Source organism: Alkalimonas cellulosilytica (assembly GCF_036325985.1).
Classification (GTDB): Bacteria; Pseudomonadota; Gammaproteobacteria; order Enterobacterales; family Alteromonadaceae; genus Alkalimonas; species Alkalimonas cellulosilytica.
This window is the reverse complement of the sequence record NZ_JAUHLI010000001.1, coordinates 1-57,671: the sequence shown is the minus strand read 5'-3', so window position 1 is coordinate 57,671 and position 57,671 is coordinate 1. Positions and strand designations below refer to the sequence as shown.

49 protein-coding genes and 1 riboswitch (1 of these 50 running past the window's edge) are annotated in these 57,671 nt (G+C 51.6%); of the genes, 12 read left to right on the top strand and 37 right to left on the bottom strand.

The window, feature by feature from the left end:
* A protein-coding gene (locus QWY20_RS00245) for an efflux RND transporter permease subunit (RefSeq protein WP_330127035.1) crosses the window boundary here: on the top strand, positions 1-579 show its final stretch. It extends 2,526 nt beyond the left edge of the window; 579 of the gene's 3,105 nt are visible here — the last part of the coding sequence; the start codon falls outside the window, past its left edge; the stop codon is at positions 577-579.
* Between the two features lie 62 nt (positions 580-641).
* Here QWY20_RS00245 and QWY20_RS00240 read toward each other — a convergent pair whose 3' ends face one another.
* Together QWY20_RS00240 and QWY20_RS00235 are read right to left on the bottom strand one after the other, a co-directional pair.
* Positions 642-1,358: an SDR family NAD(P)-dependent oxidoreductase gene (locus tag QWY20_RS00240; protein ID WP_330127034.1), complete on the bottom strand. Its 717-nt coding sequence runs from the start codon at positions 1,356-1,358 to the stop codon at positions 642-644.
* Entirely contained in the window at positions 1,351-2,322 is a 972-nt protein-coding gene (locus QWY20_RS00235) for an NAD(P)/FAD-dependent oxidoreductase (RefSeq protein WP_330127033.1), read from the bottom strand. Before QWY20_RS00235 ends, QWY20_RS00240 begins: the two co-directional genes overlap by 8 nt.
* Before the next feature lie 84 nt (positions 2,323-2,406).
* On the opposite strand from QWY20_RS00235, the gene msrA reads away from it, so the two are divergent.
* Complete coding sequence (msrA, locus tag QWY20_RS00230; protein WP_330127032.1) at positions 2,407-2,946, top strand: peptide-methionine (S)-S-oxide reductase MsrA; 540 nt, start codon at positions 2,407-2,409, stop codon at positions 2,944-2,946.
* Positions 2,947-2,973: 27 nt separating this feature from the next.
* Here msrA and QWY20_RS00225 read toward each other — a convergent pair whose 3' ends face one another.
* The gene (locus tag QWY20_RS00225) at positions 2,974-4,749 is read right to left on the bottom strand and encodes a TonB-dependent receptor domain-containing protein (RefSeq protein WP_330127031.1); all 1,776 of its coding nucleotides are present in this window, start codon (positions 4,747-4,749) and stop codon (positions 2,974-2,976) included.
* 35 nt (positions 4,750-4,784) lie between these two features.
* Positions 4,785-4,961, bottom strand: a riboswitch (cobalamin riboswitch).
* Positions 4,962-5,086: 125 nt separating this feature from the next.
* Complete coding sequence (locus tag QWY20_RS00220; RefSeq protein ID WP_330127030.1) at positions 5,087-5,569, bottom strand: YajQ family cyclic di-GMP-binding protein; 483 nt, start codon at positions 5,567-5,569, stop codon at positions 5,087-5,089.
* Between the two features lie 80 nt (positions 5,570-5,649).
* Between QWY20_RS00220 and QWY20_RS00215 the strand changes: the two genes are divergently transcribed.
* A complete protein-coding gene (locus tag QWY20_RS00215) occupies positions 5,650-6,570 on the top strand; it encodes a ketopantoate reductase family protein (RefSeq protein ID WP_330127029.1) in 921 nt (306 codons plus the stop codon).
* Here QWY20_RS00215 and thiI read toward each other — a convergent pair.
* The 3 genes from thiI to pomA all read right to left on the bottom strand — a co-directional run bounded on the left by thiI (position 6,552) and on the right by pomA (position 9,811).
* Complete coding sequence (gene thiI, locus QWY20_RS00210) at positions 6,552-8,018, bottom strand: tRNA uracil 4-sulfurtransferase ThiI (RefSeq protein ID WP_330127028.1); 1,467 nt, start codon at positions 8,016-8,018, stop codon at positions 6,552-6,554. The two genes, QWY20_RS00215 and thiI, sit on opposite strands and share 19 nt — an antisense overlap.
* A gap of 85 nt (positions 8,019-8,103) precedes the next feature.
* Entirely contained in the window at positions 8,104-9,036 is a 933-nt protein-coding gene (locus QWY20_RS00205; protein WP_330127027.1) for a flagellar motor protein MotB, read from the bottom strand.
* 4 nt (positions 9,037-9,040) lie between these two features.
* Positions 9,041-9,811: a flagellar motor protein PomA gene (gene pomA, locus QWY20_RS00200; RefSeq protein WP_330127026.1), complete on the bottom strand. Its 771-nt coding sequence runs from the start codon at positions 9,809-9,811 to the stop codon at positions 9,041-9,043.
* Between the two features lie 208 nt (positions 9,812-10,019).
* On the opposite strand from pomA, the gene xseB reads away from it, so the two are divergent.
* The 3 genes from xseB to dxs are packed head-to-tail and all read left to right on the top strand — an operon-like array spanning position 10,020 to position 13,034.
* On the top strand, positions 10,020-10,271 hold the full coding sequence (xseB, locus tag QWY20_RS00195) for an exodeoxyribonuclease VII small subunit (RefSeq protein WP_330127025.1): 252 nt from the start codon (positions 10,020-10,022) through the stop codon (positions 10,269-10,271).
* Entirely contained in the window at positions 10,268-11,155 is an 888-nt protein-coding gene (gene ispA / locus QWY20_RS00190; protein WP_330127024.1) for a (2E,6E)-farnesyl diphosphate synthase, read from the top strand. The genes xseB and ispA overlap by 4 nt, the downstream gene beginning before the upstream one ends.
* A gap of 16 nt (positions 11,156-11,171) precedes the next feature.
* Positions 11,172-13,034 (top strand): 1-deoxy-D-xylulose-5-phosphate synthase, encoded by a 1,863-nt coding sequence (gene dxs, locus QWY20_RS00185; RefSeq protein WP_330127023.1) that lies wholly within the window; start codon positions 11,172-11,174, stop codon positions 13,032-13,034.
* A 5-nt stretch (positions 13,035-13,039) separates the two neighbouring features.
* On the opposite strand, the gene QWY20_RS00180 is transcribed toward dxs, so the two are convergent.
* The 10 genes from QWY20_RS00180 to glyA form a co-directional block, all read right to left on the bottom strand.
* Positions 13,040-16,102 (bottom strand): diguanylate cyclase, encoded by a 3,063-nt coding sequence (locus QWY20_RS00180; protein ID WP_330127022.1) that lies wholly within the window; start codon positions 16,100-16,102, stop codon positions 13,040-13,042.
* 13 nt (positions 16,103-16,115) lie between these two features.
* A complete protein-coding gene (locus tag QWY20_RS00175; protein ID WP_330127021.1) occupies positions 16,116-16,586 on the bottom strand; it encodes a phosphatidylglycerophosphatase A family protein in 471 nt (156 codons plus the stop codon).
* Positions 16,583-17,548, bottom strand: coding sequence for a thiamine-phosphate kinase (thiL, locus tag QWY20_RS00170; protein ID WP_330127020.1), 966 nt, complete (start codon positions 17,546-17,548; stop codon positions 16,583-16,585). The genes QWY20_RS00175 and thiL overlap by 4 nt, the downstream gene beginning before the upstream one ends.
* Positions 17,549-17,581: 33 nt before the next feature.
* Positions 17,582-17,995, bottom strand: a complete 414-nt coding sequence (nusB, locus tag QWY20_RS00165) for a transcription antitermination factor NusB (protein ID WP_091344405.1) — start codon at positions 17,993-17,995, stop codon at positions 17,582-17,584.
* A gap of 10 nt (positions 17,996-18,005) precedes the next feature.
* Complete coding sequence (ribH, locus tag QWY20_RS00160) at positions 18,006-18,470, bottom strand: 6,7-dimethyl-8-ribityllumazine synthase (protein ID WP_330127019.1); 465 nt, start codon at positions 18,468-18,470, stop codon at positions 18,006-18,008.
* An 83-nt stretch (positions 18,471-18,553) separates the two neighbouring features.
* The gene (gene ribBA / locus QWY20_RS00155) at positions 18,554-19,663 is read right to left on the bottom strand and encodes a bifunctional 3,4-dihydroxy-2-butanone-4-phosphate synthase/GTP cyclohydrolase II (protein WP_330127018.1); all 1,110 of its coding nucleotides are present in this window, start codon (positions 19,661-19,663) and stop codon (positions 18,554-18,556) included.
* A gap of 46 nt (positions 19,664-19,709) precedes the next feature.
* Positions 19,710-20,357: a riboflavin synthase gene (locus QWY20_RS00150; protein ID WP_330127017.1), complete on the bottom strand. Its 648-nt coding sequence runs from the start codon at positions 20,355-20,357 to the stop codon at positions 19,710-19,712.
* 1 nt (position 20,358) lies between these two features.
* A complete protein-coding gene (gene ribD / locus QWY20_RS00145) occupies positions 20,359-21,480 on the bottom strand; it encodes a bifunctional diaminohydroxyphosphoribosylaminopyrimidine deaminase/5-amino-6-(5-phosphoribosylamino)uracil reductase RibD (protein ID WP_330127016.1) in 1,122 nt (373 codons plus the stop codon).
* Positions 21,477-21,932: a transcriptional regulator NrdR gene (gene nrdR, locus QWY20_RS00140; protein ID WP_330127015.1), complete on the bottom strand. Its 456-nt coding sequence runs from the start codon at positions 21,930-21,932 to the stop codon at positions 21,477-21,479. Before nrdR ends, ribD begins: the two co-directional genes overlap by 4 nt.
* 76 nt (positions 21,933-22,008) lie before the next feature.
* Complete coding sequence (glyA, locus tag QWY20_RS00135; protein WP_330127014.1) at positions 22,009-23,262, bottom strand: serine hydroxymethyltransferase; 1,254 nt, start codon at positions 23,260-23,262, stop codon at positions 22,009-22,011.
* A gap of 248 nt (positions 23,263-23,510) precedes the next feature.
* On the opposite strand from glyA, the gene dinB reads away from it, so the two are divergent.
* Positions 23,511-24,572 (top strand): DNA polymerase IV, encoded by a 1,062-nt coding sequence (dinB, locus tag QWY20_RS00130; protein ID WP_407935383.1) that lies wholly within the window; start codon positions 23,511-23,513, stop codon positions 24,570-24,572.
* A 51-nt stretch (positions 24,573-24,623) separates the two neighbouring features.
* Here dinB and QWY20_RS00125 read toward each other — a convergent pair whose 3' ends face one another.
* The 10 genes from QWY20_RS00125 to QWY20_RS00080 form a co-directional block, all read right to left on the bottom strand.
* Positions 24,624-24,836 (bottom strand): cold-shock protein, encoded by a 213-nt coding sequence (locus tag QWY20_RS00125; protein WP_330127013.1) that lies wholly within the window; start codon positions 24,834-24,836, stop codon positions 24,624-24,626.
* 199 nt (positions 24,837-25,035) lie between these two features.
* Complete coding sequence (locus QWY20_RS00120; RefSeq protein WP_330127012.1) at positions 25,036-26,361, bottom strand: DEAD/DEAH box helicase; 1,326 nt, start codon at positions 26,359-26,361, stop codon at positions 25,036-25,038.
* A 41-nt stretch (positions 26,362-26,402) separates the two neighbouring features.
* Positions 26,403-26,975, bottom strand: a complete 573-nt coding sequence (locus QWY20_RS00115) for an OmpA family protein (RefSeq protein WP_330127010.1) — start codon at positions 26,973-26,975, stop codon at positions 26,403-26,405.
* Entirely contained in the window at positions 26,972-28,912 is a 1,941-nt protein-coding gene (locus QWY20_RS00110) for a bifunctional diguanylate cyclase/phosphodiesterase (RefSeq protein ID WP_330127009.1), read from the bottom strand. The genes QWY20_RS00115 and QWY20_RS00110 overlap by 4 nt, the downstream gene beginning before the upstream one ends.
* 2 nt (positions 28,913-28,914) lie before the next feature.
* Positions 28,915-29,568 (bottom strand): transglutaminase-like cysteine peptidase, encoded by a 654-nt coding sequence (locus QWY20_RS00105; protein WP_330127008.1) that lies wholly within the window; start codon positions 29,566-29,568, stop codon positions 28,915-28,917.
* Between the two features lie 8 nt (positions 29,569-29,576).
* The gene (locus QWY20_RS00100) at positions 29,577-30,215 is read right to left on the bottom strand and encodes a hypothetical protein (RefSeq protein WP_330127007.1); all 639 of its coding nucleotides are present in this window, start codon (positions 30,213-30,215) and stop codon (positions 29,577-29,579) included.
* A gap of 5 nt (positions 30,216-30,220) precedes the next feature.
* Complete coding sequence (locus QWY20_RS00095) at positions 30,221-31,552, bottom strand: TolC family outer membrane protein (protein ID WP_330127006.1); 1,332 nt, start codon at positions 31,550-31,552, stop codon at positions 30,221-30,223.
* Positions 31,553-31,556: 4 nt separating this feature from the next.
* Entirely contained in the window at positions 31,557-32,957 is a 1,401-nt protein-coding gene (locus QWY20_RS00090) for an HlyD family type I secretion periplasmic adaptor subunit (protein ID WP_330127005.1), read from the bottom strand.
* Positions 32,947-35,094: a type I secretion system permease/ATPase gene (locus QWY20_RS00085; protein WP_330127004.1), complete on the bottom strand. Its 2,148-nt coding sequence runs from the start codon at positions 35,092-35,094 to the stop codon at positions 32,947-32,949. Before QWY20_RS00085 ends, QWY20_RS00090 begins: the two co-directional genes overlap by 11 nt.
* Positions 35,095-35,148: 54 nt before the next feature.
* Positions 35,149-37,824, bottom strand: coding sequence for a hypothetical protein (locus QWY20_RS00080; RefSeq protein ID WP_330127003.1), 2,676 nt, complete (start codon positions 37,822-37,824; stop codon positions 35,149-35,151).
* Positions 37,825-38,995: 1,171 nt separating this feature from the next.
* Here QWY20_RS00080 and QWY20_RS00075 point away from each other — a divergent pair.
* Positions 38,996-41,101 (top strand): UDP-N-acetylmuramoyl-tripeptide--D-alanyl-D-alanine ligase, encoded by a 2,106-nt coding sequence (locus QWY20_RS00075; RefSeq protein WP_330127002.1) that lies wholly within the window; start codon positions 38,996-38,998, stop codon positions 41,099-41,101.
* Here QWY20_RS00075 and QWY20_RS00070 read toward each other — a convergent pair.
* Positions 41,083-41,826: a class I SAM-dependent methyltransferase gene (locus tag QWY20_RS00070; RefSeq protein WP_330127001.1), complete on the bottom strand. Its 744-nt coding sequence runs from the start codon at positions 41,824-41,826 to the stop codon at positions 41,083-41,085. The genes QWY20_RS00075 and QWY20_RS00070 overlap by 19 nt on opposite strands.
* A gap of 47 nt (positions 41,827-41,873) precedes the next feature.
* Here QWY20_RS00070 and gloB point away from each other — a divergent pair, with 47 nt between their 5' ends.
* From gloB to QWY20_RS00055, 3 genes are all read left to right on the top strand, one after another.
* Positions 41,874-42,668, top strand: coding sequence for a hydroxyacylglutathione hydrolase (gloB, locus tag QWY20_RS00065; RefSeq protein WP_330127000.1), 795 nt, complete (start codon positions 41,874-41,876; stop codon positions 42,666-42,668).
* Positions 42,669-42,731: 63 nt separating this feature from the next.
* Positions 42,732-44,333: a LysM peptidoglycan-binding domain-containing protein gene (locus tag QWY20_RS00060; RefSeq protein ID WP_330126999.1), complete on the top strand. Its 1,602-nt coding sequence runs from the start codon at positions 42,732-42,734 to the stop codon at positions 44,331-44,333.
* 15 nt (positions 44,334-44,348) lie between these two features.
* Positions 44,349-44,828 carry a hypothetical protein gene (locus QWY20_RS00055; RefSeq protein WP_330126998.1) on the top strand — a complete coding sequence of 160 codons (480 nt, stop codon included), beginning with the start codon at positions 44,349-44,351 and terminating at the stop codon, positions 44,826-44,828.
* Positions 44,829-44,855: 27 nt separating this feature from the next.
* Here the strand turns inward: QWY20_RS00055 and QWY20_RS00050 are convergent, their stop codons facing one another.
* From QWY20_RS00050 to tyrR, 6 genes are all read right to left on the bottom strand, one after another.
* Positions 44,856-45,080 (bottom strand): hypothetical protein, encoded by a 225-nt coding sequence (locus tag QWY20_RS00050; RefSeq protein WP_330126997.1) that lies wholly within the window; start codon positions 45,078-45,080, stop codon positions 44,856-44,858.
* Positions 45,070-45,708, bottom strand: a complete 639-nt coding sequence (maiA, locus tag QWY20_RS00045) for a maleylacetoacetate isomerase (protein ID WP_330126996.1) — start codon at positions 45,706-45,708, stop codon at positions 45,070-45,072. Before maiA ends, QWY20_RS00050 begins: the two co-directional genes overlap by 11 nt.
* A gap of 92 nt (positions 45,709-45,800) precedes the next feature.
* A complete protein-coding gene (locus QWY20_RS00040; protein WP_330126995.1) occupies positions 45,801-46,823 on the bottom strand; it encodes a fumarylacetoacetate hydrolase family protein in 1,023 nt (340 codons plus the stop codon).
* A 55-nt stretch (positions 46,824-46,878) separates the two neighbouring features.
* The gene (locus QWY20_RS00035) at positions 46,879-48,009 is read right to left on the bottom strand and encodes a homogentisate 1,2-dioxygenase (RefSeq protein ID WP_330126994.1); all 1,131 of its coding nucleotides are present in this window, start codon (positions 48,007-48,009) and stop codon (positions 46,879-46,881) included.
* Entirely contained in the window at positions 48,002-49,075 is a 1,074-nt protein-coding gene (hppD, locus tag QWY20_RS00030; RefSeq protein ID WP_330126993.1) for a 4-hydroxyphenylpyruvate dioxygenase, read from the bottom strand. The genes QWY20_RS00035 and hppD overlap by 8 nt, the downstream gene beginning before the upstream one ends.
* Before the next feature lie 246 nt (positions 49,076-49,321).
* Positions 49,322-50,884: a transcriptional regulator TyrR gene (gene tyrR, locus QWY20_RS00025; RefSeq protein WP_330126992.1), complete on the bottom strand. Its 1,563-nt coding sequence runs from the start codon at positions 50,882-50,884 to the stop codon at positions 49,322-49,324.
* A 151-nt stretch (positions 50,885-51,035) separates the two neighbouring features.
* On the opposite strand from tyrR, the gene QWY20_RS00020 reads away from it, so the two are divergent.
* Positions 51,036-51,905, top strand: coding sequence for a bile acid:sodium symporter family protein (locus QWY20_RS00020; RefSeq protein ID WP_330126991.1), 870 nt, complete (start codon positions 51,036-51,038; stop codon positions 51,903-51,905).
* Positions 51,906-51,955: 50 nt separating this feature from the next.
* On the opposite strand, the gene QWY20_RS00015 is transcribed toward QWY20_RS00020, so the two are convergent.
* The 3 genes from QWY20_RS00015 to QWY20_RS00005 all read right to left on the bottom strand — a co-directional run bounded on the left by QWY20_RS00015 (position 51,956) and on the right by QWY20_RS00005 (position 57,335).
* Positions 51,956-54,409 carry a zinc-dependent metalloprotease gene (locus QWY20_RS00015; protein ID WP_407935385.1) on the bottom strand — a complete coding sequence of 818 codons (2,454 nt, stop codon included), beginning with the start codon at positions 54,407-54,409 and terminating at the stop codon, positions 51,956-51,958.
* Between the two features lie 1,238 nt (positions 54,410-55,647).
* A complete protein-coding gene (locus QWY20_RS00010; RefSeq protein ID WP_330126989.1) occupies positions 55,648-56,118 on the bottom strand; it encodes a hypothetical protein in 471 nt (156 codons plus the stop codon).
* Positions 56,097-57,335 (bottom strand): RHS repeat-associated core domain-containing protein, encoded by a 1,239-nt coding sequence (locus tag QWY20_RS00005; protein ID WP_330127324.1) that lies wholly within the window; start codon positions 57,333-57,335, stop codon positions 56,097-56,099. Before QWY20_RS00005 ends, QWY20_RS00010 begins: the two co-directional genes overlap by 22 nt.
* Between the last annotated feature and the right edge of the window lie 336 nt (positions 57,336-57,671).

The window sequence follows — 57,671 nt, the reverse complement described above, 5'->3', positions numbered from 1 at the left end:
TCGCAGCTGTATCAGGAAAGTGGTGATGCCACCTTGCTGGTATTCTTACTGGCTCTACTAATCACCTATCTGGTGCTGGCAGCGCAGTTTGAAAGCTTCATTCACCCGCTGGTGATTATGATCACAGTGCCACTTGGCCTGGTCGGTGCTTTAGCTGGCTTGTACTTCTCTGGCATGACGCTGAACATCTACAGCCAGATAGGCCTGGTGATGTTGATTGGTCTGGTTGCAAAGAACGGGATTCTGATTGTGGAGTTTGCCAACCAGTTAAGAGATGCGGGTGTGGCTTTTGAAGAGGCGGTGCGCCGTGCCGCAGTGCAGCGCCTGCGCCCGATTACCATGACCGCCTTTACCACCGCCATGAGCAGCCTACCTCTGATTCTGGCTTCAGGCCCAGGCTCTGAAAGCAGGATGGTGATTGGTACCGTCATCTTCTCTGGAGTAGCACTGGCTACGCTGCTAACGCTCTATGTGGTGCCAGTCATGTACATAGCCTTGGCGCGCAATACCGGCTCACCTAAGCGACTAGCTAAAGAGCTGGCTGCACTGGAGGCAGCAGCCGGACCAGAGCAACGTTAAACAAAAACTAACGGGCCGGCAATCCGGCCCGTTTTGGTATCCTAAGCGAATCTGAACATAACTCAAAACGCCAAGGGCTTGCCATCCCAGTTCAGCAGCGAGCCGGTGTGTTCTGGCTGTAAACCGGCGGCAACCTGAGCCAAGCGTCTGGCGGTACTTTGCGGGCTTTGCAATTGTGCCGCTGGTACTCTGGCCTGAAACGGTGCGGATAATTCCGATGCGGTGGTACCAGGATGCACCGTGACTAAGGTCGCCCCCTTGTTACGCCGCTTCAGCTCGATGCTGGCCGTTTTCACCAACATATTCAAAGCCGCTTTACTGGCCCGATAGCTGTACCAGCCACCAAGATGATTGTCTGTAATGCTCCCCACTTTGGCACTCAGTACCAGCACTTTCACCTCAGGCTGTCGAAACAAATACGGCATTAGCGCCTGCAGGTATCTGGCAGGAGACAACAAGTTGACGGCCAACGACTGCAACCATTGCTCGTCGGTTAACTGACTGATGGCTTTTTCTGGCAGCATCGCATCTTGATGCAGCCAGCCCTGACACAGATAAATGATACCGGGAGATCTGACCAGGCTTTGCTCCACTACAGCATGCAAACTGGCACTCTCCTGCTCATGAACCGGCAACCAGTGCAGCCAGTCCTGCTCCTGCGTCCAGGCTGGCGCAGCTTTACGGCTGAGGGCAGTTACTCCATGCCCTAAAGCGCCATAATGCTGAATCAGCGCCGAACCAATAGCACCACTTCCACCGACAACCAACACATCAGACATGCAGCACCGCCTTAGCTGCCTGCTGGCCTGCCAGCCAGGCATTTTCAACCCGACCTCCCAGACACCAGTCACCGGTCAGCACACAAGGGAAACGGCGGCTTATCAGCACACCTGGCGCAGGCTGCTCTGCATCAACAATGGCATAAAGCCAGCGTTGGTGCACACTCTGTTCTACCTGAACATCTTGTTGAAACAGCAAAGACAACTCGGCCTGTGCCAGCAAGCTTAGCTCATCGGCTGTGGCTGTCAGGTGCTGCTGACTGAACTCAGGGGTAAAATGCAGCACCCAGTGTTGGCGCTCGGCTTTTCGCCCGGGTTTATCGCTGTTGTTAGCCAGCCAGCTTACAGGCCGGTTTTTGACAAACACTGCCGTTGCAGGATGCGTAATAGGCTCTGATAGCTCAAGCGCAATCGCCTGACAAGGCTGCAACAAACTGGTGGGTACTTGTTGTCGTAAATCGTCGTCCTGAGCCAACAGTTCAGCGGCCTGAGCCGGAGGCAGTGCCAGCACCAGGGCGTCAAAGCCAGAGAAGCTGCGGCCATCCTCAGCCTGCAACTGCCAACCTTGCTGGTACTCTATAACCTGAATGCGGCAGTTGAGTGTAAATGCCAACTCTGAAAGCCCGACGCGCCAGGGGCTGTGCATAGCCGGCAGGCCCACATAGCGCTTGATATCATCGTTGGATTGCTGCAAGTGCCCATTAGCAAAGCAGTAGAGCTGTGCTGGCCAGGGGGCCACCAACTGCTGCTGCTCCCAAAGGTCAACTTGCTGTCGAAACGCCAGCTGACGCACAGTAAAGTATTGCGCGCCTAAATCGACATGACTGCCAAAAACCCGTTTGGCCGAGGCACGGCCAGCTGTGGCCCTGCTTTTATCAAACCAGTGCACTTCTGCACCTGCTGCTAGCAGCGCCTGACCACAACTTAAACCGGCGACGCCGGCACCTACAATTGCAACACGCATGCTGATTCCTATTCATCCAATTGAGCTGGTGTACGTATACCAGAAGCGCTACGATCAATCCTATCCGTGCATAAGGAGAATACGATGAGCTTAGAAACCGCTACCTTTGGCGCCGGCTGCTTTTGGTGCCTGGAAGCCGCCATGAACCAACTTCAGGGGGTTGAAACCGCCATCAGTGGCTACATGGGCGGCCATACGCAAAACCCCAATTATCAGCAAATTTGTACCGGCCAGACCGGCCATGCCGAAGTGGTGCAGATCCGCTTTGATCCGGATGTGATTCGTTTTCAGCAGCTGTGCCAGATATTCTTCTGCCTGCATGATCCCACCCAGCTCAATCGTCAGGGCAACGATGTAGGCACCCAGTACCGCTCGGTGATTTTCTTTCATAGCGACGAGCAGCAGCGACAAGCCAGCCAGCTGCTAGCCGAAATGAACCAGCAACAGGTGTTTGCCGCTCCCATTGTGACAGAGCTTAGCCCAGCCAGTACCTTTTATCCGGCTGAAAGTTACCATCAAGGCTATTTTATGCAAAACCCGCAGCAAGGCTACTGTCAGTTTATTGTGGCCCCCAAAATGGCGAAATTCAGAGCGGAGTTTGCTGCCTTACTGAAAAAGCACTGATCGCAAAGGCCATCAGTGCTTCAGCCTTCAGAAGCCCTGATAGCTCAGACGCAAACCAATGCTACGACCAGCGGTAGCGTAACCAATACTGGTCTGATAGGTTTTGTTGGTCAGATTGTCCAGCTTGGCTCGTAATTGCCATTGTGGGCTTAGCTGGTAACTGGCGCCCAGCCCCAGCAAGGTAAAACCACCCAAATCCGGGTAATTGGCCATGCTGTTCCAGTCAAAACCCTGAAAGGTCGCGCTTTGGTAATCCAAGGTGGCGAACGCCTGCCACTGTTCACCCTGCCAGCCACTGCGCAGATTGATGCTGTGTTTCGGCCGTCGCTGCAAAGGCTCACCAGTCTGTTCATTGCGTGCATCCAGCCAGGTATAAGCCAGCTGATGCTGCCACTGAGCTAAAGCCAGACCAAGGCTGTACTCCGCACCCCGCACTGTGGCAAGCAGCACATTTTCAGCCTGCTCGCTGCCTTGAATCAAGTTGGTGACCTCACGGTCAAACAGCACCAGCTCGGATTGCAAGCGCGAGCCAGTAAAACGCAAGGCCACTTCATCGGATACCGACTCTTCCGGCTTTAAATCCGAGTTACCAAAACCGGGCCAGTACAGCTGATTAAACGAAGGCACCTTAAAAGCCGTACCACGGCTAACACGTAGCAACCACTGCTCCGACACATAATAGCCAGCGGCCAGCTGCCAGGTGTGCTCTTTACCATACTGACTAAAGCGATCTTGTCTGGCCGCCGCCTCAAACAACCAGTCAGCTGGTTGGTAATTGAAACCGGCAAAGAGCGCTCTGTTGTTGCGCTTACTCTCTTCATAAGCAGGCGCTGCTTTAGCCACTTCTTCCTGATACCAGTTTGCCCCAAGCAACAGATCCAGCGCTGGCTGCACCCTATGGTTCAACTGATAGTTCACTTCATCGCGGGCGGTACTAAAGGGGCTGCGTGAGTCCGGGCCAAACGTAGTATCACTATCGAGGTTGCGGCTTAGCTGCAACTGATGACCGGTCTCAGCCCATTGATGTTGCCAGCCCAGTACATGGCTGCGCTGCAAAACCGCTGAGCGATCTTCACTACCCCAGGCGGTATCAAAATCGTAACGGCCGCTATTGATATGGCTGTGCCAGTGAAACTGTCCCAGCTCGGATTGGTAGGCCGCACCTAAACGGGCAAAACGCTGCCAGAAGCCGTCTTTATCCAGGTCCAGTGCTGGCTGCACATCAAAACCATCCGCCCGGCTGTAGCCAAGATTCGCATGCAGCTGCCAGTCGCCCTGCTGATGCTGCACACCCAGATCCGTTTCCAGCAGCCCGTAGCTGCCCACCCCGGCATTGAACTCAGTACGCTGCTGACGTCGGGTGGTAATGGCAATGACCCCTGCCAGCGCATCTGAGCCATACCAGGCGGCACGTGGACCGCGGATCACTTCGATGCGCTCAATCAGATCCAGCGGGATCATCGACAGCGAGCTCTGCCCCAAAGTGGCCGAGCCAGTGCGGACACCATCCACCAACACCAGAGTATGACCAGTATTACCACCTCGGATAAACACTCCGGTGTTTTGGCCTCGGCCACCGTCGCGGGCAATGGTCACTCCCGGCAACTGGTTTAATAGCGCCGGTAAATCGGCTGCCTGACGAGCGACAATATCCTCGCGCTCCAGCACAGTGACACTGGCCAGACTTTGCTCCACCGCAAGTGGCTGGCGGCTGCTGTAGATGGTAATGGTTTCAATCGAGTCGGCAAAAGCTGCAGGCAGCAGCGAGGTGACAGCCAAAGCTGCCAACGAATACTTAAACATAAACACTCCTGCAATGTGCCCACCGCACATTGGTTGGTTGATGGACTTTTCAGGCCGGTCTCCGGGCTTACAAGCAGGTTATGTCCTCACCTTCCCATCAAACGACAGTGGTTTCGGACCAGGCTTGTTACCGTTGCGGGGGCAGCTCTGGTTTTTCACCAGATTCCCGTTTCACTGCGTGTTCACGCAGCACCTGAAAAAAGCGGGCCCAGTGTAGCCTGAGTAGAAGAAATGTCAATAGAAATCCAGATGGCTAAATAACATCAAACAAGACCAGGCTGACTAGTCAGCCTGTCTTGATAAAAAGTGGGGTCAATAGTGGAAATAAGAGTCGAGGCTAATCACGGAAGTTGGTGAACTGGAATGGCTGCTCCAGCTCACTTTGTTTGACAAAGGCGATGGCCTCTTGCAAGTCATCACGCTTTTTGCCAGTCACCCGTACCTGATCCCCCTGGATGGAGGCCTGTACTTTCAGCTTGCTGTCTTTGATCAGTTTAACCAGCTTTTTCGCAGTGGCCGTATCAATCCCTTGCAGCATGCTTAATGTCTGGCTGTAGGTTTTGCCGGAGTGCACCACCTCGTTCTCTTTGAAAGAACGCACATCCAAGTTGCGCTTAATGGCTTTGGCCCGGAAGATTTCCAGCATCTGCTGCAACTGGAATTCAGCTTCCGCTTTCATAGTCACGACTTGATCACTCAAGGTGAAGGTGGCTTCGACGCCACGAAAATCGTAACGGGTATCCAGTTCACGATTGGCATTTTCAACCGCATTCAGCACTTCCTGCTGTTCAATTTCCGACACAATATCAAAAGATGGCATAAAAGCTCCCAACAAATTAAACAGCGTGATTATAGCGATAAAATTGCTACAATCCGAGCATTGTTGCTGTGAGATTCAGTATGACAGACTTATCATCGAAAAACAGACAGTCCTGGCTGGTGGTTGGTAAAGGAGCCATCGGCTTGCTGGCCGCCTGCCAATTGCAGCAGCAAGGGGCTGGGGTTAAGCTTTGGCTGCGTCAGCCAGCCCCTTTGACTGTGGACTTCACGGCACTTGATGGCAGTCGCCATACTCATCATTTCGAGCCCTGGCCGGTTGAGCAGCCTATCGAAACAGCCTTTATCGCGGTAAAAGCCTACGATGCACTCAGCTGCATTCAGCAATTGCAGCCTTTGTTGGCAGAGAATGCGTGTTTGATTTTAAGCCACAATGGCCTGGGGACGCTCGAAGCAATTCAGCCCCCGTTAAAACCTATGCAGCAGTTGTGGTTTTTGACCACTACCCATGGTGCTTACATTGAACCAGGCTACCAGGCTGAGCGCCAGGTGGTGCATAGTGGCACTGGCAGCAGTGTGTTAGGTGCAATACAGCCTGCCAGCAGCCAGACACCGAAGGTTGCCAAAGCCCTGCATCAGGCCATTGGACCTTTGCACTGTGTAGCCGATATCCAGCCCTATCTATGGCAAAAACTGCTGATCAACTGCCTGATCAATCCTTTGACCGCACTGCATCAGGTGGAAAATGGCGAATTAGCACAGCCGCGCTTTGCCGCAGAGTTAACGCAGTTACTGGATGAATTCTGCCTGCTGGCAGAGCGTGCAGGCTATCCGCAAGACAAAGCAGCCGCCTGGCAGCAGCTGCAGCAGGTGATAGCACAAACCGCCAGCAACCGCTCTTCCATGCTGCAGGATCGGCTGGCCGGGCGCCAAACCGAGCTGGAGTTTATTACCGGCTTTGTGCTACGTGAAGCGCAGCGACTTGACCTGAGACTGCCAGGCCACCAGCAGCTGTATCAGCGCTGTCAGGATGCCGGCTTTTGATACACCCCCACATTCTGGAAACCTTCATCCTTTAGCAGTAAGGCCTGCATCCGGCTCATCACCCCCTGATCGCAGTACAGGTAATACAGCTTATCCTGCGCCAGACTACTAAACTGACTGCTTAGCTTGTAAAAAGGCAGTTCCACCACCGGGTGGCCGGCCACTTCCAAAGGCGTTTGCTCGCACTCATCCGGACGACGGATATCCAGCACAATGGCATCGGCAGGCATCGCCTGCACCGCTTCAACCGTCGTGACTTGCTGGCTGGACTGATAATCAATGGTACGGATATCCAGGATTTTCGCTTCAGCTACGACGGTGGCAAGCACCTCAGGATCAAAGCGTTGCTCATTGGCCTCGACATCTGCCAGCTTTGCTTTGACCGTGGGTTTATTGGAAATCACCCCACAGTACTCCGGCATACTGGCAGCCATATCCTCAACCCCGATTTTGCGGGCAATATCAATGATATCTTGCTTGTCGTGCGCAATCAGTGGTCGTAGGATCAACATCGGGGTCACCCGATCAATCACATTCAGATTATCCAGCGTTTGGCTGGACACCTGGCCGGCACTTTCACCGGTAACGATGGCCGGGATCCCCAGCTGCTCTGCGATCTCAGCAGCAGCACGCATCATCATCCGTTTTAAAATCACGCCCATTAAACCGTGATCGGATTTCTGCAGAATTTCAGCCACTACAGGGGCAAAGTCCACACTGATGAATTTCACCTTGTGCGATAAGCTGTATTTCTGCCACAGGAAATACGCAATCTCACGAACTCCGGTTTCATGCGCTTTGCCACCCAGATTAAAAAACAGGTAGTGATTGCGCATGCCTTTTTTAATCATCAAATAGCTGCTCACCGCAGAGTCAAACCCCCCTGAGATCAGGGACAAAGCATCCGACTGGGACGGCAGCGGAAAGCCGCCCATGCCCGGGTACTGAGCCCGCACCATGATCAGCTTGTCTTTACGGATCTCCAACTGCACGGTAAATTCCGGCTTCTTCAGCTGCACCCGGGCTGATGGCACCTGCTGATTCAGGCCCCCACCGATATAGCGCTCAGCTTCGGTGGAGCTGAACTCGTGCGTACCGGCACGTCGTACCCGCACGCAAAAGCTTTTGCCTGTTATTTTATCGGCAAAAACCGGCAGTACCTGCTGATAAATATCGTCCAGGCTACTAAAGCTGCTTGATTGCATCTCGGCAAACTGGGCGATGCCTGGAATACAAGCCAGTCGCTCGATCAATTGTGCGCGCAGTTCAGGCTTGGCCTCAGGCACCAGCACCATCAAATGATCCCAATGGCTTTCAATCTGGATGGATGGTTCCAGTTGCAACAGAATGGTTTTCAGATTTTGTTGCAACAATTTGGTCTGGCGCTTACGCACCGACTTGCTTTTAATGGTGATTTCAGAGTGCAGTTTAATAATAAATTCGAGCATTGCCGGGCTTGTGTCGCTGATAAAGCCCGGCATTATACCTGATGGAGCAGAAACTGACTAACATTGGTTAGTTAAGCAAAAATAACTAGTTCTCCAGACTGATAGGAGCCGTTTCCTTCGCCTGCCCTTGCATAATGGATATTTCTACCCGGCGATTACGCCGCCGGTTTAGCTCGCTGGTGTTAGGCACCAGAGGCCGGGTATCGGCGTAACCTACCACTGCCAGCCGGTTTTTATCAAAGCCAGGCGCTTTTAGCATTTCTGTCGCTACCGCCACGGCCCGTTTGGCTGATAAATCCCAATTATTATCATGCAGCTCATCGCGGATCACCGCATCATCGGTGTGACCAGTCACTGTGATCTCACCTGGGATCTCGGCTAACAGCCCGCCAATTTCCTGAATAATCGGCTTAAAACGTGGCTGCAAGAAGGAGGAACCCGAAGGAAAAGAGCCATTCTCACGGATACGGATGATGATCTGCTGGCCCAGCGACTCCAGCTCGATAGCCCCATCTAAAATTTGCTGCTCCATCTGCTCGGCAATGCGCTTCACCAGTTCATTCACTTCCTGCTGAGCGGCTGCCGCGGCGGCATCACTTTCCGAGATTTCATCGTCCATACTGGTCGACATACCACCGGTTTGATCCTGCTGCTGCTCCTGACGGCCACCGGCCGAGTCCTCCTCACCGGCCTGAAACTCAATCATCTGCTGGGTAATTTCAATGGTCTGCTGCTGCAGGGTTTCAATCGGCGTTGGATCGGGCCTGCCAGGGCGAAACTCCAGCGCTATCACACTGGTGCCCTTTGGAATATCTTCCACTTCAATTTTATTTTGCACCCCAAAGGCAAATTTCATCGAACCGGCAATTTGCTTAAACTTCAGCACATCCATTTCGGAGAATGCTAACAGCAACACGAAGAAACACATCAACAGCGCCATCAAATCCGCAAAAGTACCCATGTAAGCCGGCAAACCTGGAGGGGGGCATTTGCACTCTTCTTCAGCATCGTCTTTCATGGAACTACCCTTCCTCGACTGCGACTTCGCGTTTGCCCTGAGCGATGTAGTTACGCAGCAAGCCTTCGATTACTTTCGGGTTCTGGCCATCCTGGATGCCCAGTATCGCATCCAGGATCAACTGATTGTTTAACTTTTCCTGATGGTTACGAAGTGCCAGCTTATCGGCAATCGGGATCGCAATCACATTAGCAATAAAAGCACCATACAAGGTGGTAAGCAGTGCCACCGCCATCGCCGGGCCGATAGCCTTAGGATCATCCATATTCGACAACATGGCCACCAAACCAATCAGGGTTCCTATCATCCCCATGGCCGGTGCTACATCGCCTAGACTTCTAAAAATGCTTATACCTTGCTCATGACGTTTCTCTGTGAGACTGATGTCTTTCATCAACGTTGCCCGGACCACATCGCCATCGTGGCCATCGACCAGCATATTGATGCCTTTTTGCAAAAAAGGGTTGGAAATTTCAGCTTCTTCCAGTGCCAAAAAACCACCTTTACGGGCCGAGTCAGCCAGTTGGACAGCTTGCTCGATCAGTTCCTCGGCATCTTCAATTTTGAACATAAAGGCTTTGGCAACCACTTTACCAGCACCGAAAAACTGCCCCAGCGGAAACTTGGTGATCACCACGAACAAAGAGCCGCCAACCACAATCAATAAGGAGACCACATCGGCAAACATGACTGGATCGCCAGAGCTGGCCATGATCATGGCCATAATCACGAAACCAATAGCGCCCACCAGGCCTATAAGTGTTGCTAAATCCACTTCTGACTCCCCAAACCGGACAAATGATTGAGCTTTATTGCTTTTATCTTAGCCGATAGCTGTTTATCGACAAAGTAAAACAAAGCTTAAATTCACTTTTACTGCAAAACCAGTTCAAAAGCCGTGGTTGATTCGCCATAATAGCGGGTCAAGGCACTTCGCCTGCGGCTTTGTCGCATCAAGTACCGAAGTAGACAACGAGGGAGACATGGCAAAAAAGAAAACCGATCTGAGTCAGTTCGAGCAACAACTGGCAGAGCTGGAGCAGATTGTCAGTCAACTGGAGCAAGGCGATCTTTCGCTGGATGAGTCATTACGGCAATTTGAGCGTGGTATTCAATTATCGCGGCAAAGCCAACAACAATTGCAACAGGCGGAGCAGCAGGTGCAACAACTACTGCAAAAAGATGGCCAGGCAGAGCTGGCGCCATTTCATAACCCGGAAGATGAGCAAGCGTGAAACCTGCATTTTTGGCGCAAGACCAGGTAAGGGTTGAGCAGATGTTGCAGCAGACACTGCAGCAACAAAGTGTGCCGGCAAAGGCACTGCATCAGGCGATGCAGTACAGTATTTTGCTGGGCGGCAAACGGATTCGTCCTTCTCTGGTGTATCGCTGCGGCCTGATGCTTGGAGCCAGGCTGGAAGATCTGGACGCCCCTGCTGCTGCTTTAGAGGCCATTCATTGCTATTCTTTAATCCACGATGACTTGCCGGCGATGGATAACGATGCGCTACGTCGTGGCAAGCCAACCTGCCATATCGCCTTTGATGAAGCGACCGCTATTTTAGCCGGTGATGCGATCCAAAGCCTGGCTTTTGATATGCTAAGTAGCCATCCCTATCAGCAGGTTCCGGCTGAGCGGGTGATTGCCATGATACAACAGCTGGCCAAAGCCAGTGGTGCGCTTGGTATGTGTGCTGGTCAAGCCATTGATTTAGCCCATACCAATCAGGAATTTACACTGAACACACTGGAGCAGATGCACCGCCTGAAGACAGGGGCTCTGATCCAATGTGCAGTGGAATTAGCCTGGCTGGCCAGTCCGGCATCCAAGCAGGAAGACCTGGAACTTTTGCGCTGTTTTGCCGCCTCACTAGGGCTGGCATTTCAGGTGCAGGACGACATTCTGGATATTGAAAGCGACACGGAAACCCTGGGTAAACCCCAAGGTTCAGACTCACAGGCCAACAAAGCAACTTACCCGGCTTTGCTGGGTATAGCTAAAGCTAAGCAAAAAGCCGAACAATTGTATCAGGATGCGATGGTAGCCCTGACACAGCTGCCCTACCCGGGCGAAGATTTACAAGCCTTGGCGCAATATTTAATTGCCCGTAAAAACTAAAAACAAAGGCCTATGCATGACAGTTGATATCGACAACTACCCCTTACTGGCACAAGCAGACTTGCCACAACAGCTGCGGCAGATCCCACAGGAAAAACTGCCCAAGCTGTGCCATGAATTGCGGGACTTTTTGCTGAACAGCGTGAGTCAAAGTAGCGGGCATTTTGCTTCCGGCCTCGGTACGGTTGAGCTAACCGTTGCCTTGCATTATGTCTACAACACCCCCTTTGATCGCTTAATTTGGGATGTTGGCCACCAGGCCTATCCGCACAAAATCCTAACCGGTCGTCGTCACCGGATGAATAGCATCCGACAAAAAGATGGCCTGCACCCTTTTCCTTATCGCGAAGAAAGTGAATACGACACCCTTAGCGTAGGTCATTCCAGTACCTCCATCAGTGCTGCTTTGGGCATGGCTTTGGCGGCACAAGCCGAACAAAGCGGCCGCCGGATTGTGGCGGTGATTGGTGATGGCGCCATTACCGCTGGCATGGCGTTTGAGGCATTAAATCATGCCGGTGAAACCAAACCGGATATGCTGGTGATCCTGAACGACAACGACATGTCGATTTCAGAGAATGTCGGTGCATTAAATAAATATTTCGCCCGCATTTTATCTGGTAACTTTTACACCAACCTGCGAGAAGGTGGTAAAAAAATTCTCAGTGGCGTCCCCCCTTTGCATGAACTGGCCAGTAAAGCCGAGGAGCATTTCAAAGGTATGGTAACCCCAGGTACGTTTTTTGAAGAGTTGGGGTTTAACTACATCGGCCCTATCGATGGCCATGACGTGCTCAGCCTGACCGATACCATTCGGAATATGCGCAGCATGAAAGGGCCACAGCTGCTGCATGTGGTTACAAAAAAGGGGAAAGGTTACCACCCGGCCGAGCAGGATCCTATTGGCTACCATGCAGTGTCCAAATTTGATCCAAGCAGCAGTAGCCTGCCGGCTAAAGCTGGTGGAAAGCCCAGCTTTTCCAATGTATTTGGCCGCTGGGTGTGCGATATGGCAGAGCAGGATCAGCGTTTACATGCCATTACCCCCGCCATGCGTGAAGGCTCGGATCTGGTTGAGTTTTCCAGGCGTTTTCCCAAGCGCTACTACGATGTCGCCATTGCCGAACAACATGCGGTTACTCTGGCAGCCGGCCTTGCCATTGAAGGCTTAAAGCCGGTGGTTGCTATTTACTCCACCTTTTTGCAGCGGGCTTACGATCAACTAATTCACGATGTCGCACTGCAAAACCTGGATGTCTTATTTGCTATTGACCGGGCTGGTGTAGTTGGCCAGGATGGTCCCACCCATCAGGGAGCTTTTGATATCAGTTTTATGCGCTGCATTCCGAACCTGGTGTTGATGGCACCGGCCGATGAGGATGAATGCCGGCAAATGCTCTACACCGGTTATCAGCACCCAGGGCCAGCTGCTGTTCGCTACCCTCGTGGCAGTGGCAGCGGCGTAGCACCAAGCGACACCATGCAAGCACTCAGCATCGGTAAAGGGCTGAAAGTGCGCCAGGGTAGCAAAGTAGCCATTCTGGCTTTTGGCCCCTTGCTGCACGAGTGTCAGGCTGTGGCCGAGACTCTGGATGCTACCTTGGTTAATATGCGCTTTATCAAACCGCTGGATCAGGCGTTGCTGGCTGAGCTGGCTGCAGAACATCAGCTGCTGGTGACGGTAGAAGATGGTGCGGTACAAGGCGGCGCTGGCTCCGCAGTTGCTGAAGCCTTACTCCAACAGCAGCACCAGTGCGGCTTGCTGACGCTGGGCTTACCCGATCAATTCATCAAGCATGGCAGCCAACAGGAAATATATGCCGAGCTGGGTCTGGATCAAGCGGGTATTTTGCAGCAAATCCAACAACGTCTTGCTTAACACGATCAGGGCTCGCCAGTCTCACTGGCCGGGCCCTGATGATTGGCCGCCTTTATTTTAAACTGAACCAACCCTTCGAACAGAAGCTGCTCTATCTGTGCTTCAATATGCATCGACTCTTCAAACTCAAAGGCATCGACCCGGGCATCAAAGATCAGTGTAGCAACACCATCTTTGCCTTCATGCTTCACTCGATAGAGCGCCATCTCTGCCAGTTGTAATGACAACTCCCAATTCATGAGTTGGCCGCCGATCAGTTGCAATGGATAAATAGAGTAGCCAATGGAGCAAGTAAGCTGAATGCGCTGACCATCCGGTAATGGGAAGCGGGTAGTGCCAACTAATGCATGCAATTTGTTGGTAAAATCCCACAATATACTGGTATCAATATCGCGCAATACCAGCAAGAACTCTTCACCGGCATAACGCACTACATAATCTGAGCCTCGTGTTTCGCGAAGCAGTAAGGCGCTGATTTGTTGCAATAAGCTATCGCCGGCACTTTGGCCATACTGATCATTGATGGATTTAAATCCATCCAAATCCAGATGAATTAAAGCCACGCATTTGCCTTGCTGTTGCAGACTCTGGCGGTTTCGTTGGTAGTGCTCGATATCCTTTGGTAATTGCTCAAACAAGAAGCGGCGGTTGCGTAAGCCAGTGAGTGTGTCTTTATGCACCAGTTGACCCAGCTGAGCATTCAGTTCATTTAAGCGGTTGTTGCTGTTTTCCAGCTCCTGGGTCCGCTGTCTCACCAATCGAGATAAGGCCAATTGCTGTTGTTGGTTGTTACGTCGTACCAACCAGAACAAGCCAGAGAGTATCAAGCCCAGCAGTGCAAACCAGAGCACCTGATACATCCAGGTTTCATCAAACCGTCGTGGTACCACAAGGTCAATGCGACTACTTTGCGCTTCGGCCCAGGATTGGTTTTGTTGTCGGACCTGCACTTCAAACTGATAGTGCCCCGGCGGTAAGTTGGTATAAATCGCTTCCCGTCGGCTGGCAGCCTGTTGCCAGACTTTGTCAAACCCATGTAGACGATAACGAAATTGCAGCGATGTCGCATTAAAAAAGTCCAGCGCCGTATAGTGGATACTGAAGCTGCGCTCATTCACCGGCAATACCTGGCGTGCTTGGTGATCACGCAGTAAAAATGAGCGTTGTCCCTGTATCTGCTGCAACAGAGGGCGAAAATCAGGATCATTGCTACGCTTAAAAAAGCGGTCTATCGCTACCACCCCTTGTAAACTCGGGAACCAGAGTTGGTCCTGCCATAAAGCCAGCTTGGCATGGCCAGCACCATTACAACAACGGCCTGGCGTATTGCCTAGCTGACGTTGGTACGGAGTGAGAATTTGTTCTGCCTGCAAAGGATCCTGCTTTAACTGCGATAAAGCCGGTAGCGGCAGACGAAACACTCCTTTTAGGGTGCTAAACCACAACTGTTGTTGTTGCTCATCGAACAACATGGCGACTACCGGGCCATAGGGTAAGCCATTGCTGTTATCAAACTGCCGCCACTCTGCATTGGGGAAACGGACAAAAAGGCCATCATCCAAAGTACCTACCAATAAGGTTTCATCCGGCAGGATCAGCAACGACATAATGTAGCTGTTATACAATGGGCTACCAATACCCAACCGCTGCAGGCGCTGCTGTTGTAATTGATAAAGTCCACGGGTCGTTCCAACCACCTGATACCAACTTTGATCCTGGATGGTAGTCACGTGCCTGGACTCCAGCTCACGGTTAAATGCAAAAGGCCGTAACTGTTGGTCCTGCCAGTAGAAGAGGCCTGCAGCACCACCTATCCAGCTTCCACCTGCTTGCCTTGGCTGAATAAAACGTACGGTACTGCCTTCAAGCTCACTAGCCAAACTGGAAATGGTTTGACTACCTGGCTCATAGCGAAACAAGCCATTATCCATCGCCAGCCACCAGCTATCATCTGAAAAATGAATATCATGGATACTCTGTGAACCTAACACCTGCTGATCAAGCAGCAGCTGAAACTGTCCATGCTCGCTTAAATAGCCCAAGCTGGATTGGGTGGCAATCAATAAACGCTGCTCAGGCGTTACCAATAACGAACGGACGATTGGATCAGTTTGCATCTCCCCAACAACACGACGCACATGACCGGGTGAAGCACGAAAAATGCCGTCACTGAAACTGGCGAGCCAGATATTGCTATCTTTATCTTCAAAAATGTCATAGAACCATGGACTACTACCAAGCTCTGTTGCACTGATTTGTTGCCAGTCCTGTCCCTGATGACGCTGATGCAAACGACTGTAGCCTGAAATCCAGTCGGAGCCATGACTGTCTCTGAAAATACGGTATATCGCTGAGCTCTCTTGCGCCAACAAATCGCAACGTGCTACCTCGCCCTCGCTATTGAGGTGGTAGAAACCAACTTCTGTCGCTAAATGTACCTGACCATCTGTCAGCGCTATATCGTAGATACGGCTCTGCTGCAATTCTCTGGGTAATAAATAATGCTGCAATTGACCGCTGTCCAATTCATAGCGGATTAAATGCTCGCTGGTGGTCAACCACACGTCATGCTCAGTGCTACGTAGCTGCATCACCGGCTGACGTACCGGGCTGAACCGGCTGACCCGCCCAGCCTGTACCCGAAATAAATGCTCTGCAGCGACCCAGACTTCACCCGGCCGTACCTCAGCCATGGCCGTGACTTCAGTGAGAATATTAAAGCGCTCAAAAATAAGCGTTTTTGGGTCCAGCCGGCTTAAACCAGCTTTGGTGCCGATCCAGATCAACCCCTGGCTATCGGTCATCAGTTGGTTGATGGAATTACTGGCGAGTTGACGATGCTGTTGACTGGTGAAGGTATCAAAACGAAAGCCATCAAACCGGCTAAGGCCGTACAGTGTGCCGGCCCAGATGTAGCCCTGTTGATCCTGCGTCAGAGCCCGCACCGAGTTCGATGCCAAACCATCGGCACTGTTCCAGTGCTTGATATCGTAATCATGCAAGGAGCGCTCAATCGCCTGAAGCGAAAAGCTGAACAGCAAACAAATCCAGCACCACTTCAGCACCATCCCTGAACTCCCGTTAACCAAAGCACCATAACACAGCATGAAGCGCCAGGCAGGCCATAAAGCCGGCGACAATATCATCCAGCATAATGCCATGCCCTCCTGCAACTTTTTGATCCAGCCAGCGAATGGGCCAGGGTTTTACAATATCAAAGAAGCGGAATAATACAAAACCCAGCAGCAAACTCCAGGCACTAAGCGGCACCAGCACCATGGTCACGGCGAAGCCGACCACTTCATCCCAAACAATGGCGCCATGATCGTGCACGCCCACATCGCGGGCAGCCACCTCACAGACATAAATGCCCAACACCCAGGCTAACATCACAATCAACAGATACAACCACAGTGGGGCCAGCATCAAAGCAGCCACCAAGGGTACAGCTGCCAGGGTGCCAAAAGTGCCAGGTGCTTTTGGTGCCAGACCAGAGCCAAAGCCAAGTGCCAGCAGGTGCTGCCATTTTTTCAGGTTAAAGGCGGCTTTCATTTTTCAAAATGCTCAAAACCACGATGCTCGTAAGCAAAGAGTTCATTGCCAGCGCGCAGTTCCAATTTACCGGCGGCTCCGGTAATGCGCCCGATGCAGGTGACAGGAACACCATAAGGGGAAAGCAACACATCCAACATGCTTTTTTTGCTTTCAGGTACCGTGAACAACAACTCGTAATCTTCTCCGCCCGACAAGGCGAGCGCTAGGGCAGTACTGCGATCACAGCTATCTTTTAACGCTTGCGACAAAGGCAAGCGTTCCACATCCAGACTGGCACCAACGGAGGAGCGGTGCATCAGGTGCTGAATATCGGAATACAGGCCATCGGATAAGTCCATCGCACTGCTGGCTACAGTGCGCAGCGCCTGGCCAATCGCCAGACGTGCTGTTGGGTAATGGAAGCGTTGCAAAATATGGGCACTATGCTTTTTACTGACTTCGACCTGGCCCTGACAGAGCCGCAGGCCAAGGCCCGCATCACCCAAAGTTCCGGTGACATAAATAAAGTCACCGACCTTAGCTCCCCGGCGGGTCAGCATTTTGCCGTGCGGTACCTGACCTTTCGCCATTACGGTAAAGGTCATCGGCCCCCGGGTGGTATCGCCACCAACCAGTTGGCAATCGTAGTAATCCGCCGTTTCACTCAGGGCATCGGCGAAAGCAGCCAACCAGGGGTCGTCTACTTTAGGCAACGTCATCGCCAGCGACAACCAGGCAGGCTCGGCCCCCATTGCTGCCAAATCACTGATGTTGACCGCCACCAACTTGTGTCCCAAGGCGCGGGGGTCGACATCGGGAAAAAAGTGAGTGCCTGCAACCATGGTGTCGGTGGTTACCACCAGATCATAGCCTTCGCGCAGCTGCAGAACAGCCCCGTCATCGCCCACCCCAATCAGGGTATCTTTACGAGCTCGGCCTGAGTTGGCAAAGTAGCGCTGAATAACTTCGAATTCACCCATAGCGAAAAAGCCGGCTTAAATGCCGGCTGTCCTTTAGTTTGGTCGCAGCGTGCGGACGGCTTTATCCAGAATACCATTGACAAATTTATGGCTGTCATCGGCAGCAAAGGATTTAGCCAGCTCAATGGCTTCGTTGATGACCACTTTGTAAGGCACATCCAGGCGGTACTTCATCTCATAGCCTGAGACACGCAAAATAGCCTTTTCGACCTGATCAATTTCATCAAAAGGCCGGTCCAGATAAGGTTTGAGCAGTTCATCCAACGTTTGGTGGTAACTGACCACACCGCGCAGCAAATCCTGAAAATAGGCAACATCCAGTTGCTTGACGTTATTTTCCAACAGCAGTTGCTGCTCAATGTCCTGGATCTTATTCTGACTAAGCTGCCAGCTGTAAATGCCCTGCACGGCTAATGAGCGTGACTTACGACGCGCATTGGGTTTCATTCAGATATCCTCACAACTGCTCAAGCAGGTTAACCATCTCAAGTGCCGACATCGCTGCTTCGCCGCCTTTATTGCCGGCTTTGGTGCCTGCACGCTCGATGGCTTGCTCGATGGAGTCTACTGTCAATACACCGAAAGCGACCGGCAGATCCTGTTGCATCGCCACCTGGCCAATGCCTTTAGTGCACTCGGACGAGACATATTCAAAATGCGGTGTGCCACCACGAATAACAGCACCCAGTGCAATGATCGCATCGTACTTTTTGCTGGCAGCCACCCGTTGCACCGCTAACGGCAGCTCAAAGGCACCAGGCACCCGAATGACGGTGATGTCTTCGTCACGGACCTGGCCAACCCGCTTTAAGGTATCAATGGCACCTTGCAGCAAGCTTTCAACAATAAAGCTGTTAAAGCGCGCTACCACCAGGGCAAACTTTTTATTCGGGGCAGTCATGCCTGCTTCAATTACCTGCATCTTGCAGCTCCACTTGGTTCAAATTCAAAATTGCCGCGTATGATACCACAACTGCGGCCAGGCCGAAGGATTATAGCAGCCGTTTACTCGCTGACATAATCCACTACTTCCAGTCCAAAACCGGATAAGGCATGGTATTTTTTCGGCTTGCTGAGCAGGCGCATCTTACCAACGCCCAGACTGGCCAAAATTTGCGAGCCCACCCCAACGGTACGTGAAGTCCCTTGCCAGGGGGCTGACTTAGGCTGTTCTCCTTTATCTTCCGCTTCAAAGGCTTGCACCATACGCACCAGAGCCTCAGGGCTTTCATGCTTGCCAAGTAGTACCAGTACACCGCCGTCATTAGCGATGCGCTGCATGGCCTTATGCAAAGGAATACTCCGGTTCGCGGCCCGGTCAGCCAGCAATAAGTCGCTGAATGTATTGTGCAAGTGTACCCGCACCAGGCAGGGTTCATCGGCCTTGATGTCCCCTTTGACCAGAGCAAAGTGGATTTGGTTATCAATGGTGTCACGAAAGGTAACCAGTTCGAAATCACCCACATCAGTGCTGAGCTGACAACGTGCCACCTGCTCGATGGTGGTTTCGTTCAAGTTACGGTACTCAATCAGGTCAGCAATGGTGCCAATTTTGATGCTGTGCTTAGCAGCAAATTTTTCCAGATCCGGCCGACGCGCCATGGTGCCATCGTCGTTTAGAATTTCCACAATCACCGCCGCAGGCTCCAGCCCGGCCAACCGGCTTAAATCACAGCCAGCTTCGGTGTGACCTGCACGATTTAACACCCCACCATTTTGCGCTTTTAGCGGGAAAATATGGCCTGGTTGCACGATGTCGCTGGCACGGGCATCGCGCGCCACTGCTGCTTTCACAGTGCGAGCTCTATCGGCCGCCGAGATACCGGTAGTCACCCCTTCGGCTGCTTCGATAGACACAGTAAAAGCAGTACTGAACTGCGATTTATTGCTGTCGACCATCAGCGGCAAATTCAGTTGCTTACAACGGTCTTCGGTTAATGTCAGACAAATCAGACCCCGACCATAGGTTGCCATAAAATTGATGGCTTCCGGCGTGACGTATTCGGCAGCCATCACCAAATCGCCTTCGTTTTCCCGATCCTCATCATCCATCAAAATCACCATGCGACCCTGACGAATGTCTTCAATAATTTCTGCAGTACTGTTTAGTTGCATACAAACCTTCTATGACTGAATCTTTTCAGGTAAAAAGCCGGCCAGCTCAGATAAAACCACGGGCTCGGAGTAAATGGGTACTCACACCAGGTGCCGCTGCTGCATCAGGTTGCAGCAAGCGCTCCAGATAACGGGCAATCAAGTCCACTTCCAAATGCAGTGTCATGCCCACTTTGGCCTGCTGCAAGGTGGTGACCAGTGCCGTGTGGGGTACTATGGTCAGGCGGAAAGCATCGGCACTGAGCTCATTCACCGTCAGGCTGATGCCATCCAGCGTAATAGAGCCTTTTTCAGCGATGTATCGGCTAAGCTCCTGCGGCATAGCCAACCAGAGCTCCCAGCTGTCGGTTTTCTTTTCGATGGCGCGGATACGCCCGATCCCATCGACATGACCGCTGACCAGATGACCACCAAGCCGACTGCTTGGTAACAACGCTTTTTCCAGGTTGATCCGCTGGCCACTTTGGTAGCTGCCAAATAAAGTACGGCGCAGGGTTTCCGCCGACAAGTCCGCCTGAAACGCATCGCTGCTTTTGGCCGTAACCGTCAGGCAGACACCATTGCTGGCGATACTATCACCCAGTTTCACATCGGAAAAATCCAGCTGCTCGCTTTCAATCCACAGCCGCATGCCCTGCCCTGATTTCTGGCTGGAGCGAATACGGCCTACCGCCTCTATAATTCCGGTAAACATGCTATCCTCTGCCGTGCAGCGTTGCAATGAAACGAAGATCGGGCCCAAGCTGACGGATATCCTGCCAGCTCAGTGCAATGGCATCATTTACATTCGTCAATTCGGTCAAATGCACCAGGCCGCGCGCCTGGTGCCCTAAAATTTTTGGTGCCTGGTACAACCAAAACTCATCCACCAGGCTTGCCTGCAGCAAAGAGCCAGCCAACCGGGCCCCGGCTTCTACCCACAGGGTATTGATGTGCTGTTGTGCCAGCAACTGCATCAGCGCAGGCAAATCAAACTGCTCTTGCGTACATGGGGCGTGTAAGAGCTCTGCTCCAGCCGGAGCCTGCTGTGTGCACCCCTCGGGGTACACCAGTACCAGCTTACCCGGCTGGGCGAACAAGGCTTCGTTGCCGGTCAGGCGCTGACGCCTATCCAGCACCAGCCGAGTCGGCTGACGATAGCTCCCATTCTGCAAGGGGTTAATAGGCGACAAGGCTTGCTCTGGCCGCAGGCTCAAACGGGCGTCATCGCGCAGCACGGTTTCCGCGGTCGAGAGCACAGCACAGCTTTGCGCGCGCTGCAATTGCACATCGGCACGGGCCTCTTTCGAGGTGATCCATTGGCTGGCACCATTGTTCAGCGCCGTTTTCCCATCCAGGCTGGCCGCCAGTTTCAACCGTACAAAAGGGCGCTGCTGCTCCATTCGGGTTAAAAACCCCGGATTCAGCGCTCTGGCACTTGCGGCCATCAGCCCGCTTTGCACCTTTATACCCGCAGCCTGCAACAACGCTGCGCCGCGACCAGCTACCTGCGGGTTCGGATCCTGCATCGCCATCACCACCCGGCGCACACCAGCCTGGATTAACGCCTCAGCACAGGGCGGCGTGCGGCCATAATGACTGCAAGGCTCCAGCGTGACATAACAATCGGCACCACGTGCCTGTTCAGCAGCCTGCTGCAGGGCCACTACTTCAGCGTGTGGCCCACCGGCCTGGTGATGATAACCTTCACCAACAACCTGGCCACTTTTCACCAGCACAGCACCTACATTCGGATTCGGAGAGGTCGTAAAACGCCCTTTTCGGGCCAGCTCAATGGCCCGGGCCATAAAGCGATGATCGTCGGCGCTAAAGCTCACTGCTCATCCCCAAGTTTAGCGATGGCTTCACCAAATTCACGGATATCTTTAAAAGAGCGGTACACCGAGGCGAAACGGACATACGCGACTTTATCCAGTTTAACCAGCTCGTCCATAATCAGATTGCCGAGCAACTGACTGCTGACTTCCCGTTCACCGGTCGCCCGCAGTTGTGATTTTACCTTGTTGATCAACTGCTCGGTTTGCTCGGTTGCCACCGGGCGTTTTTCCAGCGAGCGCAGTAAACCACTGCGCAACTTGTCTTCATTGAAAGGCTCACGTGAACCATCCCGTTTTACAATACGTGGCATCACCAACTCAGCAGTCTCAAACGTCGTGAAACGCTCGTGACAGGCACCGCACTCCCGCCGGCGCCGCACCTGATGGCCATCGGCTACCAAACGGGAGTCTATGACTTTGGTATCATCTTTACCGCAAAAAGGGCAAAACATGCTTTGAGTTCCTCTGAAGACGCTGCTGATAGAAAAATGGCCGCAATAGCGGCCATTTTAGCATGAAAATCAAGCTTTAGGCATAAACAGGCAAACGGCCACAAAGCTCTGAAACCTGAGCCCGTACCCGGTCTACCACGGACTCATCGCCCATGTTATCCAGTATATCGCAAATAAAATCAGCCACCAGGCGCGCTTCGGCCTCTTTAAAGCCACGGCGGGTAATTGCTGGAGTGCCAATGCGCAGACCACTGGTCACAAAAGGTGAACGAGGATCATTTGGCACGGAGTTTTTATTCACCGTAATATGAGCACGGCCGAGGGCAGCATCCGCATCTTTACCGGTGATGTCCTTGTTGATCAAATCCACCAGGAACAGATGGTTCTCTGTGCCGCCAGACACAATGGTGTAACCGCGTTTGATCATCTGATCGCACATCGCTTTGGCATTGACTACCACCTGCTGCTGATACACTTTGAACTCAGGTTCCAGTGCTTCTTTAAAGGCAACAGCCTTGGCTGCAATCACATGCATCAGTGGACCGCCCTGGCTGCCAGGGAACACCGCTGAGTTCAGTTTCTTTTCAATGGCTTCGTTGCTGCGAGCCAGGATCAGACCGCCACGGGGACCCGCCAGAGTTTTGTGGGTCGTGGTAGTAACTACATCGGCAAAAGGCACCGGGTTCGGATACAACCCTGCTGCCACCAGGCCAGCCACATGCGCCATATCCACCAGCAGGTAAGCACCCACTTTATCGGCAATGGCACGAAAACGCTGCCAATCCACGATGCCTGAGTAAGCAGAAAAACCAGCAATAATCAGCTTGGGTTTGTGTTCCAGCGCCAGTTGCTCAGCCTGATCGTAGTCAATCACACCGGTTTCGGGATGCAGGCCATACTGCACTGATTTGTAGAGCTTGCCGGAAGCACTCACGGTAGCGCCGTGGGTTAAGTGACCACCATGGGCCAGGCTCATCCCCAAAATAGTATCACCAGCCTCCAGCAAAGCCAGGAATACGGCTGAATTGGCCTGAGAACCTGAATGTGGCTGCACATTGGCGTAATCCGCACCAAATAATTCTTTAGCACGGGCAATGGCCAGATCTTCCACAATATCAACATGCTCACAGCCACCATAGTAACGCTTGTGCGGGTAGCCTTCGGCATACTTATTGGTCAGTTGCGTGCCTTGTGCTTGCAGCACCCGTGGGCTGGCATAGTTCTCAGAGGCGATCAGTTCAATATGATCTTCCTGACGTTGAGTTTCATCGGCAATGGCCTGCCACAAGGCTGGATCATAATCGGCAATATTCATGTCACGCTTCAACATAGGTTCTCCCGCGGCGTAGCTGTTACGCACATTTCAAAGTAAGACCTGGCCCAGAGTGAAGGCCTAGCCTGAAATGCCGCCTATTCTACCCGCAAAACCATCAGGATGCACCCAGATTTTAGCCATCTAAACATCCAGGCTTACTGCGGCTGTGCAAAAATCCGCACAGCACGGCGAATTCTCAGGTTGAGCGCTTGCATTTTAACCATCAGCACCTAAAATACTGTATATACATACACCACCCTATCATGGCAATGACACAACGTAAAATCATCCACATCGATTTGGATTGTTTTTTTGCTGCAGTAGAAATGCGCGATAACCCATTGCTGCGGGACAAGCCCATCGCCGTGGGTGGCAGTGCCAGCAGTCGGGGGGTTATCGCCGCTTGCAATTATCCGGCGCGAGCCTTTGGTGTTCGCTCCGCCATGCCTACCGCACAGGCCCTGAAGCTGTGCCCACAACTGCTTCTGGTCCCCGGAAGAATGCAGGCATACAAGGAGGCCAGCAAGCAAGTCATGGCTATCTTAGAGCGCTACAGCGACACCATTGAACCCTTGTCGCTGGATGAAGCCTATCTGGATGTAAGCGGTAGTCCCTTGTTTCAGGGCAGTGCAACCCGTATAGCCGAAGCCATCCGCCATGCAATTAAAACCGAAACAAGCCTTACCGCCTCTGCCGGAGTGGCACCGAATAAGTTCTTGGCCAAAATTGCCAGTGATGAGCACAAGCCTGATGGGCTTTTTGTGATCTGCCCACATCAGGTGGCAGACTTCGTTGCCGGATTGGCCGTGCAGAAAATCCCCGGTATTGGCCCAAAAACAGCCAGTCGTTTGCAGGATCTCGGTGTGCAGTATTGCCCGGATGTATTTAACGTGCCTTTGGCCCGTTTAATCCGGCAATTTGGTGCATACAGCCAAACCTTACTGGAGCGCTGTCAGGGCATCGATCACCGACCGGTCAGCGCTGAACGTGTCCGTAAGTCGGTGGGTGTAGAGCAAACCTATGCCAAAGATAAATGCAGCTTGCAAGACTGCGAAGCAGAGCTTCCTGCTTTGCTGAACACTCTTCAGCAACGGTTGGAGCGACATCAGGCCAGTAGCCTGGTGCATAAACTGGCTGTGAAATTAAAGTTTCATGATTTTCAGCAAACCACCGTCGAGCAGCAACTGCAAACCGCTGATCTAGCCAGTGCTCGCACGCTGCTGGTCACCGCCTGGCAACGGGGTGAAGGTCGGCCAGTGCGACTCATCGGCTTGCAGGCAGGGCTGACTGAGCAGGATCATAAACAACTGATACTGGAGCTTTAAACAATAAAAAACCAGCGACAAGCGCTGGCTTTGCATGGAGCCTATTCCGGTTTAAGAAACTACCGTTACGTTTTCAGCCTGAGGACCTTTTTGGCCATCAACAATTTCAAAAGTCACTTGCTGACCTTCCAATAATGTTTTGCGGCCGGAACCATTAATGGCCCGAAAGTGCACAAATACATCTTTGCCGCCTGCACGTTCGATAAAACCAAAGCCTTTGTCTTCGTTAAACCACTTAACAGTACCGGTAATTAGATCTGACATAACTCTCTCTTACATTAACTTTCATTGATCAGTGCGCTGATCATTGAGTGAACCTTGTGAGCAATCAGCAAACCAGCACAACTGGCTGCTAATCTTCTACACCTTGCCAACGTAGCGACATGGTTATGGTACAGCAATAAAGCCGGGTACCATAAAATGAGTGTAGCACTGAATCTTTAAAAAGTTGATGAATGTCCTATTAATTTTTTTTACGCCGTACCGGAATATTACCATCATCGCCGGCTTGAAATACTTGTGGTGTGGCGGCTTTAGCAGTCTTGCCTGACGCGCTGCTTTTTCTGTCAGATGAGCGTTTGCCAGCAGTTTGCTTTTTCGCTTTAACTTGTGAAGTGGTGACAGGCTTCGGCTTGCCGGTAAAACGTGCAGGCAGACTATCGATCACTGAAAATTGCACGGGCTGGCGAAAAAAAGCCTCCAGCTGCTGCAAACTGAGCCAGTCTTTCGGGCCAACCAGTGAAATAGCCTCACCTTGCATACCAGCCCGGCCTGTTCGCCCGACCCGATGCACGTATTCTTCAGCAAACTTTGGCAAGTCAAAGTTCACCACATGCGACACCTGCAACAAATCCAGACCACGCGAGGCAACGTCTGTGGTAATAAGTATTTGGTAGTTGCCTCTGGCAAAATCTTGCATCACGCTGTTGCGTTTTGCCTGGCTTAGTTTGCCACTTAAACCAATAGCCTGATAGCCCAAGGTAGCAAACCATTCAGCTAAACGCTCGGTATCAGCCCGGGTGGCAGTAAACACAATGACCTGACGTAAATCTGCTGCATGCTTGAGCAAATGCGCCAGCAGCGCTTCTTTATGGCTCAGGTGATCACAAAGGTAAAACTGCTGGCTGATATCGGTATGCTGCTGATGGGCATCGTCGGTAGTAATTCGATGAGGCTTACGCAGCAAAGCCAGCGCTAACTCATTCACGTCGATGTGATCCAAGGTTGCAGAGAATAGCAAGGTTTGCCGTAAACGGTGAGAAGCAGCTTTATGGATGGTCATTAGTTCATTGGCAAAGCCAAGATCCAGCATGCGATCGGCTTCATCCAGAATCAGTAACTCCAACCCTTGCAAAAAAATCGAGCGGTGTGCCAGATGATCGCAAAAGCGACCAGGGGTGGCGACAATGATCTGCGGCTGACGCTTAAGCAGCTTTTCCTGATCATTAAAGTTTTCGCCACCAAGCAGTAAAGCAGCTTGGATTGGGGTATTAGCAATCAGCAATCGTAACTGACCATACACCTGCTTTGCCAACTCACGTGTTGGCGCCAGTATTAAGGCCCTGGCGTCCTGACGAGATAAGGGTTTACTACGGAGCAAACGCTGCATCATGGGCAACAGATAAGCAAGCGTTTTGCCTGAGCCGGTGCGGGAAGATACCAGCAAGTCTTTTCCCGTTAATACAGCAGGAATAGCTTCCTGCTGTATCTCGGTTGGTTTGGTAAAGCCAAGGTGCTGAATCGAGCGCAGCAAGCGCGGGTCAAGCGCCAAGTCGGCAAAAGGCGTCATCGGTTACTCCAAAAAATCAATGACGCCATTATACCCCAGAATCAGTCTGCTGGCTCGACAATCGCTTCAATCCGCCGGTTGCTGGCCCGGGCGGCTTCTGAAGCTCCTTCGGCCCTGGGTTGGGTTTTACCATAGCCGCGAGTGGTCACTCTGGCTGCATCAATGCCAAAGCGGTTAATCAACAGGGAGGCAACCGCCTCAGCCCGGCGTTCAGACAAGCCCTGATTGTATTCATAAGAGCCTTGGTCATCGGTATGACCAGCAATGGTGACCCTGGTATTGATAAAGCGTTTCAGATAATCGGCAAGTTCCTGCAACTGAGGCAGGTATACCGGCTTGACGATTGCCTGGTCAAAATCAAACAGAATATCCATTTCCAACACCACCTGATCGGCTTCAAAGATGCTGCAGCCGAAGGCATCCACCCTGTCTCCTGCCGGCGTATCCGGGCAACGATCACACTCATCCGGAATACCATCGCCATCCGAGTCCACAACGACAGGTGGCTCTTTATGTACAATTGGACGCTGCCGCGGATCCTCGCTGGCAGCCCACAGCAACTGCGAACCAAGCAGTAAACTGCTCAATAAAACAAGTTTGAACAAAGACTTCATGCCTTCTCTCCATGTTGAAGGGTGTTAGAAAAAAACGGTTCTGGTTGATGCAAAAAGCCCTGATAACCATCAAAGCGATAATGCGATAATTGCTGCAATTGCTCCTCGTCCTCGATATGCACAGCCAACACCTGGATACTAAGTGCGCGAATGGTGGAGACCAACGAGGTCAGAAAGACACTCTCCTGCGGCGATGCAACTAAGGACTGGGTAAAAGCAGCATCAATTTTGACGTAATCAGGGCGAACTTGTTGCACATAGGCCATGGAAGAGAAGTTACGTCCCACTCTATCCAGACCAAAGCGGACGCCATACTCCCGTAATAACTGCACCAGACTGATCACTGCTGCTTTGTTGTATAGCGCCGTCTCTTCGGAACATTCCAGACCAAAAAATGGCAACACATCCACATGCTGCTGTAGTTGAATAGCCAACCAACGTTGAAAGGCGGTTGATTTGAGCGACGCTGCAGACAAATTCAGCACCACAGGCTGACCAGGTTCCTGCGTCAGTTGCGCCAAGACCAACTGAATAGCCAACTGATCAAAACGCAAACCTAATTCATACTCATCCAATGTCGACATAAAACTTGCAGCTGGTAGCATAGTGCCTACCGGAAACTCCAGTCGCGCAAATAGCTCGTAATGTACCAATTGCTGGTTACCCAACCTCTGTACCGGCTGCTTCGAGAAACTGACAGCCCCCTGCTCTACCGCTTGTTGTAATATAGACACCAATTCAGAACGTTGGGTCACTTCACGACTATCAGTGTGGATCTGCACCTGCTGGTTATTATCACTTCGAGCCTGTTGCAATGCCTGATCGACCCTTGCCATCACCTCAGCAATGGACCCCGAGTGATTGACCCAACAGGCACCAATCCAGACCGGCTGTTCGGTACTGGCAAAAAGCTCCAGCAAAGCTTGTTGCAGATGCTCCAACAACCCTTTACTTTGCTCAATACTCTGACCAGGTAAAATCAACGCAAACTCATCCAATCCCAACCGACATAGCACCGCATCGGCAACCCCTGCACATCGCTGTTGCATTAATTGACTGGCACGCGCTATGGCTTTATCTCTGGCAACAAAGCTCTGCTGATCGCGTTGAGTTAAAGAGGGTATTTTGATCAACGCCAAGACGCCACGAGGCTCCTGCTGCAACCAAGCCTGCAGTTGCTGGTTGAAGAAGCGACGATTGCCAAGCCCACTGACCGGATCACGAAAAGCCTGATCCTTAAGCTGTTGCTGCCGCTGATCACTTTCAGAAAAATCCCGTTGCAACTGCTGCGCCATCTGATTAATGGCTTCAACCACACTGCGTAACTCAGGCGTCTTTGGCAAAGCGATTGGCTGATCAAACTGATGCTGCCGGATCAGCGCAGAGACAGTCTGGATCTGCTGCAAGGGCTGCAAAATTCGTCGAACCCCTATGGCAGCCAGCAAAACCAATAGCAAGGTCAACGTAGCAAACCACCCCAGCATTTGGATAAAAGTCTGCCACAAAGTGCGATACGCCATGCCCGGATGACCGATAATGGTCAACTCGCCATACTGCAACCAGCCACTACTTAACACAATGGTTCGCTCTACCTGAGGCAATAGATCCAGGTTCTGAAACCAGGCAGGAACACCTTGAAAGTCCACGGTACGCTGCTCCTGCCAGTTACGATCGGAGTCGAACAAACGCACCTCCAGCAGCTTATAGAAACCACCATCCGCATAAGCTTTTAACACACTTTCAATCAACACTGGTTGCAGTGGATCCAAATGTGGTTGTAATGCACCGGCCATGGAGACACTGGCATTCTCAATGTCGGTAGTCAATTGCTCGGCTAAAAACGCTCTACTATTGTCAAAGCTTAGCCAGATCGCACCAGCCAGGCTCAGTGTTAAACTTAATAAAATCAAGGCCAGCAGTTGCCGAAATAATGTCATTGTTATTTTCCTTGTCGCTGCTGTGGATGTGCGTATCGCTGCAATAATTCAACCCACTGCGGCAATCGCTCAGGTGACCCAATCGCTTCAGCCCGGCCCCGCTGTCGATTTAACCACAGCTGCTGGCCATTAAAACTAAAGACCGGAATTAAATCCGGCCGCTGAGTAGCTGGCTTAATAGCACCATCCAGGTTGTCCAGAATCAAGGGTACAGCCGTTGGTGTTTCGTAATAGGCCAGCACCATATGAAACTGATTAAGCTGAACAGCTTTTACATACACCAGCCTCAGTTTCTGGATATCAAAACCCATTTCAAGCAAGGTGAAATACTTGGCAATACTAAAGTCTTCACAGTCACCAGCACCCATGCCGATAAATTCAATGGGCGTTGCCCAGTAATCCTCTTGTCCCCACAGTACGCTATCATCAACAAACTGAAACAAGTTAAAAAAGCGATTTACTGCTTCCAGTTGTTCCATGCCTGGCTGGCTTTGTTGCTGTTCAATCAAGTACCGCCAGGCGTGATAACGACGAATCGCACTTTCATCAAAGTTCGCTTGCAGATAACTGAGTGCCTGCCGCTGCTGCGGTTCCGCCCAGAGCAGCCAGCCTGTGGTGACGCAAGCCAGCAGTATACAAACGCTCAGGCGCAACATAATCAGACTTACCAGCCACTGGCCGAATGTGCTTCCACGTCACTTTGCTGCCGACCTTCCATCGAATAAATATGCCAGCGCATCACTTCCCCAGTCGCCAGATTGTAAGCACGGATACCGAGCTGATTGGCATTCATCACAAAATGTTCTGCTGCAGTGACATTCTCTACTTTTACCTCAATAGGTGGCAATTGCTGGCGGTACTCAGCCCAGAGCCGCTCTTTGAGGTAAGCCACTCGACTATCAAAAAGCGGACGGTTTAAAGCAGGTTGCTCAGCAAGCTGATGAGCAAAGATGGTAAGTTTAATCGGGTCATTACTTAACTGAAAATGTTTGATTAGTGCCAGCAAACCGCGTAGTTCCTGACAGGCTAAAATACGATCATCCCGGTAAAACTGTACTGCATACACAGAGCTAAACTGCTGTACCTGCTGCTTGCTACAACCATCGACAGTGACTAAAGCTCCCGTCGTCGTTCGCTCACACAGATCGCGTTGGCGAATAACACCATCCTGATCCGGATCTTTTAGTTGCGCCAGCTGCGACTGACTCAAACCATGGACATCGTAATTGGGGCTTTGACTACAAGCCAGCAAGGCTGTGGCTAGCAGGCTAATCAGACAGACATTATACATGATGGTTTGCATGGTGCTTACTCCTGTCCCTGAGCCAGAAAGAAATCATCCGGATTAATTCTAAGTGCCGCCAGTAATTCACCTTTGGCTTGCAAAATTCGGTAATTGGCAAACAGATGATCGATTTCTGCACTAACAAAGTTACCACGAGCCTCAAACAACTCATTTTCGGTATCCAGCAAATCAAGCAAGGAACGCCGGCCTAAATCAAATTGCTCACGATAAGCGCTCTGGGTCTTGTAACTTTCTTCCACATGTTCTTGCAAATAGGCCAGTTGCTGGAACAGGGTGCGCTCTGCCTGCCAGGATAAACGCGCGCCTTCCAACACCTGGCGATAAGCACGTTCACGAATTTCTTTCGCTTCAGCGGTACGGTAGGCTGTTTTTAGCTGTTGATGGTGGTCACGACGACCATTGAACAGATTGTAACGTAACACCAAACGAGCCTGGGTCCGATCGACGTAATCGTTATCCCGCTGCCAGCGATTAAACTTATTGGCCTGCACCTCAAGATGCAACTGAGGCCAGTAACTGGAGCGTTGCTGCAGCTGCAACAATTCAACAGCATGCACATCAAAATTAGCTGCGGTTAAAATTGGATGCTGATCGCGCGCTTGTTCTAATAACTGCTGCTTTGACGCCGGGATCATACGAATATCCGGTACCGGCGCCCGTAACTCCTGGGGGTAGTAACCTGTCACCGCCATAAAAGTAGATTTGGCATCGGCTTCATTGTTTTGGGCCGCCAAATAATTGGCATGGGCTCTGGCTAAACGACCACGTATTTGCGACAAATCCGACTGTGAACCAAGCCCCGACTCCACCCGCTCTTTAATTTGCTCGTAAATACCACGATGAGATTGCAGGTTTTGCTCCGCCAGCACTCTTAACTGCTGTGTTTTCAGCACATCGAGATACACCCGGGCAACCTGCAGTGCCACTTCCTCTGTGGTAGCCAGTAAACTCCAGAACTCCGCCTGAGCTTCAGCACTGGTGCGGTTGACATCACGTGCTGTGTAAAAGCCATCGAACAACATTTGACGCAAAGTCAAAGAAACATTGCCGGCACGGCCATCTTCAACATCATCGCGTAAACGAGAAATCGGTGACTCCGATTTATTAAGCTGTGCCACCGCTTGCAAATCCAGCGAAGGCATCCATCCACCACGGGCTATTCGGGTGTCCTGCTCATAACTGTGATAGCGAAAAAACACCTCACGAACCGTTGGATTGGTATTCAAGGTTTGCGCCACGGTAAACTCTAGGGAGTCAGCATGCCCTTTCATCACTGGAAGGGCCGTTAGACCCAGGCAAAGACTGAACATCCATGTTGCACGGTTTGGTTTCATCAAATCATCTCTCCTTGAGCGCACTTTGTTTAGCTCGGGTAATAGGTTTAACAAGATACTGAAATAGTGTTCTTTTTCCGGTGATAATGTCAACCGATGCCATCATACCGGGCATGATAGGTAACACTTCCCCATCGGCATCCAAAAAGCTGCCTTCGGTACGGATCCTAACCAGATAGTAACTGTTACCCTGCTCATCCAGCATGGCATCGGCACTGATGTACTCAAGCGTACCAGCTAAACCACCATAGATGGTAAAATCATAGGCAGTTAATTTCACCACAGCTGTTAACCCAGGGCGGATAAAAGCAATATCACGCGGTGACATGCGTGCTTCAACCACCAGGGCTTCCTCTTGTGGTACGATTTCAATCAAATCCATCCCGGGTTGAATGACTCCGCCAATGGTATTGATACGAATCGAGTTGATAACCCCATTAACCGGTGATACCACCTGAGTGCGGGTTAACCGATCAGAAAGCTGAACCAGAGACTCTTCCAACACCGCTAAGCGAGACGATGCCTCAGCTAACTTTTGCTGGCTTTCAGTTCGAAACTGCAACGCTGCTTCAACTTGCTTCCTTAAACTTTCTTGCAGAGCGGCCAGCACTTTTGGCAGGTTGTAACGTGCTGAAGCCAACTCGGACTGAACTTCATTCAACTGGCGCTCAAGCTGCAACAATTCGACTTCAGATACGACACCGCGTCGGGCCAGAGGCCGGGTCAGGTTGAGCTCCTGCTCGACCAACGCCATGCTCCGCTCCAAATGGCGGATACGGGACTCTATCTCGGAGCGCTCTTGCTGACGTTGCTGAATTTGTTCAGCGATGATGGCAAAACTGTTTTCCAAACCTTGCATACGCTCCTGAAATAAAGCCTGATAGAACAAAAGTGAAGGCGAGTCAGCATCCAACTGACTAAAATCCGGTGGCTGAATCTGTAAAAATGCTCTGGTTGACTCAACACGAACCGAAGCCAACTCTGCCTGATAACGGGCAATATCTGCCATCAACGTAGTGCGCTGATGCTGTTGTTCGCGCACATCGGCCCGGAAACGGGTTTGATCAATCCCCATCAAAACCTGGCCCTGCCGGACCTGCTCGCCTTCCCGAACCATCACCTGCTGCAAAATGCCACCCTCCAGGTTTTGCACCACTTGCAGCTGTTGGGATGGGATCACCCGGCCCTGCCCTCGCGAGACCTCATCGATTTCTGCAAACCAGGACCACACCAGAAAAATACCGACCATCCCTGCAACAGTCAGCAAAATACGTTTGGAGCGGTAAGGGGTTTTAAATTGCAAGCGGGAATGCAAATTATCAACGTACTCAAGCTCCTGCTCAGAAATAGCAGGTTGCGGTGGCCAGAACCAGTTCAATACACGCTCTATCGCTTTACTCAGCATCAGAGCGCCCTTTCTTTAGCGCAGCCAAGACAGAGTTTTTTTCGCCATCAGCGACTACCCTGCCTTTTTCCAACACGATAACCCGATCTACCAACTCCAGCATCGACATTTTATGCGTAATCAATACCAACGTTTTTTCCTTAGCGACCTGGCTAATATGGCGGGTTAGCTGAAACTCGGTGTAACTATCCATATGACTGGTTGGCTCATCCAGCACCAAAATCGGCGGGTTAAACAACAAAGCCCGAGCCATGGCAACACTTTGTCGTTGCCCACCGGATAAATAACTTCCCCGCTCACCCACTTGTCGGTCCAAACCATTAGGCTCATGATCGGTAAACTGAGTTACCCCAGCAAGACGAGCCGCTTTAAGAACCCGCTCATCGTCCACATGCGGCACACCCAGGGTAATGTTGTCACGCACACTGCCATAAAACAAATTGATGTCTTGTGGTACACAACCAATTTTTTGCCGTAAATCTGCCGGGTTAATTTGTTGGCTATCGACACCATCAAACCGTATAGCGCCCTGATCAGGCTGGTAGAACTGCAACATCAATTTTTCGATGGTTGTTTTTCCACTGCCAATTCGGCCGATAATCGCCACTTTCTCTCCTGGTCGAATGGTAAAGCTCACGTCTTTTAGCACCTGATGCTGCGTACCAGGGTAACTAAAACTGACCCGATCAAACTCAATTTTGCCATCGAAATAACCTCGATGCAGATAATGATCGGTTTGCTCTTCCTCCAAATCCATCAGCTGTTCTAAATGAGACAGCGCTGCCCTTGCACTTTGATAACGGGTAGAAAGTAATGAAATTTGCGCAAATGGGGCCACCATGCGGTTACCCAGTAAAACAAAAGCAACTAAGCCACCAAAACTCAACTGATTGTCCATAATCAGATACACACCGCTCACCACTATACCAATGGTCACCAGATGCTGAATGAAACTGGTCACACTGGCGACTGCCACAGTGTATTTTTTGGTTTGCATCGACCAGTTGGCACTATCCGATACCAGAGACTCCCACTTGCCCTGAAACTGACTTTCAGCACCAGCCAGCTTTAATGAATCCAGCCCGGCCAGCGACTCAACCAGATGTGCTTGTTTTTGGCTATTGACCCGACTGCCTTGCTCAACCTGAGTAGCCATGCGCTTCAGTACCCACAGTGAAAACAGCAACATAGCAGCGATGGCAACCAATAGGACTAAGGCGATAGGGCCGGCGATAAAATAAATAACCAAAAAGAACAGCAAGGCAAATGGCAGGTCGATTAAAGCCGCTATGGTGGATGAGGCTACAAAATCACGAATAGCATCAAACTCCTGCACATTGCGGGTAAAAGCGCCAAGGGAATTAGGTCTGGCTTTGGCTTTTAGATTCAGCATTTTCTCGAACAAGCGTGCAGAAAGCAGCACATCGGACTTTTTGGCTGCAATATCCAGAAGATAGCCGCGTAACTGTTTGAGAATAAAATCAAAAATAAAGATCAACACCATACCACTGGTGAGTACCCAGAGAGTATCAAGCGCTAAGTTGGGTACCACCCGATCGTACACATTCATCACATAAAGCGGGATTGCGATGGCAAACAGATTGATAAAGAATGCAGCCAATAACGCATCCCGATAAATCGGCGCAGACAACTTGATGGTATCCCAAAACCAATGCCCATCCAGAGTATGCAAAACCTTGGGAGCTCTTTTATCAAAGCGGTGCTTTTTTTTCACTAAAAGCACATGACCAACAAAGCGTTTGGACAGTTCTTCTGCAGCTAGCTCTTCTTCTGAGTCTTCGACCTCTGGCCAGGAAACCGTGACAGTTCCTGTACTTTCATTACGTGCCAGTAAAATACAGGCTTTTCCCTGCTGCAAAAGCAGTACACAAGGCAAAAAATCGTCTTGCAATTGACTGAAGTGTTTTTCAGAAAATTTTGCGGCTAGCCCTCCCCGCTGTGCTGCACGGGGAATATCTTTGAGCTGCAGACGACCATCTTGCAAAGGCAGCCCCATACTCAAAGTCTTCGCGGAAAAAGGCCGGCCGTAGTGCTTGGTAAAAAACACCAGGCACTGCAAAATAGGATCACGCTCCAGCGGATCCACTGGTATTTGTTGCGAGGAATTTTGTTGCATTTATCCGTTCTTATTTGGTGCAGAGGCTCTCACCTCTGCACTTTCTTATTGTATTTAGGTCGGATCCATCATCAAATGGCCAAGATCAAGCCAAACATCAATGGCTTGTTCAGCCGTTCCAAAATGTTCAATGACTTGCTGGTAGTCTAACTCGGCAATAACCACAGATTGTACGTCACCTGTTGTCGGATCCTGTACCTGCAGGACGGCCTCCCCTTGCTCATTACTAACCAGCTGCAAAAGCTGCTCAAGACTTTCAGAGCTCAGCTCAGGAAATAAATCTTGCAACAGAATACCTTCGATACTCTCTGAGTTGATGGCAGCATCTGATTCAGAAGCTTTTATAAAGTCGTCACTGATTAACAATGGTTCATCTGCCAGCAAACTGCTCTGTAGCACGTCAAGATCGCCTACTTCATCGCCAGCTGAGAAAATATCTAACGAATCATTACTAGATAGCGGACTTACAAAATCAACCAGACCACTGGTGAAATCGTCATAATTTACCTCAATCACACCAGACCCACCTACATCGCCATTCCCATCCGTTGGAAAACCGCCAGGCAATGAAATGACATTACCATCTGTATCGAAAAACTGGCCTTGAGAAGATACGACGGTATCAAACACTAGGTAGCTAGCAAGTTGCATAGCCTCCATCAGAGCACCTATATGGCTAAAATCGAAATCGACTGGGAAATCATTAATTTTAAAGTAGAAAAACCCGTCACCTTCAGTAAGCACATAGAAAGCCATGTAGTCGATAATCGGATCTGAATCTGCATCCGCATCGGCGTCGGCGTCTGCATCTGCGTCCGCATCGGCGTCTGCATCAGCATCCGCATCGGCGTCCGCATCGGCGTCCGCATCGGCATCGGCATCGGCATCGGCATCTGCATCCGCATCGGCGTCGGCATCCGCATCAGCGTCTGCGTCGGCATCCGCATCGGCGTCGGCGTCTGCATCGGCGTCTGCATCGGCGTCTGCGTCGGCATCCGCATCGGCGTCTGCGTCGGCATCGGCGTCCGCATCGGCGTCTGCATCAGCATCCGCATCGGCGTCCGCATCGGCATCCGCATCGGCGTCCGCATCGGCATCCGCATCGGCATCAGCATCGGCGTCCGCATCGGCATCAGCATCAGCATCAGCATCAGCATCGGCATCGGCGTCTGCATCGGCGTCGGCGTCGGCATCGGCGTCCGCATCGGCATCGGCATCCGCATCGGCGTCTGCATCCGCATCGGCATCAGCGTCCGCATCGGCATCCGCATCGGCGTCCGCATCTGCATCGGCATCGGCATCGGCATCAGCATCAGCATCTGCATCGGCATCGGCATCGGCATCGGCGTCGGCGTCTGCGTCGGCATCCGCATCGGCATCGGCATCCGCATCGGCATCTGCGTCGGCATCCGCATCGGCATCGGCGTCCGCATCGGCGTCGGCGTCGGCGTCGGCATCAGCATCAGCATCAGCATCCGCATCGGCATCCGCATCGGCGTCCGCATCGGCGTCGGCGTCGGCGTCGGCATCGGCGTCCGCATCGGCGTCTGCATCGGCATCAGCATCTGCATCGGCGTCTGCATCGGCGTCGGCATCGGCGTCCGCATCAGCATCCGCATCGGCGTCCGCATCTGCATCGGCATCGGCATCAGCATCAGCATCTGCATCGGCATCGGCGTCCGCATCAGCATCCGCATCGGCGTCCGCATCCGCATCGGCATCTGCGTCGGCGTCGGCATCCGCATCGGCATCGGCGTCGGCGTCGGCGTCTGCGTCGGCATCCGCATCGGCGTCCGCATCGGCATCGGCATCCGCATCGGCATCTGCGTCGGCATCCGCATCGGCATCGGCGTCCGCATCGGCGTCGGCGTCGGCATCAGCATCAGCATCAGCATCAGCATCAGCATCAGCATCCGCATCGGCGTCCGCATCGGCATCCGCATCGGCGTCGGCGTCGGCATCGGCGTCCGCATCGGCGTCTGCATCGGCATCAGCATCTGCATCGGCGTCTGCATCGGCGTCGGCATCGGCGTCCGCATCAGCATCCGCATCGGCGTCCGCATCTGCATCGGCATCGGCATCAGCATCAGCATCTGCATCGGCGTCGGCATCGGCGTCCGCATCAGCATCCGCATCGGCGTCCGCATCCGCATCGGCATCTGCGTCGGCATCCGCATCGGCGTCTGCATCGGCATCAGCGTCTGCATCGGCATCCGCGTCTGCGTCGGCATCCGCATCAGCGTCTGAATCGGTATCGTCTGGGTCTTCAGGATCAGTGGCATCGTCAGCCAACGCTGCAAAATCGGGGATAAAAGCCTGAGTATCGGTGGTTGGCGTGGCAGTAGCAATATCGGTATCGTAGCCAGCAGTGGGTAAAACTTCATTGCCATCACGGTCAAGCACACTGGCACTGCTCGTGCCATCCGTAGTGTTCTCACCGGCCGCAGCAGCTGGGATCAGGCTAATATCCTGATCGGATAACAGGGCTTGTTGAATCGCTTCAATTTCAGCAGCAAGAATTGGATCGAGTATGGGATCATCAGGAAGTTGCAAAGCAACCAGCTGTTCGCCATTAATGCTGGCGCCATCCTCAAAGAAAATTTGAGCGTCAGCAGGAAGCTGCTGACCCACACTAACAAGTTCTAAATCTCCATTGGCTTGTTTTAGCCAGATTTTACCGCCAACAGACAACACCAAAACCGGTTCAACGGTAACCAACTGCTTCAACATACATAATTCCTTTTACTGCCTACGGCCATCAACATTTGCAATTGTCTATCAGAATGGCGATAAAATCAACAAATCTAAAGGCTGCAACTTGTTTTGCTCCAAAATGTATGCTTTGGCTGCTTATATTTTTTCCACATGTTAAAGTACAGCTTATCAAAGCTTCCCATACATGGTTATGCAAACTGACATTCCCTGGAGCCTGCTTCGACATCAAGTAATAAAAAATTGCCCAACCATGGTTCCTGGTATTGAGCGATTCTGCTTTTGCTGTGCCGTATCAAACGGTGCCCAGCGCAGTTGGGTGGTGCATAGTTCAGCAGATACCTTTGAACTATGCTGGCAGCAATTACAACTACAATGCACAGAGCTGATTGCAGCTAAAAATCTGACCGTCGTGTACCTTCGCATCGACTGGGTCACTGGCGCAACACCATTAAAGATACGCGAGCTGGTCAAGATACTGCGTAATACCAAACGCAATTACTACCGTTTTGGCCTGGCATTTGATCATGAGTTACAGCAGCTTTATACAGAACAAGAGTTAAACGCCAATGCCTTGCTGTACGCTGGCAGCGACATCAGCTACTGTCAGCTTAACCCGCATAACTTCGATGTCTATCAGCAGCGGCGCTTTACGAATAAGCTGCCCAATCCCTGTGAGCTTGGGCCCGACCAACTGGTATGGCAACTGGAAACTCAGGGAGTTTTTTTAGATGCTGATGGCCAGTTGCATCTGCTTTACCCTTCAGGACCTAACGCCAGCCGGCGCCAATTAGCAGGGCTCACCAGTAAACATTTAACATCCATTATCAATCAGGCTTCCGATTATCTGGCCACTCAGGTGCAATCGGATGGGCGCTATCATTATGGTGTTTTTCCTTGTTTTCACCGGCCTATCCGAACCTACAATACACTGCGCCATGCCAGCTCAACCTATGCTTTAATTGAAGCCTGTGAGTTCAATCCCCGAAAGGAAGTCCAGACTGCTATCGAGCGGGCTCTTCAAGTGCTTACAGAACAGATGTTGCTCTATAAAACTGATGCCCGTGGACAGCAGCTGGCGTTTCTACAAGATGAGCGCAACGAGATAAAGTTGGGAGGCAATGCACTGTGCTTGCTGGCGTTGTGCAAGTACACCGAAATAACCGGTAGCGATCATTACAAGCCACTGATGCTACAACTGGCGGCTGGTATCCTGAGCATGCAGGATCCAAGTAATGGCCGTTTTGTCCATGTCCTCAATAGCCATGATTTCAGTGTGAAACAAGAGTTTCGCATCATCTATTACGATGGCGAGGCTTGCTTCGCTTTGCTTAGATACTACGCAATCAGCAAAGAACAACGTTGGCTGGATGCTGCAGCACTGGCTTTTGATGATTTTATTGCCCGTGAGCACTGGAAAGCACATGACCATTGGCTCAGTTACAGCATCAACGAGTTGGTTAAATACCGGCCGGAAGCTAAATACTTCCAGTTTGGCTTGCAAAACGTGATGGGGTATCTGGATTTTGTAATTGAACGCATCACCACCTTTCCAACCTTATTGGAACTGATGATGGCCGCTCAGCAATTGTTTGAGCAATTAGTACAACATCCTGAGCTTTACCATCTATACCACAGCCTTAATCTCGAAAAATTTTACTTTGCAATGCAGCAGCGTGCGCAACATATGTTGAACGGATTTTTCTGGCCTGAGCTGGCCATGTTTTACCGACATCCAGAGCGAATTAAGGGAAGCTTTTTTATTCGTCACCATGCTTTTCGGATCCGAATTGACGATATTGAGCATTACCTTTCAGGATTCATTGCTTACGCCCGGTTCCTTGATAGCAGACAAAAAGTTAGCATCCCAGCTCCACCCCAAAATACTTTGGACAAATCATGGAGTGCAGCTAGCCTGGCACTGGCAACTAATGGTGTCTGGTACAAGAGACCACCAACAAACCTTCGGATAGACAGAGTTGCTATAAGTTCTCATGGTTTGGGAGACCACTGTCTGGCAATGAGAGCACCAACTGAAACAGATGCAGGTTTCAAAATCGCTCAATTGACAGCAAATTGTTTGCAGATAGCAGCCATACTGGCAGAGTCGCCCGTTGCCATTGAGCCTCAAATTCCAACCTTACTGGTGAGTGATTGTCGGCAAGCAGTTCTCGAGCTTGGCAGTTTTGCTCGTAGCCGGATGAAAGGCTCGGTAATTGCAGTCACCGGCAGTGCAGGCAAAAGTACCATGATCGCCATGTTGCAACATTGCCTGCAGTCGTTTGGAAAAACAGTAAGCAGTTGTGCTAACGCCAACCTGCCGTTAGGTGTTGCATGGAATCTGGCGTCAATGCCTTGGGATGCCAAGTTCATCGCTTTGGAGCTGGCAATAGGCAGCATCCGACTTAGTAGCCGGATAGCCAGACCAGATATAGCAATTATCACTACCATCGCCCCAGCACATCTTGAGTACCACAAAAACGTAGAAAATATTGCCCGTAAAAAAAGTCGCATTTTCCACGAGATGGCACCAGGTAGCTTAGCAGTGGTCAATCGAGATCTGCCACAATGGCCCATTATGGCTGCTGAGGCGAAAGCAAGAGCATTGAAGCTGATTAGTTTCGGTTGTCACCCTGAAGCCGATATCCGGCTGTTGCAAGCAAACCATTCAGAAATCGAGGTTGACGTAGTCGGGCAGCGACTGAAATTTCATCTAGGCAGCCCTGGTTTGCATCAAGCCAAAAACAGTTTGGCAACTTTGGCTGTTGCACATCATTTGCAGCTCCCACTAACGGAACTGGCAGAAATCTTGGCCAGCTTTGAAGCTATTTCTGGTCGTGGCCGTCAACATCAGATCAGATTGGCAAAAGGAAACATTGTTTTACTGGACGATTCGTACAACGCAAATCCAGCATCGATGAAGGCTTTGCTGCAAATGTTGGAAGAAATTCCGAGGCCTGGTCGTATGCTGCTGGTCTTGGGGGATATGCTGGAATTAGGCGATCAGTCCCGGACGCTGCACAGGGCATTAGTTTCTGACATTGAAAGCGCTCACCCGGACAAACTGTATCTGGTTGGCACCCACATGACCTCTTTGAAACCTTTGCTTGCCAACCAAGCGGACCTTAGCTGTTGGCATGATCTCCGCTTGCTACAACAAGCCTTGCTAGATGAGCTGCAAGAGGATGATCTCATAGTTTTTAAAGCATCCAATGGAATTGGTTTGCATAAAGTTGTTAGCCACTTTGAGAAGCTAAACACCTCCGATAGCTTAAATCAGAGCTCTGTTTTCTGATCACGTACCCGATTAGTAGTTAAAGTCCCCCGCACCGCTTGCGGATAATCGCTGGCCAGTTGCCATTTCGGCCGGATGGGTGTTAACGGCAGCTCGCGTTTTCGGGCAACCAACAAATAGCTGCTACCAAACCCACGGGCCAGGAAGCTACGCCATCTACTGGTCGCTGGCTCGTTACCCAGTAAACTTGAGGCATAAAAACGTTGTTCCATCACCACCTCAAAACCCAGCAAATACAACCAGTCTTTTAAGCGCGATAAGGTAAAAAAACGACCATTCCATGGTACTTTCTCTTTGAACCAGGGATTGAGTTTTAATAAACCAGCCAGACTGATCGGATTAAAACCACTAAGCAGCAAATAACCATCAGCCCGCAAAACCCGGTGCATTTCCCGCATCAAATGGTGTGGATCACTGCAAAATTCATGCGCGTGACACAGCAAAAGCGCATCCACACTCAAGTCCAGCAAGGGTAAAGCATCCGAGTCAGCGCTTAGCTGCCGGTTCTCAGCCTTGATCCCAAGATGAATATGATGCTTAATAGGACTAGCCGAGGTATCAAGCTGACAACTGAGATCACCCACCTTCAACAGGTAATAGCCAAAGATTTGCGGCCACCAGTCTGCTAATAACTGCTCGGTCGCAGCCCGCAGAGCCTCGCCTTGCGGGATCTGCTGCCAACTGGCAGGACCTGGCCGGTTACTGACGCTTAAGGCGGGTTTCATCAACGCTTGCTACCTTCAAAGTGATACCATTCGATTGAGTATACCAGATGCAGCCAGAGAAACTGACCATCACCCCATTAGCCGCTTTTCAGGACAATTATATCTGGTGTCTGACTAAGCCGGATTGCGACGCCCTGGTGGTGGTTGACCCCGGCGATGCTGAGGTCGTATTGCAGTTTGCCCAACAAGCCCACAAGCAACTGAGCTGTATTCTGATCACTCACCATCATTGGGATCACACCGATGGCATAGCCGCCCTGAAACAACAGTGGCCAGATATACAGATTATCGGGCCTCGGTATGAAGCTGAGCGGATCCCAAGCCTGACAGAAACCGTGCAGGATGGCGATCGCGTGCACTTGCCTGAGCTGGGCCTGGAGTTTGAGGTGTTGCATCTGCCTGGCCATACCTTAGGGCATATTGCTTTTTACCAAAGCGCCACCGACGACCATCCCTTGCTGTTTTGTGGCGATACCTTATTCAGCGCCGGTTGCGGCCGCCTGTTCGAAGGCAGCCCGGAGCAAATGCACCAATCATTGCAGCGATTGGCTGCACTGCCTGATAACACCCAGGTGTATTGTACCCATGAGTACACACTCGCCAATTTGACTTTTGCCCGGGCTGTAGAGCCAGAAAACCAGGCCGTAATAGCGCATCAGGCAACATGCCAGCAACTGCGTAACAATCAATTGCCAACCTTACCGACTAACCTGGCCGTTGAAAAAAACATCAACCCTTTTTTGCGTTGCCATTTGCCTGATCTGCAAAGAAAATATCCAGGCAAGTCCGAGCAGGCGATTTTCACAGCACTTCGCCTTGAAAAAGACCACTTTAAATCCTGACTTGCAATCAATCTTCAAGCAGGTAACATGCAGTCTGCATCGTAGAATTATCAGGATTTTTGCATGAAAGTACGCGTTTTAACTGTTGTTGTGACCGCTCTTTTAGCCGGTTGTGCTACCACCAACCAACTGCAGACAGCGACCGAACCCGTCAGCGAAACATCCAACGCGTCTTTTGAGCAGGCAGCCAGTGCCGAACAGATTGCAGCAAATTTGCTGGCGCCACCAAGCAGCATCCCGAAAACCCCGGCACCACTCGATGCAACCAAAGTCGATGATGTCTGGCAACGCATTCAGTTGCAGTTGACCTTTGAAGTACCAGAGCGACGGGCAATTGCCGAGCAGCGTAATTTCTTTTCACGGAACCAGGCTTATCTTGATCGGGTATCCAGTCGGGCAGAACCCTACCTTTATTACATCGTCCAGCAACTGGAAGCGCGAAATATGCCGCTGGAGCTGGCCTTATTGCCAATCGTAGAAAGCGCCTTTGATCCCTTTGCCTACTCGCATGCCCGTGCTTCCGGGCTATGGCAGTTTATGCCTGCTACCGGCAAGCGCTTTGGCTTGCAACAAAACTATTGGTACGATGGTCGGCGCGATGTGATTGAGTCGACCCGCGCCGCTTTGGATTACCTGCAGTACTTACACGATCGGCTCGAGGGCGACTGGCTCAATGCGATTGCCGCCTACAACTCAGGGGAAGGTCGTTTGCTGCGGGCCATTCGGCATAATAAAAACCGCAACCTGCCAACTGACTTCTGGTCGCTCGACTTACCCCGTGAAACCACCGCTTACGTTCCTAAGTTGTTGGCTCTGGTTGACTTAGTTCGCCAGCCAGAGACGTATGGCATCGCCTGGCAACCGATCCCGAATCAACCACAAATTGGTATCGTTGACGTGGGACGGCAAATCGATCTGGCTGTCGCTGCCGATATGGCCGGATTAAGCCTGAATGAGCTGCATGCATTAAACCCGGCCTTTAATCAATGGGCCACGGATCCGGATGGCAGCCATCGTCTGGTGTTGCCGCTGGACAACAAGCCACAGTTTCGTCAGCAACTGGCCAATACACCAACCGAGGAGTGGCTGAGGTGGCAGCGTCATACCGTAGTACGTGGCGATACCTTAGGTAAAATTGCCCAACAATACCAAACCTCGGTAGCTGCTATTCAGCGCCTGAATGAGCTGAATGGCCATACCATCCGCATTGGTCAACACTTGCTGGTACCAGTCTCGGCAATGGATGCTGATGCTTACCAATTAAGCCAGCCTGGACGTATAGCCCAGGCACAGCAACGTACCAACCCGGAACAACGGGTACAATACACGGTCAAACAGGGAGATACCCTGTGGGATATCAGCCGGGCGCATCAGGTCAGTGTCAATGATCTGGCGCGCTGGAATGGCATGACAGCACGTGACACCATTCGCCCTGGTCAGCAACTGGTGATTGTACAAGCCAATGCACCATCAGCTCAGCCAACGGCTCAGGGCGTAACCCGCACCATCAACTACCGGGTACGGCGTGGCGATTCGCTGTCGCGCATTGCTCAACGTTATCGGGTGCAGGTAGCGGATATTTTGAAGTGGAACCAACTGAGCCTTGACCAACACCTGCAACCTGGGCAACAACTGCGGCTGCTGGTGGATGTGACCCAATCCTAAACGGAGGAAGCCTGGATGAAAACGTTACTGTTTAGCGCGCTGCTTGCCCTACTGCTCAGTTTTCCGGCCCAGGCTTATTTTGATGTGCAAGGCAGCGGCATTGTGCAGCTCAAGGATGGCAGCAACCGGCTGGTAGAATTTGGTTTTACCTTCACCCGTATCGACGGCCGGAATACCTTTATTGCCGGGCCCCATGCTCTGGCAGTGCAGCAGGTGCCACAAAAGTACTCGTTATCTTTGGTACTGCACAACAGCGACTATGTGTGGGTTGCTGATTTTGCGGATGTGCCGCTGGTGGGGTTCGACTTTAAGATTGCAGGTCACCACATCAGGTTGTACAAAGAGGAAGGGTTGCGCATGCCAGGCAGTTTTGTGATTGAAATTGATGGGATCCGCCATCACTTTAGTCGCAACATCGGCCAGATTGACTTTACCTTTGATCAATCCGGCATCAAAGGCATTGAGCCCAAAAGCTTTTTACGGCCCCGTCAGTAAACACAAAACAGCCTCGCCTGAGTGCTATCAGGACTTAGGCTCAGGCTGCAGCTGCAATCTCGGGATGGTGCCCCAGAGCACACACATCAGGGGCGCCAGCCAGTGAAACCACCAATGAAAAGACACACTGAACCCCTGCCACCAGGCGTAACCCACCGCCAGCCACTGCAAAGCAATCCCTGCAGCCCCAATCAAAAATAATGACCGGTTCAGCCAGCGTTTTGGAAAGCAGGGGATCCAGTTACTGCGCATCGGCTTGCGCTTCCGGTGCTGCCTGTGCAAAGGCGGCAAGACTGTTGCAGTGCTGATAGATGGCCTGAATGGTCGGGTATGGCGTCATATCCAGCCCAAAGCGCAGCGCGTTGTAGACTTGCGGCACCAGGCAAATATCCGCCAGGCTGACGGCATCACCAAAGCAACAGCGGCCGGCACTTTGTTGCAGACGCTGCTCTAAGGCCTGAAAGCCGGTGTTCAACCAATGATGGATCCAGGCAGTTTTTTGCTGTTCGGTAAGTTGCAACGGGCCGGTCAGATACTGCAGCACCCGCAAGTTATTCAGCGGATGAATATCGCAGGCGATATCCAGCGCCATCGCTCGCACCAGGGCGACCTTCTTAGGCTCTGCCGGCACTAAAGCAGGCTCTGGCTGCACGGCATCCAGGTACTCAACAATAGCCAGCGACTGATTCAGTGTCAGCTCGTTATCGACCAAAGTGGGCACCAGCTCAGCCGGGTTCAGTTCCTGATAGCTCGCTTGATGCTGCTGACCACCGTCCTTTACCAGATGCACCGGAATGGACTCGTATGCCATGCCTTTAAGCGCCAGAGCAATGCGCACCCGGTAAGCCGCCGAGGAGCGCCAATAACCATAAAGTTTCATTGATTCATTGTTCCTTTGGTACATTGTTCCTTTGATACAAAAAGAGCTGCCAACGCAGCTCTTTCCTTGATTGATACACACTGCCAAAAGCATTAGCCCTGATAGCGATACTCTACCACTTGCTGGTCGATGGCACCAAAGATACTTTGGCCCTGCTGATCCAGCATTTCAATGCGAATACGATCGCCAAAGCGCATAAAGCTGGTACCCGGTTTGCCATCACGGATGGTTTCAATCATACGGATTTCAGCGATGCAGCTATAACCAACCCCACCTTCAGCAATGGCAGTACCATACTCAGTGCCTTGCTTGTTCGATACGGTGCCTGAACCAATAATAGTCCCAGCACAGAGCGGCCGGGTGCGGGCGGCATGCGCAATCAGCTGGCCAAAATCAAAGGTCATATCGACACCGGCATTGGGTTTACCAAAGGCTTCGCCATTGTAGGTGGACAATAGCGGCAGGTGCAACTTGGCATCCTGCCAGACACCTTCCAGCTCATCCAGGGTCACGGCCACCGGGCTAAAGCTGGACGATGGCTTGGACTGATAAAAACCAAACCCTTTGCCCAGCTCATTCGGGATCAAGCCCCGCAACGACACATCATTGACCAGCATCACCAGACGGATGCGATCACGCGCCTGCTCTGCCGGTATGCCCATGGCGACATCGTCAGTAATCACGGCGATTTCACCTTCGAAATCAATGCCAAAATCTTCACTGGCCACTTCAATCGGTGCATAAGGCGCTAAAAACGCATCGGAGCCGCCCTGATACATCAGCGGATCGGTCCAGAAGCTGGGTGGCATCTCGGCATTACGGGCTTTACGCACCAGCTCGACATGATTGACATAAGCGCTGCCATCGGCCCAGTGATAGGCACGTGGCAATGGCGATGCGCACTGCGTTTGTTCAAACGGCTGGCTGCCCTGCACGGTGCCGGCATTCAGCGCCTGATAGACTTCCTCTGCCTGCGGTGCTTTTTCCGACCAGTTATCCAGCAACTGTTGCAAGGTGGTCGCGATCTGTGGGATAGCGACACAACGGGTTAAATCACGGCTTACCAGCACCAGCTGACCATCACGGCCGCCGGTATTTAATGTTGCAAATTTCATTGTTAATCCTTGTACTGCGGCACTCATTAGTCAGTGCCCAAATCAGATGCCCAAATTATTTAACCTGCCAGCTGTTAACGTAGGCCGGGTTCTCGGTAGCAAGCGCAGCTTCGCCAATCTCCAGCGCATCACGGGTATCCAGCATCACCGCCACTTCATCGGTAAATTTCTTCCGGTACTCCTGGCCAGCCTGAAAGGCTTTCGGATGCGGGCCATGGGTAAAACCGGCCGGATGGAAAGTGACCATGCCCTTTTCGATATTATCGCGGCTGAAGAAATCACCGGCATGGTAAAACAGCACTTCATCGTAATCGTCGTTGTTGTGGTAAAAAGGTACCTTCAAGGCCCCCGGATCGCTCTCAATCGGCCGGGGTACAAAGGTACAGACCACAAAACGCTGCGCCACAAAGGTGGTGTGCGCCGATGGCGGTAAATGATAGCGATGGCTCATCAGCGGCCGGATATCGCGCCAGTTGATCCGCATCACCGCCAAATCACCGTGCCAGCCGATGGCATCCAGCGGGTTGTAGGGGTAGGTCACTACCGAGGTCTGACCGTGACGCTTGATCTGCACCTGCCAACTCTGCTCTGAGTACTGCGCTTTGAAGGCCTCATTGATTTTTGGCGTATCCAGCATGGCCGGGTCAAAAATCGCATGGTTTCCCACCAGGCCTTTTTCCGGCAGCTGGTAGGAGTCGTTGGTGGCTTCAATCATCAGCAGCAACATGGGGCTTTTGGGCTCCAGCCGCCACATGGTACTGCGTGGGATCACCACGTAATCGCCTTCGACAATTTCCAGATGGCCATAGTCGCAGTAGAGATCAGCACTGCCTTCGTGTACAAACAACAGCTCATCGCCATCAGCATTGCGCACCAAATAAGGCATGGTTTCATTAAGGCGCCAAGTGCGCATTTTGCAGTGAGCATTGTGCAGCAACAAAGGCACCTGCCAGGGCGACTCCACCTGATTTTCATTGAGCTGGTTTAAATCGAACAAGCGGGGGCGCAAAGGCCCCTGCCAATCGCTCCAGCCGGTTGGGGCATGGCGGTGATGGAAATGTGTAGCCGGACCAAAAAAACCACTACGACCGGTTTCACGCTCATAAATCGCTTGTTCCGGGAAGTCGGCATGTGCCTGACGCGACACATCACCTTCCCGCAGTGGAAAAGAGGCCCATTTACGCATTCGCTAACACTCCACGCTGGATTTGATCTTCTTCAATCGACTCGAACAAGGCTTTAAAGTTGCCCTCACCGAAGCCTTCATTGCCTTTACGCTGAATGATTTCAAAGAAGACCGGACCAATCACGGTTTTGGTAAAGATCTGCAGCAAGATACCGTCTTTCATTGGCGCGCCATCGATCAGAATACGCAGCTCGCGCAGTTGATCCAAATCTTCCTCATGCCCTTCGACCCGGCTGTTTACTTTGTCGTAGTAAGTATCCGGCGTTGGCATAAAGTCCATACCACGCTCACGCAGGGTACGTACTGTCTGATAAATATCTTCGGTCGTCAGGGCGATATGCTGAATGCCTTCGCCATTGTACTCGCGCAAGAATTCTTCGATCTGTGATTTATCGTCCGATGACTCGTTGATTGGAATACGGATTTTGCCACAAGGCGCGGTCATGGCGCGGGATACCAGGCCGGTGAGCTTGCCTTCGATATCAAAATAACGGATCTCGCGGAAGTTACCAATCTTCTCGTAAAAACCAGACCAGACATTCATGTTGCCGCGCATCACATTGTGCGTTAAATGATCCAGCACTTCCAGACCAACGCCATGCTTGGCCATCTCGGTTTGCCAGTTGTCGTAGTATTTAAAATCGATGTCGTACACCGAAGAGGCGCCGTAGCGATCAACAAAATACAGCAGGCTGCTGCCAATACCGTACACAGCCGGAATATTCAGCTCCATCGGGCCGATTTGGTTTTTGTACTCTTTGGCACCATTAGCAAGTGCATGCTGCAGAGCTTTGGCAGCATCCTGCACCCGGAATGCCATGGCGCAGACGCTTGGGCCATGCTTGCGGGCAAACTCTTCCGCCTGCGAGTTCGGCTGCGCATTGATGATAAAGTTAATATCCCCCTGCTTGTACAACCAGGCCTCTTTCGAGCGATGTTTGGCGACCTCAGTAAACCCAAGCCCATGAAACAAATCTTTCAGCTTTTGAATCCCCTGTGCATCAGCGGCGGTGTATTCAACAAACTCGAAACCATCGGTACCTAAAGGGTTATACACGTCTTGCATGCGACATCTCCACGATCTAATTATGCTAATTATGCCCAGTCTCTGCAGCCTGGCTGCGGTTGGCGCTATCTTGCTTTAGTTTGACCAGAATGAACATCCACTGTCATTTTTGCTGGCATCACAGCGGCCGCCAAAAATCGTAAAGAAATAAGTACAACGCAGGGTTTTATGAGGTATTCAGCAGGTAACAGCCACCAGCCTGCTTGAGCTGGCGGCTCGGAGTATCGTTTTACGCACAAAGTGGCATTAAATTTTTACAGTCTTGCGATTTATGCCGTAATCACGCAGTTTATTGGCCACCGCGGTATGGCTAAGCCCCAGCTTTTTTGCCAGTTGCCGTGAGCTGGGGTACGCCGGGTACAACTTGCGCAGCAAGCTGGCTTCAAAGCGTTTGACCGCTTCATCCAGGGTGCCATCAAAGTCCTGCTCCAGATATCCAAAATCACTGGTAAAGCTGGGCAACTGCAGGTGCTCTTTATCCAGTTGATACCCTTCCAGCAGGGTGACCGCCCGGTACAACGCATTCTCCAGCTGGCGCACATTGCCTGGCCAGGGGTAGCTTTGCAAAAACTGCACACAACTATCGCTGAGCTTGGGTGCTTTACGCCCCAGCCTGGCTGCAAAACGGGCAACAAAATGTTCGGTCAGCGGCACGATATCCTGCTTGCGCTCGCGCAGCGCCGGCAAGGCCAGCGTGAACACATTGAGCCGGTAATACAGATCTTCGCGGAATTTGCCTTCCTGCACCATGGCCGGTAAGTCTTTTTGCGTGGTACAAATCACCCGCACATCGACTTTCACCTCGTTTTCATCGGCGACACGGCGAAAGGAGCCATCCTGTAAAAAACGCAGTAACTTGGTTTGCAGCTCACGCGACATCTCGCCGACTTCATCCAGAAACACAATGCCGCCATTGGCCTGTTCAAAAATGCCTTTTTTGCCCACAGTGGAACCGGCAAAGGCATTAGGGCCATAGCCAAACAGCTCGGACTCGGCCACATTATCCGGCATCGAGGCACAGTTCACCGCTAAAAAGGGTTTGCCTGCCCGGCTACCGGCAGCATGGCAAGCCCGCGCCAGCAGCTCTTTGCCGGTACCGGTTTCGCCGGTGATCAACAAAGGCCCATCCAGCAGTGCCATTTTTTTGGCTTCGCGAATGACTTTCCGCATTTGCGGGCTGTGCGCCTGCAGCGTTTGAAAACTTTCCTGATTGCCCTTGTTAAAGGCGAGCATATGTTGGCCCAACCGGCTTTCCGATTTCAGGTTGATGACCGCACCGGCCAGCACTTCATGACCGCTTTCATCCGGCACCATCACCGGCAATAAATCGGCAATAAAGTGTTTGCCCTGAATTTCGACCCGTCGGGTTTGTGCCAGCACATCATCGCTTTCCAGCCAGCGCAAAAAATTAAAGCCTTTCACCAAACCCGGCAGCAACTCGCCTTCAATGGCTTTGCGCTCGACGCCAAGCGCTTCGAGCGCTGCATCGTTAATCACACTGACCTGTGCCTTGGTATCGATGCCAATAATGCCATCCGGCAGTGTTTTTAACAGCGTAGTCAGCTCGTTTTGATGACGCTCCGAAGGCATAAAAGCGGTGGTTTTGACATCCGCCACGCCTGGGATGCGCCGCATCTTGGCCATCAGCTCCTGAAACTGTTCAAAGTGAATGCTGGGAAACGAGACAAACATGCGGCTGGAAGCAGCATCGACTTCGATGCCACGCAAATCCAGTTGATAACTGACCAGAATATTCAGGATTTCCTGAGCAATGCCTAATCGGTCCTGACAATGTATTTCAAGGCGCATAACGATGGTGTGACCTCATGCTTAACCAGTTGCTGCATCATACGATAAAGCCGTTCGGTTAGACCAGAATTTTTGTAAAGAAATATGAACATCTTGTCTTAACAGACGTGGTTTGTCATAGTAATCGAAACGAAGTAGTTCTAAGGTCATTATGGAAGCCAATATTTTTACCCAGGTTTTTCTGCCGGTGGCGCTGGCCGTGATCATGCTGGGGATGGGCTTATCGCTCAAACCAGTGCATTTTAAACAACTCTGGCAAACTCCCAAACCGGTGCTGACCGGCCTTTGCATGCAAATTATCGCCATCCCGGCACTGGCCTTTCTTCTGGCTTATCTGCTACAACTGCCGCCTGAGCTGGCGGTGGGTTTGGTACTAATAGCAGCCTGTCCAGGTGGCCCCACCTCCAATCTGATTGCGCATCTGGCCCATGCCGATACCGCGCTTTCCATCAGCCTGACCGCTATCAGCAGCCTGATCGTGATTATCAGCCTGCCGCTGTTGGTGAATCTGGCCTCCTTGCTGTTTTTGGGGGAAGGTCAGTACGTGGCCCTGTCGGTACCCCGCACCGTGCTGCAGCTGTTGGTGATTATTTTACTGCCGGTGTCAGTTGGCATGTGGTTACGCGCCCGTTGGCCGGATTTTTCCAGACGCTGCCAGCAACCGGTGAAATGGCTCTCTTCGTTCTTTTTAATTGCGGTGGTAGCAGGCGCCCTGCTGCGTGAAATGGACAGGCTGCTGGGCTTTTTCCTCGCCATTGGCATCGCAGCTTTGTTGCTGAACCTGCTGAGCATGCTGGCTGGTTACCTGGCGGCTCGCAGTATTGGCTGTCATGGCCCGCAAACCCGCTCCATGACCATCGAAGTGGGGATTCAAAATGGCACTTTGGGCATCGCCATTGCGACGTCCCCACTGCTGCTAAACAACAGCACCATGGCCATCCCATCGGCGATATACAGCCTGATTATGTTTGCTTCCGGCGCGGTGATGATCATCTGGGGATATCGCAAAAAGCAGGCTTAAAAAAAGTCCGGACCAGCCGGACTTTTTAACGTGACGATGAAGCCGATCGATTACGCAGCAAAGGCTCTGTCGATCAGCAAATGCAGGTAGCCGTAATGATGACGAACGGCATCCGTTGACCGGCGCGGAGCAGAGAGGCTGCGGATGTAACGCAACTGTCCGACCGCCGCCGCCTGGCTGAGATGATCATACTCAGAGTCATCTTCAAGCCCGGAGATCTTAATCAGACGATTGACGTATTCCACCTGCAGATTCTGGCTAAGGGTGGTCAAGTCGCCCCGGAAGATCCCTTTCGTTAAATCACTCAGCATTTCGGTCAGGCTGTAGTCATTCCCATACAAAGCCGTATCTGAAATACGCTGCAGAACCTGTTGATGCAAAATATGATCAAGCACATTGCGTTGCATCCCAAGGATCATCCGGTGCATGCGTGGATCTTCGTTGTTGCCACGATGGCTAAAGCCACGCCGTTGGGCATGCATGTACGCCAATACCGGCTGCATGCTTTCCAGTGTATCTGCAGCGAATACATAGCTGTTCAACGCCGCCATAGCCTGACGCTGGATAGCGCGCGGTACCGGCTGAAAAGGAGTCACATCCTGATGCTGCCCGACAAAAGCACGCTCGACGTAGACACCGCCAATGTAGCGGCTCACCACATTCGCCTGGCCTGCGTACTGACCAAATAACATGTTGGCACTGGTTAACACGCGTTGGTGGGACTCGCCATCAACACGTCCTTTATCCAGCAACTGGGAAAACTCATAGTTGACCCGCTGCCAGCGATCTTGCGCATAGGCAATAGGATCAGAGCTCATGGCACCAATCATAACGCGCGGATCGATATGCCGGCCAGGTGCACGCATGTCATCGGCATCATTGCCAAAAGCCAGTTCAGGTAAATGCGAGCGGTTTAAAATCGCTTGCAGCCGCTGCTCTTCCGCTTCGGCATCATCCAGAGCGACAGAGTAGCCATACTCAATGGCCCATATATCGTAAGGACCTGGTTTGTAGCTGTAATAATCGCCCTGCTCCACACCAACCGGTGCAATATTGACCGGGTTGTAATCCATCACCGAGCCAGACAGCACGCCTTGCGTCAGAGACGCATCGTGCACTTGCTGATTGTTCCATAAACTGTGTGAGCGCATGTTGTGATTCAACCCCAGGGTATGGCCAACTTCATGCATGATTAAATGCCGCAGTGCCTGCACCAGAATTGGATCATCTTCGATGTTGTCGTACATGCGTTGATCCGAGGCAAGCCTTGCCACGATATGCCCCATCTGCAAAGAATGGCCCAGGCTGCAGTGCAACTGATGCTCATCATGCGAGTGATGCTCTGCCATCAGGTTCGCGCCACCTGAAAATAACTCGCCCAGGGTCCAGCGGTTCGACATAAAGACAAATTCAAGCATGATGTTTGAGCTGATGATTTCACCGGTTTTCGGGTTGGCTAAAGACGGACCGTAGCCGCCAAACGGTGGGCGTGGTGATGAGGTCCAGCGCAATACATTGTAATTCACGTCACCTGCGTCCCACTCGGCATCATCTGGCTGCTCTTTCACCACAATGGCATTCTTAAAGCCAGCCGCTTCAAAGGCAATGTTCCAGTCTTCGACGCCTTGGCGGATCGCATTGCGCCACTGATGCGGCGTGGTATTCTCTATCCACCACACAATGGGTTGTACCGGTTCAGACAGCTTGGCCTGAGGATCTTTTTTCACCAGGTTCCAGCGATTGATCACATCTCCCCATGGCGTCCACTCGGGGTTGGTCATCTGATCAAATTGTTGTGTAAAGTAGCCAACCCTTGGATCATCCCGGCGCGGCTGATAATCATTATCAGGCATTTCAATAAAGGAGTGCTGCAGACTAATGGTGATAAAGCGTGGGTCAGCAATGGCCGCAGAACCAAACACAACAGGTTCTTCATTGATAAACACATAGTCCACCACCACGTCCATATTGCGCTCATACAAACGCTCACGAGCAATTCGTGAACGGTCGGTATTTAAGGTTCCCAGCGAAAAACGTGGTCCGGTCTGATTTGGGTTGGCCCAAGGGGTAATGCGATGCAAAGCCTGGCTTTTAAACAAAGGATCGGCTTTTAGCAGGATCCGGCCATCGTCATTGGCTTCAATATCCAAAACCGCCAACAGGGCTTCGCTGCGGTTAGCCTGAGCGGCACGGCTCAGAGGGTTACTGCTATCAAATACATAGCGCGGATTCCAACTGACAACTTCAATGCGCTTAAAGTTACGGCGAAACTCAATCAAGCGCGTTTGCCGAAAATTCCCCCGGTAGTGACCGGCCTCTACCACGCCATCCATCGTCTGAGCATGATAGATAAAAGGCTGGTTCAGTTGCGACTCACGCAATGACAACATGGTCTCACCAGACTCCATGTTGCGGTAAAAGTTGAACAAACCTTGCTGCACCTTGAGCTCAGAGACAAGGTCGCTGTAACTTTTGCTTTCACTTTTATTGTTTTGATCTGCCATCACAGGCTGTAGCAAAAAGCTGATCGCAACCACACTGGCAAGCGCCGACCGCCGCAGCCCGGCAGAAGAAAAAATCATCATGTTATCAGGTCCAATAGTTGGGAAAGTTATAGAGTGATGAAACAGTACGACATCGGGATCAACAACGATCAAAGGCAAGAGCGCTGACTATCCAGCAGAAGATTTTCAGTGTTCATGCACCGGCTTGCAATGAAAAAGGGGCTGAATGCAGTATTAGAGCGTCAGAATACACGTCGAGCCTGGCGACGGGCTGGATTGCCTTGGGAAATAGCCTGAGCCCAATTAAGAAAAGCCTCACACACGAGGTTTACACCAAATTTTGCTGAACCCTGGGATCGTAGCCCAGCTGTTGCTAAACATATTCTTGGTCGGAGAAGTGACCGCCACGGAACTGCCTAGGCGATCGCCATGCAGGTAGTGCACGGTTTCGGTGTTGTTGCTGCGCCGGATCACCCGGGCATTGCCGACCCCCGAAACTTGTGCTCGATGACACCACCCGGCAATTGCACCCGCTCGTACAGGCTGCGAACAGGATAAGTTATTATTCAATGAGTGCATGGCACTAAGGTCACATACTCCGGGTTAAAAACAATCTCTGATTTTGCATCAAACCCTTGCGTGATCCACCAAGGACTGGGATGCAAGATCCCGCACACAGGCAAATCCGCGAGCCAACCGCTCTGCTCACCAGATAAGATGCTCACTTCAATCCGAAGACAGTCACCTGTTGAACCCCGCCCTTGTTTCATCACTCTGACTATCTGGAGAACACTGCCTGTTGCTAAAACCGTTTCAGGATCTTTGCTGATACAACGTCCACCTGATAATCGAGTTGATATTAAGTAATCCCCAGTACCAGCAGGGCAGTTACTTTTATGAACGAATGCACTGGTATTCGTTCGTAAACAGCTGCCAACCAGATCGGACGATAGGTTTTTAGTGCCCGTACAACCGGCCACAGACAACCCCAAAACTACCCAGCAAATTCGTTTTAAAGTTAACATCCAGCCCCCAGTTTTCTTGGTAACCGCCTACAGTACAAATTTTATGTTTACGGCCCACCCAATTCCACCAATTAGGACTTGAAACATTGCTTGTTTCTGGCCGCATGAGTGTCATGGCGCGGGTGCCACAAATCATGTCCATGCTGGCACAGTAGCCATTACTACCTGCCGCAGGATAAGCAAATCCGGGCAGGGATAAACGGGAGAACACTGTTAATTACCGCAAGGAAGTACATACTCTTTCTTCAATCGAATCGCATCTCCACGTTGCCAAAGAGGATCTTCCAGCCAGCTTATATGATCATTTGAAAAACAAAGAGGAATGAATACTTCTCTGCCAGAGGTTTCATTGCCTTTCACTTTTACTACGACTTGAGGGCAAAACCCAGCGCTACCCCATTGCTGTTGCCTTATATCAAAGAGCCTAATCTGAGCCCCTTGTTCTACATCACTTACATTTCCTTTGAAACAGTAACTCTCATCCGGTGATAAAATTAAACCACCAAGGCTCCAGCATCCATTCTCACGGATTTTCATATCTTGCTGTAATATATAGCATTGTCCAATCATGTCGGAATAAGGGGCTTCTCCGGATAAAGTAACTACACCGGTACAAGCCGTCAGGCCAAGTGGTAGAGCAAGCAACAGTGCCCGCCCTCTGTTTAATGTTTTCGCTGTTGCCATTGTCGTACATACTCATCAAAGTTGTGGGAAGCCCAAATGCTGTTAGGCTTGGTGAAATGCATGGTACCTACACGCAACGGATTCAATAACCCGCCACCGCAAACCGGATCGGTACTGATGCATGCACCAGATGTTCCAGAAGCAGGATACGCAAACCCTGGTAATGAATACAAAGTCCCTGACTGAATAAACCCTTGACGCACCAGATTATTTACTCGCCATGCACCAAGACTATGCCCGGTTAAATGCCCTGTGTAACCAGAACTCACTACACTTATTGAAACCGCATCAAGCAATCCCTGAGCATTGAGTAGAGAGTCATTGATATCCCAAAGCACACCGATGGCACCACCCCAGCTTCCCAACAAACCATTTTCTCTAGTGGTAAAACCCGTAACCTGTTGCTTATCAGGATTATAAGTCGTCCCGGCAATAGCCAGACCCAATTTGGAGTTAAGCCCCAGAATCAGATTTAACTCTTGCAAGGTTAAACCATTTTTCGCAGCAAAACGTGCCAGTTCCTGCTGTGTTTTGTACTGACCATACTGGCCAACCGCATTTTGCGCCCAGCCTCCAATATCTTGCCCCCAACTTCCTTGCAAATACATCAGTGTTTGCCCTAATGCCGGGTTGCTTGCAGCTATCACCATGGTGCCAACCCTCATGGCTGCTTGCTGCGCTGACATACTGCCTGCTTCTGCACCAAATACCCATTGTGTAGCACCAGCCATAGCGGCTGAGCGCAAAGCACCGGTAGATGAGGCTCCATATGCTCGCTGTACTTGATATGTCCCATAAGCTGCACAAGCAGGCGCTGCAGGCCTGCAGAATGCTGAGCCTACGGCTACCAGTGCATTACTAACCTCTGGGCCTACTGCTTTGAAAAAGCTTCGCTGCACTCGCTTCGCCGTATTGTGCATCTTTTTGAAGAAATACCCACTAGGATCTGTATAACTCATCGGGTTATTCAGCACATAGCTGTAGCGGTTGTAGTTTTGCATATTCAGCGGTGCCTGAATAAAGGGATCCGGCTGCATAAACCGGCCGATAAAGGGGTTGTAGGTCCGCCCGCCCATATGCACCACTTCAAAACCTTTCACTATCCGGTGGCTGGTAAAGCCCCGGCTATCGCTCGGCAGGCTGTAACCCGCCAGCCCACTGTGGCTGTGCACGGCAAACTGCCGGCCCCAGGGATCGTAAGTCAGCTGCTGCAGCACCTGTTTGGCTTGCGAGGTTACCGCCACGGTGGAGCCTAAGCCATCGCCATGCAGGTAGTGCACGGTTTCGGTGTTGTTGCTGCGCCGGATCACCTGGGCATTGCCGACCCGAAACTTGTGTTCAACTACACGGTTACCTCGGGCAACGATCTACCTTCCGATGATCTAAGCCTCCACCTTGGGTAAATGGCCCAATTACTTCCTCTAAAAATGCTTGGACCGCTGGACTGTGTTGCTCACCACGCAACTTAAGTAACACAAGCATAGCTTCATCCTGATGTAGCCCCCTCAGTGCCCTTATCGCATTTTGTGCCAATCCATCCTGCTCATGCCGGA

Coding starts and splice junctions, on each gene's coding strand:
- QWY20_RS00240 (WP_330127034.1), bottom strand. CDS start 1,358: ATGTCTGATGTGTTGGTTGTCGGTGGAAGTGGTGCTATTGGTTCGGCG.
- QWY20_RS00235 (WP_330127033.1), bottom strand. CDS start 2,322: ATGCGTGTTGCAATTGTAGGTGCCGGCGTCGCCGGTTTAAGTTGTGGT.
- msrA (WP_330127032.1), top strand. CDS start 2,407: ATGAGCTTAGAAACCGCTACCTTTGGCGCCGGCTGCTTTTGGTGCCTG.
- QWY20_RS00225 (WP_330127031.1), bottom strand. CDS start 4,749: ATGTTTAAGTATTCGTTGGCAGCTTTGGCTGTCACCTCGCTGCTGCCT.
- QWY20_RS00220 (WP_330127030.1), bottom strand. CDS start 5,569: ATGCCATCTTTTGATATTGTGTCGGAAATTGAACAGCAGGAAGTGCTG.
- QWY20_RS00215 (WP_330127029.1), top strand. CDS start 5,650: ATGACAGACTTATCATCGAAAAACAGACAGTCCTGGCTGGTGGTTGGT.
- thiI (WP_330127028.1), bottom strand. CDS start 8,018: ATGCTCGAATTTATTATTAAACTGCACTCTGAAATCACCATTAAAAGC.
- QWY20_RS00205 (WP_330127027.1), bottom strand. CDS start 9,036: ATGAAAGACGATGCTGAAGAAGAGTGCAAATGCCCCCCTCCAGGTTTG.
- xseB (WP_330127025.1), top strand. CDS start 10,020: ATGGCAAAAAAGAAAACCGATCTGAGTCAGTTCGAGCAACAACTGGCA.
- dxs (WP_330127023.1), top strand. CDS start 11,172: ATGACAGTTGATATCGACAACTACCCCTTACTGGCACAAGCAGACTTG.
- QWY20_RS00180 (WP_330127022.1), bottom strand. CDS start 16,102: ATGGTGCTGAAGTGGTGCTGGATTTGTTTGCTGTTCAGCTTTTCGCTT.
- QWY20_RS00175 (WP_330127021.1), bottom strand. CDS start 16,586: ATGAAAGCCGCCTTTAACCTGAAAAAATGGCAGCACCTGCTGGCACTT.
- thiL (WP_330127020.1), bottom strand. CDS start 17,548: ATGGGTGAATTCGAAGTTATTCAGCGCTACTTTGCCAACTCAGGCCGA.
- nusB (WP_091344405.1), bottom strand. CDS start 17,995: ATGAAACCCAATGCGCGTCGTAAGTCACGCTCATTAGCCGTGCAGGGC.
- ribH (WP_330127019.1), bottom strand. CDS start 18,470: ATGCAGGTAATTGAAGCAGGCATGACTGCCCCGAATAAAAAGTTTGCC.
- ribBA (WP_330127018.1), bottom strand. CDS start 19,663: ATGCAACTAAACAGTACTGCAGAAATTATTGAAGACATTCGTCAGGGT.
- QWY20_RS00150 (WP_330127017.1), bottom strand. CDS start 20,357: ATGTTTACCGGAATTATAGAGGCGGTAGGCCGTATTCGCTCCAGCCAG.
- nrdR (WP_330127015.1), bottom strand. CDS start 21,932: ATGTTTTGCCCTTTTTGCGGTAAAGATGATACCAAAGTCATAGACTCC.
- glyA (WP_330127014.1), bottom strand. CDS start 23,262: ATGTTGAAGCGTGACATGAATATTGCCGATTATGATCCAGCCTTGTGG.
- dinB (WP_407935383.1), top strand. CDS start 23,511: ATGGCAATGACACAACGTAAAATCATCCACATCGATTTGGATTGTTTT.
- QWY20_RS00125 (WP_330127013.1), bottom strand. CDS start 24,836: ATGTCAGATCTAATTACCGGTACTGTTAAGTGGTTTAACGAAGACAAA.
- QWY20_RS00120 (WP_330127012.1), bottom strand. CDS start 26,361: ATGACGCCTTTTGCCGACTTGGCGCTTGACCCGCGCTTGCTGCGCTCG.
- QWY20_RS00115 (WP_330127010.1), bottom strand. CDS start 26,975: ATGAAGTCTTTGTTCAAACTTGTTTTATTGAGCAGTTTACTGCTTGGT.
- QWY20_RS00110 (WP_330127009.1), bottom strand. CDS start 28,912: ATGACATTATTTCGGCAACTGCTGGCCTTGATTTTATTAAGTTTAACA.
- QWY20_RS00105 (WP_330127008.1), bottom strand. CDS start 29,568: ATGTTGCGCCTGAGCGTTTGTATACTGCTGGCTTGCGTCACCACAGGC.
- QWY20_RS00100 (WP_330127007.1), bottom strand. CDS start 30,215: ATGCAAACCATCATGTATAATGTCTGTCTGATTAGCCTGCTAGCCACA.
- QWY20_RS00095 (WP_330127006.1), bottom strand. CDS start 31,552: ATGAAACCAAACCGTGCAACATGGATGTTCAGTCTTTGCCTGGGTCTA.
- QWY20_RS00090 (WP_330127005.1), bottom strand. CDS start 32,957: ATGCTGAGTAAAGCGATAGAGCGTGTATTGAACTGGTTCTGGCCACCG.
- QWY20_RS00085 (WP_330127004.1), bottom strand. CDS start 35,094: ATGCAACAAAATTCCTCGCAACAAATACCAGTGGATCCGCTGGAGCGT.
- QWY20_RS00080 (WP_330127003.1), bottom strand. CDS start 37,824: ATGTTGAAGCAGTTGGTTACCGTTGAACCGGTTTTGGTGTTGTCTGTT.
- QWY20_RS00075 (WP_330127002.1), top strand. CDS start 38,996: ATGCTACAACTGGCGGCTGGTATCCTGAGCATGCAGGATCCAAGTAAT.
- QWY20_RS00070 (WP_330127001.1), bottom strand. CDS start 41,826: ATGAAACCCGCCTTAAGCGTCAGTAACCGGCCAGGTCCTGCCAGTTGG.
- gloB (WP_330127000.1), top strand. CDS start 41,874: ATGCAGCCAGAGAAACTGACCATCACCCCATTAGCCGCTTTTCAGGAC.
- QWY20_RS00060 (WP_330126999.1), top strand. CDS start 42,732: ATGAAAGTACGCGTTTTAACTGTTGTTGTGACCGCTCTTTTAGCCGGT.
- QWY20_RS00055 (WP_330126998.1), top strand. CDS start 44,349: ATGAAAACGTTACTGTTTAGCGCGCTGCTTGCCCTACTGCTCAGTTTT.
- QWY20_RS00050 (WP_330126997.1), bottom strand. CDS start 45,080: ATGCGCAGTAACTGGATCCCCTGCTTTCCAAAACGCTGGCTGAACCGG.
- maiA (WP_330126996.1), bottom strand. CDS start 45,708: ATGAAACTTTATGGTTATTGGCGCTCCTCGGCGGCTTACCGGGTGCGC.
- QWY20_RS00040 (WP_330126995.1), bottom strand. CDS start 46,823: ATGAAATTTGCAACATTAAATACCGGCGGCCGTGATGGTCAGCTGGTG.
- QWY20_RS00035 (WP_330126994.1), bottom strand. CDS start 48,009: ATGCGTAAATGGGCCTCTTTTCCACTGCGGGAAGGTGATGTGTCGCGT.
- hppD (WP_330126993.1), bottom strand. CDS start 49,075: ATGCAAGACGTGTATAACCCTTTAGGTACCGATGGTTTCGAGTTTGTT.
- tyrR (WP_330126992.1), bottom strand. CDS start 50,884: ATGCGCCTTGAAATACATTGTCAGGACCGATTAGGCATTGCTCAGGAA.
- QWY20_RS00020 (WP_330126991.1), top strand. CDS start 51,036: ATGGAAGCCAATATTTTTACCCAGGTTTTTCTGCCGGTGGCGCTGGCC.
- QWY20_RS00015 (WP_407935385.1), bottom strand. CDS start 54,409: ATGGCAGATCAAAACAATAAAAGTGAAAGCAAAAGTTACAGCGACCTT.
- QWY20_RS00010 (WP_330126989.1), bottom strand. CDS start 56,118: ATGGCAACAGCGAAAACATTAAACAGAGGGCGGGCACTGTTGCTTGCT.